The organism is Rhizobium sp. rho-13.1 (assembly GCF_007000305.1).
GTDB lineage: Bacteria > Pseudomonadota > Alphaproteobacteria > Rhizobiales > Rhizobiaceae > Rhizobium > Rhizobium rhododendri.
The window spans coordinates 113,953-170,231 of the sequence record NZ_SCFL01000003.1 but is presented as its reverse complement, the minus strand read 5'-3'; the positions used below and the strand labels follow the sequence as shown (position 1 = coordinate 170,231).

54 protein-coding genes and 2 riboswitches (2 of these 56 only partly in view) are annotated in these 56,279 nt (G+C 60.8%); of the genes, 24 read left to right on the top strand and 30 right to left on the bottom strand.

Annotated elements, in window-relative coordinates; translation table 11 throughout:
- From EQW76_RS12040 to epmA, 5 genes are all read right to left on the bottom strand, one after another.
- On the bottom strand, window positions 1-52 hold the 5' end (the start) of the coding sequence (locus EQW76_RS12040) for an amino acid--[acyl-carrier-protein] ligase (RefSeq protein ID WP_142824629.1). 857 nt of this gene lie to the left of the window's left edge; 52 of the gene's 909 nt are visible here — the first part of the coding sequence; its start codon is at window positions 50-52; its stop codon lies beyond the left edge, outside the window.
- Window positions 53-57: 5 nt separating this feature from the next.
- On the bottom strand, window positions 58-1,239 hold the full coding sequence (locus EQW76_RS12035; protein WP_142824628.1) for an acyl-CoA dehydrogenase family protein: 1,182 nt from the start codon (window positions 1,237-1,239) through the stop codon (window positions 58-60).
- Window positions 1,239-1,490: an acyl carrier protein gene (locus tag EQW76_RS12030; protein ID WP_111219575.1), complete on the bottom strand. Its 252-nt coding sequence runs from the start codon at window positions 1,488-1,490 to the stop codon at window positions 1,239-1,241. Before EQW76_RS12030 ends, EQW76_RS12035 begins: the two co-directional genes overlap by 1 nt.
- A gap of 278 nt (window positions 1,491-1,768) precedes the next feature.
- Window positions 1,769-2,839, bottom strand: a complete 1,071-nt coding sequence (locus EQW76_RS12025) for a lysine-2,3-aminomutase-like protein (protein WP_142824627.1) — start codon at window positions 2,837-2,839, stop codon at window positions 1,769-1,771.
- Window positions 2,836-3,900: an EF-P lysine aminoacylase EpmA gene (gene epmA / locus EQW76_RS12020; protein WP_142824626.1), complete on the bottom strand. Its 1,065-nt coding sequence runs from the start codon at window positions 3,898-3,900 to the stop codon at window positions 2,836-2,838. Before epmA ends, EQW76_RS12025 begins: the two co-directional genes overlap by 4 nt.
- A gap of 150 nt (window positions 3,901-4,050) precedes the next feature.
- Here epmA and efp point away from each other — a divergent pair, with 150 nt between their 5' ends.
- A complete protein-coding gene (efp, locus tag EQW76_RS12015; protein ID WP_142824625.1) occupies window positions 4,051-4,620 on the top strand; it encodes an elongation factor P in 570 nt (189 codons plus the stop codon).
- Window positions 4,621-4,706: 86 nt separating this feature from the next.
- Here the strand turns inward: efp and EQW76_RS12010 are convergent, their stop codons facing one another.
- On the bottom strand, window positions 4,707-6,578 hold the full coding sequence (locus EQW76_RS12010; RefSeq protein WP_142824624.1) for an ABC transporter ATP-binding protein/permease: 1,872 nt from the start codon (window positions 6,576-6,578) through the stop codon (window positions 4,707-4,709).
- Between the two features lie 238 nt (window positions 6,579-6,816).
- Window positions 6,817-6,897, top strand: a riboswitch (SAM riboswitch).
- 46 nt (window positions 6,898-6,943) lie between these two features.
- On the opposite strand from EQW76_RS12010, the gene metA reads away from it, so the two are divergent.
- The 6 genes from metA to EQW76_RS11980 all read left to right on the top strand — a co-directional run bounded on the left by metA (window position 6,944) and on the right by EQW76_RS11980 (window position 12,793).
- Window positions 6,944-7,867, top strand: a complete 924-nt coding sequence (gene metA / locus EQW76_RS12005) for a homoserine O-succinyltransferase (RefSeq protein WP_142824623.1) — start codon at window positions 6,944-6,946, stop codon at window positions 7,865-7,867.
- A 106-nt stretch (window positions 7,868-7,973) separates the two neighbouring features.
- A complete protein-coding gene (locus EQW76_RS12000; RefSeq protein ID WP_142824622.1) occupies window positions 7,974-8,999 on the top strand; it encodes an aldose epimerase family protein in 1,026 nt (341 codons plus the stop codon).
- An 89-nt stretch (window positions 9,000-9,088) separates the two neighbouring features.
- Window positions 9,089-9,862 (top strand): GntR family transcriptional regulator, encoded by a 774-nt coding sequence (locus EQW76_RS11995; RefSeq protein ID WP_142824621.1) that lies wholly within the window; start codon window positions 9,089-9,091, stop codon window positions 9,860-9,862.
- Window positions 9,859-10,884: an SIS domain-containing protein gene (locus EQW76_RS11990; RefSeq protein ID WP_142824620.1), complete on the top strand. Its 1,026-nt coding sequence runs from the start codon at window positions 9,859-9,861 to the stop codon at window positions 10,882-10,884. Before EQW76_RS11995 ends, EQW76_RS11990 begins: the two co-directional genes overlap by 4 nt.
- Complete coding sequence (gene nagA, locus EQW76_RS11985) at window positions 10,884-12,068, top strand: N-acetylglucosamine-6-phosphate deacetylase (protein ID WP_142824619.1); 1,185 nt, start codon at window positions 10,884-10,886, stop codon at window positions 12,066-12,068. The genes EQW76_RS11990 and nagA overlap by 1 nt, the downstream gene beginning before the upstream one ends.
- Window positions 12,065-12,793, top strand: coding sequence for an SIS domain-containing protein (locus tag EQW76_RS11980; RefSeq protein ID WP_142824618.1), 729 nt, complete (start codon window positions 12,065-12,067; stop codon window positions 12,791-12,793). The genes nagA and EQW76_RS11980 overlap by 4 nt, the downstream gene beginning before the upstream one ends.
- A 28-nt stretch (window positions 12,794-12,821) precedes the next feature.
- Here EQW76_RS11980 and EQW76_RS11975 read toward each other — a convergent pair whose 3' ends face one another.
- The 4 genes from EQW76_RS11975 to EQW76_RS11960 form a co-directional block, all read right to left on the bottom strand.
- Window positions 12,822-13,223: a response regulator gene (locus EQW76_RS11975; RefSeq protein ID WP_142824617.1), complete on the bottom strand. Its 402-nt coding sequence runs from the start codon at window positions 13,221-13,223 to the stop codon at window positions 12,822-12,824.
- A 177-nt stretch (window positions 13,224-13,400) separates the two neighbouring features.
- On the bottom strand, window positions 13,401-15,227 hold the full coding sequence (locus EQW76_RS11970) for an ABC-F family ATP-binding cassette domain-containing protein (RefSeq protein ID WP_142824616.1): 1,827 nt from the start codon (window positions 15,225-15,227) through the stop codon (window positions 13,401-13,403).
- Between the two features lie 3 nt (window positions 15,228-15,230).
- On the bottom strand, window positions 15,231-15,881 hold the full coding sequence (locus EQW76_RS11965) for a thiamine diphosphokinase (protein WP_142824615.1): 651 nt from the start codon (window positions 15,879-15,881) through the stop codon (window positions 15,231-15,233).
- A gap of 72 nt (window positions 15,882-15,953) precedes the next feature.
- A complete protein-coding gene (locus EQW76_RS11960; RefSeq protein WP_224127919.1) occupies window positions 15,954-16,442 on the bottom strand; it encodes a MarR family winged helix-turn-helix transcriptional regulator in 489 nt (162 codons plus the stop codon).
- A gap of 149 nt (window positions 16,443-16,591) precedes the next feature.
- Here EQW76_RS11960 and EQW76_RS11955 point away from each other — a divergent pair, with 149 nt between their 5' ends.
- The 6 genes from EQW76_RS11955 (at window position 16,592) to EQW76_RS11930 (ending at window position 23,814) form a co-directional block, all read left to right on the top strand.
- Window positions 16,592-18,133, top strand: a complete 1,542-nt coding sequence (locus EQW76_RS11955) for an MDR family MFS transporter (RefSeq protein ID WP_142824614.1) — start codon at window positions 16,592-16,594, stop codon at window positions 18,131-18,133.
- Window positions 18,134-18,197: 64 nt separating this feature from the next.
- A riboswitch (TPP riboswitch) is annotated at window positions 18,198-18,314 on the top strand.
- A 48-nt stretch (window positions 18,315-18,362) separates the two neighbouring features.
- Window positions 18,363-19,391, top strand: coding sequence for a thiamine ABC transporter substrate binding subunit (gene thiB, locus EQW76_RS11950; protein ID WP_142824613.1), 1,029 nt, complete (start codon window positions 18,363-18,365; stop codon window positions 19,389-19,391).
- A 9-nt stretch (window positions 19,392-19,400) separates the two neighbouring features.
- Window positions 19,401-21,035 carry a thiamine/thiamine pyrophosphate ABC transporter permease ThiP gene (gene thiP / locus EQW76_RS11945; RefSeq protein WP_142824612.1) on the top strand — a complete coding sequence of 545 codons (1,635 nt, stop codon included), beginning with the start codon at window positions 19,401-19,403 and terminating at the stop codon, window positions 21,033-21,035.
- Window positions 21,032-21,745, top strand: a complete 714-nt coding sequence (locus tag EQW76_RS11940) for an ATP-binding cassette domain-containing protein (protein ID WP_142824611.1) — start codon at window positions 21,032-21,034, stop codon at window positions 21,743-21,745. Before thiP ends, EQW76_RS11940 begins: the two co-directional genes overlap by 4 nt.
- A 313-nt stretch (window positions 21,746-22,058) precedes the next feature.
- The gene (locus tag EQW76_RS11935; RefSeq protein WP_224127871.1) at window positions 22,059-23,552 is read left to right on the top strand and encodes a M48 family metalloprotease; all 1,494 of its coding nucleotides are present in this window, start codon (window positions 22,059-22,061) and stop codon (window positions 23,550-23,552) included.
- The gene (locus EQW76_RS11930; RefSeq protein WP_142824609.1) at window positions 23,491-23,814 is read left to right on the top strand and encodes an EAL domain-containing protein; all 324 of its coding nucleotides are present in this window, start codon (window positions 23,491-23,493) and stop codon (window positions 23,812-23,814) included. The genes EQW76_RS11935 and EQW76_RS11930 overlap by 62 nt, the downstream gene beginning before the upstream one ends.
- Window positions 23,815-24,139: 325 nt before the next feature.
- Here EQW76_RS11930 and EQW76_RS11920 read toward each other — a convergent pair whose 3' ends face one another.
- The 7 genes from EQW76_RS11920 to EQW76_RS11890 form a co-directional block, all read right to left on the bottom strand.
- Window positions 24,140-25,051, bottom strand: a complete 912-nt coding sequence (locus EQW76_RS11920) for a PhnA-like protein (protein ID WP_142824608.1) — start codon at window positions 25,049-25,051, stop codon at window positions 24,140-24,142.
- A gap of 277 nt (window positions 25,052-25,328) precedes the next feature.
- Window positions 25,329-25,544 carry a CsbD family protein gene (locus EQW76_RS11915; RefSeq protein ID WP_142824607.1) on the bottom strand — a complete coding sequence of 72 codons (216 nt, stop codon included), beginning with the start codon at window positions 25,542-25,544 and terminating at the stop codon, window positions 25,329-25,331.
- 514 nt (window positions 25,545-26,058) lie between these two features.
- Complete coding sequence (locus EQW76_RS11910) at window positions 26,059-26,922, bottom strand: RNA polymerase factor sigma-32 (protein WP_142824606.1); 864 nt, start codon at window positions 26,920-26,922, stop codon at window positions 26,059-26,061.
- A 339-nt stretch (window positions 26,923-27,261) separates the two neighbouring features.
- Window positions 27,262-27,831: a CarD family transcriptional regulator gene (locus tag EQW76_RS11905; protein WP_111219528.1), complete on the bottom strand. Its 570-nt coding sequence runs from the start codon at window positions 27,829-27,831 to the stop codon at window positions 27,262-27,264.
- Window positions 27,832-28,192: 361 nt separating this feature from the next.
- A complete protein-coding gene (fdxA, locus tag EQW76_RS11900; RefSeq protein WP_111219526.1) occupies window positions 28,193-28,531 on the bottom strand; it encodes a ferredoxin FdxA in 339 nt (112 codons plus the stop codon).
- Between the two features lie 199 nt (window positions 28,532-28,730).
- Window positions 28,731-29,135, bottom strand: a complete 405-nt coding sequence (locus EQW76_RS11895) for an RNA-binding S4 domain-containing protein (protein ID WP_142824605.1) — start codon at window positions 29,133-29,135, stop codon at window positions 28,731-28,733.
- Window positions 29,136-29,138: 3 nt separating this feature from the next.
- On the bottom strand, window positions 29,139-32,351 hold the full coding sequence (locus EQW76_RS11890; protein ID WP_142824604.1) for a helicase-related protein: 3,213 nt from the start codon (window positions 32,349-32,351) through the stop codon (window positions 29,139-29,141).
- A 497-nt stretch (window positions 32,352-32,848) separates the two neighbouring features.
- Between EQW76_RS11890 and EQW76_RS11885 the strand changes: the two genes are divergently transcribed.
- The 3 genes from EQW76_RS11885 (at window position 32,849) to EQW76_RS29035 (ending at window position 33,637) form a co-directional block, all read left to right on the top strand.
- Window positions 32,849-33,004 (top strand): DUF3309 family protein, encoded by a 156-nt coding sequence (locus EQW76_RS11885; RefSeq protein WP_142824603.1) that lies wholly within the window; start codon window positions 32,849-32,851, stop codon window positions 33,002-33,004.
- Between the two features lie 49 nt (window positions 33,005-33,053).
- Window positions 33,054-33,305 carry a YMGG-like glycine zipper-containing protein gene (locus EQW76_RS11880; RefSeq protein ID WP_111219518.1) on the top strand — a complete coding sequence of 84 codons (252 nt, stop codon included), beginning with the start codon at window positions 33,054-33,056 and terminating at the stop codon, window positions 33,303-33,305.
- A gap of 182 nt (window positions 33,306-33,487) precedes the next feature.
- Window positions 33,488-33,637, top strand: coding sequence for a hypothetical protein (locus tag EQW76_RS29035; protein WP_153816473.1), 150 nt, complete (start codon window positions 33,488-33,490; stop codon window positions 33,635-33,637).
- Between the two features lie 30 nt (window positions 33,638-33,667).
- Here EQW76_RS29035 and phbB read toward each other — a convergent pair whose 3' ends face one another.
- Together phbB and EQW76_RS11870 are read right to left on the bottom strand one after the other, a co-directional pair.
- A complete protein-coding gene (gene phbB, locus EQW76_RS11875) occupies window positions 33,668-34,393 on the bottom strand; it encodes an acetoacetyl-CoA reductase (protein WP_142824602.1) in 726 nt (241 codons plus the stop codon).
- Between the two features lie 58 nt (window positions 34,394-34,451).
- On the bottom strand, window positions 34,452-35,633 hold the full coding sequence (locus EQW76_RS11870) for an acetyl-CoA C-acetyltransferase (protein ID WP_142824601.1): 1,182 nt from the start codon (window positions 35,631-35,633) through the stop codon (window positions 34,452-34,454).
- A gap of 236 nt (window positions 35,634-35,869) precedes the next feature.
- On the opposite strand from EQW76_RS11870, the gene phaR reads away from it, so the two are divergent.
- The gene (gene phaR, locus EQW76_RS11865) at window positions 35,870-36,442 is read left to right on the top strand and encodes a polyhydroxyalkanoate synthesis repressor PhaR (RefSeq protein WP_111219510.1); all 573 of its coding nucleotides are present in this window, start codon (window positions 35,870-35,872) and stop codon (window positions 36,440-36,442) included.
- Window positions 36,443-36,493: 51 nt separating this feature from the next.
- Here the strand turns inward: phaR and EQW76_RS11860 are convergent, their stop codons facing one another.
- The 5 genes from EQW76_RS11860 to mtgA all read right to left on the bottom strand — a co-directional run bounded on the left by EQW76_RS11860 (window position 36,494) and on the right by mtgA (window position 39,569).
- Window positions 36,494-36,898: a hypothetical protein gene (locus EQW76_RS11860; protein ID WP_142824600.1), complete on the bottom strand. Its 405-nt coding sequence runs from the start codon at window positions 36,896-36,898 to the stop codon at window positions 36,494-36,496.
- Window positions 36,899-37,031: 133 nt separating this feature from the next.
- Complete coding sequence (gene rpmF / locus EQW76_RS11855) at window positions 37,032-37,217, bottom strand: 50S ribosomal protein L32 (protein WP_111219506.1); 186 nt, start codon at window positions 37,215-37,217, stop codon at window positions 37,032-37,034.
- 159 nt (window positions 37,218-37,376) lie between these two features.
- Window positions 37,377-38,027 carry a glutathione S-transferase family protein gene (locus tag EQW76_RS11850; protein ID WP_142824599.1) on the bottom strand — a complete coding sequence of 217 codons (651 nt, stop codon included), beginning with the start codon at window positions 38,025-38,027 and terminating at the stop codon, window positions 37,377-37,379.
- Window positions 38,028-38,041: 14 nt separating this feature from the next.
- Window positions 38,042-38,764, bottom strand: a complete 723-nt coding sequence (locus tag EQW76_RS11845) for a DUF1868 domain-containing protein (protein ID WP_142824598.1) — start codon at window positions 38,762-38,764, stop codon at window positions 38,042-38,044.
- A 94-nt stretch (window positions 38,765-38,858) separates the two neighbouring features.
- On the bottom strand, window positions 38,859-39,569 hold the full coding sequence (gene mtgA / locus EQW76_RS11840) for a monofunctional biosynthetic peptidoglycan transglycosylase (RefSeq protein ID WP_224127917.1): 711 nt from the start codon (window positions 39,567-39,569) through the stop codon (window positions 38,859-38,861).
- A gap of 173 nt (window positions 39,570-39,742) precedes the next feature.
- Between mtgA and EQW76_RS11835 the strand changes: the two genes are divergently transcribed.
- Together EQW76_RS11835 and EQW76_RS11830 are read left to right on the top strand one after the other, a co-directional pair.
- Window positions 39,743-40,657 carry a polyprenyl synthetase family protein gene (locus EQW76_RS11835; protein ID WP_142824596.1) on the top strand — a complete coding sequence of 305 codons (915 nt, stop codon included), beginning with the start codon at window positions 39,743-39,745 and terminating at the stop codon, window positions 40,655-40,657.
- A gap of 78 nt (window positions 40,658-40,735) precedes the next feature.
- Entirely contained in the window at window positions 40,736-41,374 is a 639-nt protein-coding gene (locus tag EQW76_RS11830) for a LysE family translocator (RefSeq protein ID WP_142824595.1), read from the top strand.
- A 17-nt stretch (window positions 41,375-41,391) separates the two neighbouring features.
- On the opposite strand, the gene ispG is transcribed toward EQW76_RS11830, so the two are convergent.
- From ispG to EQW76_RS11810, 4 genes are all read right to left on the bottom strand, one after another.
- Entirely contained in the window at window positions 41,392-42,645 is a 1,254-nt protein-coding gene (ispG, locus tag EQW76_RS11825; RefSeq protein ID WP_142824594.1) for a flavodoxin-dependent (E)-4-hydroxy-3-methylbut-2-enyl-diphosphate synthase, read from the bottom strand.
- A gap of 98 nt (window positions 42,646-42,743) precedes the next feature.
- On the bottom strand, window positions 42,744-43,934 hold the full coding sequence (locus EQW76_RS11820) for an MFS transporter (RefSeq protein ID WP_142824593.1): 1,191 nt from the start codon (window positions 43,932-43,934) through the stop codon (window positions 42,744-42,746).
- A 199-nt stretch (window positions 43,935-44,133) separates the two neighbouring features.
- Window positions 44,134-47,595, bottom strand: coding sequence for a pyruvate carboxylase (gene pyc, locus EQW76_RS11815; protein WP_142824592.1), 3,462 nt, complete (start codon window positions 47,593-47,595; stop codon window positions 44,134-44,136).
- A 110-nt stretch (window positions 47,596-47,705) separates the two neighbouring features.
- Window positions 47,706-48,446 (bottom strand): LuxR family transcriptional regulator, encoded by a 741-nt coding sequence (locus tag EQW76_RS11810; RefSeq protein ID WP_142824591.1) that lies wholly within the window; start codon window positions 48,444-48,446, stop codon window positions 47,706-47,708.
- 353 nt (window positions 48,447-48,799) lie between these two features.
- Between EQW76_RS11810 and EQW76_RS11805 the strand changes: the two genes are divergently transcribed.
- Window positions 48,800-50,569 (top strand): glucan ABC transporter ATP-binding protein/ permease, encoded by a 1,770-nt coding sequence (locus tag EQW76_RS11805; protein ID WP_142824590.1) that lies wholly within the window; start codon window positions 48,800-48,802, stop codon window positions 50,567-50,569.
- 77 nt (window positions 50,570-50,646) lie between these two features.
- Here EQW76_RS11805 and EQW76_RS11800 read toward each other — a convergent pair whose 3' ends face one another.
- Window positions 50,647-52,011 carry an LLM class flavin-dependent oxidoreductase gene (locus EQW76_RS11800; protein WP_142824589.1) on the bottom strand — a complete coding sequence of 455 codons (1,365 nt, stop codon included), beginning with the start codon at window positions 52,009-52,011 and terminating at the stop codon, window positions 50,647-50,649.
- 315 nt (window positions 52,012-52,326) lie between these two features.
- On the opposite strand from EQW76_RS11800, the gene EQW76_RS11795 reads away from it, so the two are divergent.
- From EQW76_RS11795 to EQW76_RS11785, 3 genes are all read left to right on the top strand, one after another.
- A complete protein-coding gene (locus EQW76_RS11795) occupies window positions 52,327-53,046 on the top strand; it encodes a GntR family transcriptional regulator (RefSeq protein ID WP_142824588.1) in 720 nt (239 codons plus the stop codon).
- 306 nt (window positions 53,047-53,352) lie between these two features.
- A complete protein-coding gene (locus EQW76_RS11790) occupies window positions 53,353-54,066 on the top strand; it encodes a UTRA domain-containing protein (protein WP_142824587.1) in 714 nt (237 codons plus the stop codon).
- A gap of 52 nt (window positions 54,067-54,118) precedes the next feature.
- The gene (locus EQW76_RS11785; protein ID WP_142824586.1) at window positions 54,119-54,682 is read left to right on the top strand and encodes a HutD family protein; all 564 of its coding nucleotides are present in this window, start codon (window positions 54,119-54,121) and stop codon (window positions 54,680-54,682) included.
- 15 nt (window positions 54,683-54,697) lie between these two features.
- Here EQW76_RS11785 and EQW76_RS11780 read toward each other — a convergent pair whose 3' ends face one another.
- Window positions 54,698-55,168: an Lrp/AsnC ligand binding domain-containing protein gene (locus tag EQW76_RS11780; RefSeq protein ID WP_142824585.1), complete on the bottom strand. Its 471-nt coding sequence runs from the start codon at window positions 55,166-55,168 to the stop codon at window positions 54,698-54,700.
- Window positions 55,169-55,281: 113 nt separating this feature from the next.
- Between EQW76_RS11780 and putA the strand changes: the two genes are divergently transcribed.
- A protein-coding gene (gene putA, locus EQW76_RS11775) for a trifunctional transcriptional regulator/proline dehydrogenase/L-glutamate gamma-semialdehyde dehydrogenase (RefSeq protein WP_224127869.1) crosses the window boundary here: on the top strand, window positions 55,282-56,279 show its 5' end (the start). 2,713 nt of this gene lie beyond the right edge of the window; the window shows 998 of its 3,711 coding nt (coding positions 1-998); its start codon is at window positions 55,282-55,284; its stop codon lies beyond the right edge, outside the window.

Sequence of the window (56,279 nt, the reverse complement as noted above, 5' to 3'; positions counted from 1 at the left end):
TCAGGAGGCCTGATTCGAAGAGCCGATCGAGAAAAGAAACCTGCATGTCCATGGCGATTACCCCAGCAAATTGGTGTCTTGTTTGTGGACCAGCAGCATCGTCGATGTGTTGGCAAGGATGCGGTCGTTCGAGATCATCAGCTGCGCCGAGTGCGCGTCGCGCAGGTGGCGGCCGAGGCTGTAGGGCGTACCGTTCTTGTAGCCCATGATGCCGCAGATCAGCATGGCGTGGTTGATGATCGGCAGGATCGCCTCTGAGGAGACGATCTTGACGTTGTTCATCGCCACCGCGAAAGCCATGGAAGACAGGCGGTCGGCATCGAGCTTGGCCTCTTCGTAGACTTTCAGCGCAGCGACGACGTTCGACTTGACCATCTGTAGCTGGCCGGAGACCTCTGCCAGACGCAGCGCGCCGGGCGGAGGCGTGCCGGGTGACTTCCGGGCCGCAGCGCGCACGAAAGCCTGGGCACGGGCCACCGCATCGGCGGCGATCCCGTACCAGAGAGCGCTCCACAAGAGGTGTGAGGTGGCAAGCATGGACTGCGCGGCAATCTCGGCAAACGGTTTCGGCAGGATCTGGACGGCCGGCGCTTCTCCCTTGAATAGGAAGCCATCGGAGCAGGTGCCGCGCATCCCGAGCGTATCCCAAACGGAGGTTCTGTCGAGCGTGTACTGGTCCTTCAGGAAGGCCGTCAGCACCTGGTCGGAGGGTGCCGCATCGGCGTGAGCGCGCGATGTAATGAGGATGGCGTCGGCATAGGCGCCGTAGGAAATGACGGTGGTGTCCTTCTCGAGGAAGCAGCTGTCGCCCTCGACGCGGATGGCGCAAATGCTGTTGCGCATGTTGCCGCCGATGCCGCCTTCGGTCGTGGCAGACGCCAGCAGCAGCTGGTCACGGGCGATACGGCGCATAAAATCGCGATGCCAGTCGCTGCCTTCGCCGTGCTCGACCAGGCTCGACAGCTTGATCTGGTGCATGGCGAAAATCATCGCGGTGGCCGCGCAGGCTTGTCCGAGCACGGTGCACAGCGCGGCGATTTCAGTGATTGTCGCGCTTTCCCCGCCGAGTTCGGTCGGGATCTGGATCGACAGCAGGCGTTCGGCCTTCAGGGCTGTGACGGCCTCGCGCGGAAACCGCGATTCGCAGTCGACGGCATCGGCGTGTGCTGCAGCAATTGCCGCGACGCGGGCGATGCGGGCATTGAGATTGTCCTTCGCTATCGCCACCGCCACGCTCATCAGGCCACCTTTCTGGAGCCGAGGATCGCATCCACCGTGCTGGTGATGGCGCTGATGCTGGCAAAGGATTTACGGTTCAGCAGGTTGTCCGGAAACTCCATGTCGAACGCCTCTTCGAGCCCGAGCATAAGCTGCACGGATGCGAAGGAGGAAAGGCCTGCCGCATAGAGATCGGCGTCGTCGGCAATGCTGTCGACGGGCACTGGAAGGCCCCCGAGCTTGGTGAGCAAACCACGGATTGTCTCGTTCATCCAATCGTCTCCAGGTGTTTTTAGCGGTCGTACCGCCTTATCTGAGGTTGTTTTAGGCGCAAAATTCCAACATACCGCTAAGCCTTCTGGTTAAGGAAAGATGAGCGTTCGCCGGCCATTGTTCATGATCCGGACAGAATGTAATCCGCCGACACGCTAATAATATCGGGGGTTGCTTCTCTTAGCGCGGATTGGACCGGGTAGGTAGAGCAACGCTCCTGGATGCGTCCGGAAAATGTGAAGAAGATAAATTTTCGTGAGTCGTCGCGGGATCGCGCCTAGTCAGGCTTACCGCTGCCGGATGGCGGCGGGTAATCGTGCCATTCGCCTCGGAAATCGGAAACCGAATAGCAACCCTCGCCGACATCGCGGATGGCACGCTCGCCGATGACCGCTTTGCCGTAGCCGCCGGGAATATCGAGGATATAGGCCGGCTGGCAGAGACCGGACAAGCGACCGCGCAACTCGGCCACAAGGCGCTGGCCCTCGGCGATGGTCAACCGGAAATGGCTGGTGCCGGGCGCGAGATCGGGATGGTGCAGATAGTAGGGTTTGATCCGCGTTTCCACGAAGGCGCGCATCAGCGCCGCCAGTACCAGGGGATCGTCGTTGACCCCTTTTAAAAGTACGGACTGGCTGACCATGACGATGCCGGCATCGACAAGACGGGCACAGGCGGCGCGTGCGTCCGCCGTCAGTTCGCGCGGGTGGTTGGCATGCAACGCCACATAGACCGTCTTGCCGCTCGCCTTCAGCGCGGCCACAAGCGCTGCGTCGATCTTCTGCGGATCGACGACTGGAACGCGGGTGTGGAAGCGGACGATCTTGACGTGATCGATGGCAGCAAGCCCGGCCAGCAGTTCTTCGAGACGCCGGGGCGACAGAACCAGCGGATCGCCGCCGGTGAGGATCACCTCCCAGATCTCCGGATGGGCGCGGATATAGTCGAAAGCGGCATCGAGTTCGCCGGCATCCAGCGTACCCATACCCTGCGGACCGACCATCTCGCGGCGAAAGCAGAATCGGCAATAGACGGGGCAGACATGCACCGCCTTTAGCAGCACACGGTCGGGATAGCGATGGACGATGCCTGTGACCGGGCTGTGGGCCGCATCGCCGATGGGATCGGCACGCTCTTCCGGCGTCACCACCAGCTCTGCCATATCGGGCACGAATTGCCGGGCGATCGGATCATCGGGATCGGTGCGGTCAATCAGTGCGGCAATGGCAGGCGTCAGCGCGATGGCATAACGTTCCGCGACCGCTTCCAGCGACGCCGCGTTTTGCCCATCGACAAGCGATGCCCGCTGGAGATCGTCGACTGTCCTGATCGATCGAATGACGTTCATCTTCCGAACTCCGCAACGGGCGCCCAAAGCACCTGCTCGATGCGGGATGCTCCGGTAGCCAGCATCACCAGCCGGTCGAAACCGAGGGCGATGCCGCTTGCCTCGGGCATGATGGCAAGCGCGTCGAGAAAATCCTCGTCGAGCGGATAGGTTTCGCCGTAGACCCGCGCCTTTTCCGCCATCTCGATCTCGAACCGCCGCCGCTGTTCGACGGCATTGGTGAGTTCGCCGAAGCCATTGGCAAGCTCGACGCCGCAGGCATAGAGTTCGAAGCGCTCGGCGACACGCGGATCCCGCGCCGAGGGCCTGGCAAGAGCGGCCTCGGAGACCGGATATTCGTCAAGGATCGTCGGTCGGCCAAAACCGAGATGCGGTTCGATCTTTTCCACCAGCACCCGGCTGAACATATCCGCCCAGCCATCGTCGCCGGCAACACGCATGCCGAGGCGGTTCATTTCCGCAGCAAGGCAGTCGCGGTCCGTCTGTCCGTCGGCGGCAACCGAGGACAAGAGGTCGATGCCGGCATGCTGCAGGAAGGCCGCCGCAACGCTGATCCGCTCCGGCTCGGCAAAGGGATCGCACTCGGCACCCCGGAACGCCAGCCGCGCAGCCCCCGCGGTTTTCGCCGCCAGTCGCATTATATCGACGCAGTCAGCCATCAGCTGCTCGTAGCCTTCGCCGACCCTGTACCATTCGAGCATGGTGAACTCCGGATGGTGCAAGGGCCCGCGCTCACGGTTGCGATAGACATGGGCAAAGCATGCAATACGTTGTTCGCCCGCGGCCAGCAGCTTCTTGCAGGCAAATTCCGGCGACGTGTGCAGGTAGAAGGGTGCCGCCTGACCGTCGGTCGTCAGGGCTTCTGTAGCGAAAGCATGCAGATGTGCCTCGTTGCCGGGCGATATCTGAAGGGTTGCCGTATCAACCTCGAGGAAGTCGCCGGCTGAAAAAAAACTGCGCAGCGCCGCCTGGATCGCATTGCGGCCGATAAGAAAAGGCCGTCGATCCGCATGGACGCCGGGCGTCCACCAGGGAGATGCTTTTGTCAGGCTGGCGTTCATTCCGCGCTTTCTTTTATAGGATGAGCCGCGACGGGGTGGCTATTTCCACCATTTTAGGTTAGTTGCGCCCCCAAGAAAACATTGCTGCATCAGGGAAACGGGCTCGGTCCGTCCTCTACGATGCAAAAAGCTGCGTTACAAGGAAGTCTTATGGTCAAGGTTATCGCCTCTTCGATCCGCAAGGGCAATGTGCTCGACGTCGACGGCAAGCTCTACGTCGTGCTGACGGCCGCCAATTTCCACCCCGGCAAAGGCACGCCGGTCACCCAGATCGATATGCGCCGGATTTCGGATGGCACGAAGGTTTCCGAGCGCTGGCGCACGACCGAACAAGTCGAGCGCGCCTTCGTCGAGGACGTCAACCATCAGTACCTTTACGAAGACAGCGACGGGTTCCACTTCATGAACCCGCAAAACTACGACCAGGTTACCGTCGATGCCGAAACCATGGGCGACGACAAGGCCTACCTGCAGGAAGGCATGACCTGCATCCTGTCGATGCATGAAGGTATCGCGCTTGCCATCCAGATGCCACGCACTGTGACGCTTGAAATCATGGAGACTGAGCCGGTCGTCAAGGGCCAGACGGCGTCGTCCTCCTACAAGCCAGCCATGCTGTCGAATGGCGTTCGCACCATGGTGCCGCCGCATGTCAATGCCGGCACCCGCGTCGTCATCATGACCGAAGACAATTCCTACGTCGAACGCGCCAAGGACTGATCCCGGACCTGGCACTCCATCTCGATAAAAGGCCCCGAACGCGTGGATTGCGCGTCGGGGCCTTTTTCGTATCCGGGCGAAGTTGTTCAGGCGGGCCGCACCGTCTCCTTGCGGACAATGGGGCGCCGTGCCGGGTTTTGTCCGCGAGCAGCACCCGAGACAGGCTTTGCAGGCGGCGCTGTCGGGTCCGGCGGAACCAGGGCCTGCAGATGCAATACCCGCGGCGACATGAGTTCAAGATAAGCCTCTGAACGGCCGATATAGATCATCGTCGTATCCTTGAGTTCGCCCAGAAGCGCAACCAGGCGCTTCTGGATATCCGGCTCCAGGCCTTCGAGCGTTTCGTCGAGGATCAGCCAGCGCGGCTTGGCGAGCAGGGCATGGGCAAAGCCGACGGCCTTCTGTTCGTCGGTATCGAGCATACGATCCCAGCGGGCGTTCGTATCGAGCTTGCCTTTCAGCCTGCCGAGACCAGCTTTTTCAATCGCCATTTCGAGGTCGGAATCCGGGTAGGCATCGCGTGCCTCGGGGAATGTCATGGCCTCGCGCAGCGTTCCGCTCGGGACATAGGCGGTGTGCGGCATGAACAGCATGTCTTCCGGCGGCGGCAGGTCGATCTCGCCCTTGCCGCAATGCCATTCGCCGGCTAGCGCCTGGAACAACAGCTTGCGGTTCACGCCGTGATCGCCGTTGATCATGATGTGCTCGCCGGCGGTGATCGTCACCGTGCCCTCGCGGATCCGAAAACCGTTCTCGACGATCTCGTCGGACATCTTGGTCGAGACCTCGAGATCCTTCAGCACCATCATGCCAGGCGCAGCGCGGGCGACGTCGATCATGTTGGGCAGGTGATCCTCGATATCCATCTCGACGACCGCCTCGCGAAAATCGGTAACGCGCATCAGCGTCGCGCGCCACTCGGCGATCGGCCCGAAATTGGCGACATACCAGCGCAGTGCCGTGTTCACCTGGTTGAAGGCGCCAACCACCATCATCAGCTGGCCGATGCTGAGGCCGCCCGAGAAGTAGGCTGGCGCCGCCACCAGGATTGGAATGACCAGCACCATCCAGCCGTAGCTCGCCGACACCCAGGTAAGATTGGTGTTGGCGATGGCCAGCTTACGGATAACGCCGAGCACCGAGGAAATATCGCCGTTGATGCGGCGGCGCTCGTTTTCCTGTCCGCCGGCAATGGTGATCGACGGCATGTACTCGTTGGCGTGCATCAGCGCGAAACGCAGTTCGGCCTCCTTGGAGTAGCGGTCGGCATTGAGCCGCACCAGCTTGCCGCCGACGAACTGGCTGAGGAAAGAAGCCGAGGCGGCATAGATAATCGCCGCCCATACCATGTATCCCGGAATGGAAAAGCTGCTGCCGCGAAAATGGAATATGAAGCCGCTCGACAGCTCCCAGAGCACGCCGATGAAGCTGATCAGCAGGATCGTCGACTGGACGAGGCCGATCGCAAGGCCCGTGGTGCTTTCTGCAAGGTTGCGGGCATCCTCATGGAGACGCTGGTCCGGATTGACGCCGATCAGACCAGACGACGCCAGCCGCAGGGCGCGCTTGCCCTTCAGCCACTGATCGACCAGGTCGCGCGCCAGGCCCTCGCGCATGTAGAGCGCCGCCATCTGGTTGAGCCAGGCCTGGATGACGTTGAGCACCAGCAGCGAGCCGGCGATCATGCCGAAGACACCAAGCTGTTTCACGAATTCGTTAAGGTCGCGTCGTGCCAGCGAATCGTAGAATGGCGCATTCCACTCGTTCAAGAGAACCTGCACATAAGCCGTCACGAGAATGATGACGAACAGCGATACCACGAGCGATATGAGCCTGACGCGCACGGGCGAATGCCAGAACGCCGAAAGCATCATCCTCAACCTGTACAGCACACTCAAGTCGTATCCGACGCGCGCATCGCCCTGGACGCTGGGCTTCTCTGTAGTATCAACGGCCATCAAAAAATCCTGATCCTCATCCCTCAGATAGTCATGGCCATCGCACATGTCCATCCATGCGAGCCCGAAGCGCGTAGCGCCAGCGATCCCTGGCCTGGAACCGCCCTCCTCGCCATCAGCTTGCGCTTCAAACCTTATGAAAGCCTTATACGCCCGAATGCCGCTGCAGGTTCACCACGCCGCGCCGCGCATTTACCAACCGGCGATTGATGTTGATTCGAAACCTGTCCAGCGCTATTTAACATCGCGTGGTGATTTGGCCGGCCGGCTTGCAGCCACGTTAAACAAGTCGCTAAATCAGGGCCGCATGCGGACCGGTAGCGATTCGTTTTTTCGCCGCCGGTTTAGTTGATCGAGTAACGCGCATGCCCATTAAGATCCCCGATACACTGCCCGCCTTCGATACCCTCGTCAAAGAGGGCGTGCGGGTGATGACAGAGACGATGGCCGTCCGTCAGGATATCCGTCCGCTGCAGATCGGGCTGCTCAACCTGATGCCCAACAAGATCAAGACCGAAATACAGATGGCGCGCCTCGTCGGCGCCTCGCCGCTGCAGGTCGAGTTCTCGCTGATCCGCATCGGTGGGCACAAGGCGAAGAACACTTCCGAGGAGCATCTCCTGTCGTTCTACGAGACCTGGGAGGAGATCAGGCATCGCAAGTTCGACGGCTTCATCATCACCGGTGCGCCGATCGAGTTGCTCGACTTCGAGGAAGTCACCTACTGGGACGAAATGCGCCAGATCCTCGACTGGACGACCACCAACGTTCATTCGACGCTGAACGTCTGCTGGGGTGCGATGGCGGCGATCTACCATTTTCACGGCGTGCCGAAGCACCTGCTGAAGGAAAAGGCGTTCGGTGTCTACCGGCACCAGAACCTGAACCCGTCCTCGGTCTATCTCAACGGCTTTTCCGACGACTTCGGCGTGCCCGTGTCGCGCTGGACCGAAGTCCGCCGCAAGGATGTCGAAACCGTCCCTGGCTTGGAAATCCTGATGGAATCGCCGGAAATGGGCATTTGCCTTGTGCACGAGAAGACAGCAAGGCGGCTCTACATGTTCAACCACGTCGAATACGATTCGACGTCGCTGGCAGACGAATATTTCCGCGACGTCGATGCCGGCATCCCGATCAAGATGCCGCACGACTATTTCCCGCACAACGATCCGTCCCTGACGCCGCCCAACCGCTGGCGCAGCCACGCTCATCTGTTCGTCGGCAACTGGATCAACGAGATATACCAGACGACACCTTACGACATGGCCGACATCGGCTTGCAGAAATAGTCACGTCCCCGGGACGGAGGTCTGATTCCGCCGGCAGGCGGGTTGCGGATAGCGGCGAATGGAGGCAGGGTCGGCGCCTCGCATTAGAGACGAATGGGATGAGGACATGACGGACAGCACTTTGCAGCGCGAAGTTTTCGGCAAGACTGCGGCCGGCGAGACGGTACACCGCGTCAAGATTACAGGCGGCGGGCTGACTGCCCATGTCATCAGCTGGGGAGCGGTGATCCAGGACCTCCGGCTTGAAAACCACGCGCCGGCCCTGACGCTTGGCTTCGACAACTTCGAAAGCTACGAAAAGCACTCCGCCTATTTCGGCGCAACGCCCGGCCGCTGCGCCAACCGAATCGCCGACGGCAGGTTCACGCTCGACGGCAAGACGTACCAGCTGGACCTGAACGAGAACGGCGTAACCCATCTGCACGGCGGCTTCGACAATATCGCCCTGCGCAACTGGACGATCGTCGAGCATGCCGCCGACCGCGTCGTCCTCAAGATCGTAGATCCCGATGGCCGCAGCGGCTATCCCGGCAACTGCACGATCCAGGCTACCTACTGGGTCCACGGCAATGGTGAGCTATCGGTAATCTACGAGACCACGACAGACCAGCCGACCATTGCCAATGTCTGCCAGCACGCCTACTTCAATCTCGACGGCCGCGACGATGCGCTCGACCACGACATCATGATCGCAGCCGACCACTACCTGCCGACCGATGCGCGGCAGATCCCGACCGGCGAGATCGCTCCCGTCGCCGGCACGCCCTTCGACCTGAGAGAAATGGGCCCGATGAAGCGCTTCGTCGACGGTGAACAGGTACTATACGACCACAATTTCTGTTTATCGCTGGAGCGCACGGCCAAGCGCGCCGTTGTTCTCGCCCGCAGCATCAATTCCGGCGTAACGCTCGAAGTGCGTACGACGGAACCGGGCGTCCAACTCTACGCCGGCTTCAAGCTCGACGTCCCCGTCCCCGGCATTGACGGCAAGATGATGGGTCCGTTCGCCGGTTTCTGCCTGGAGACGCAGATCTGGCCCGACGCCATCAACCAGCCGGGCTTTTCCTCCGCTTCGCTCCATCCCGGCGAAGTCCTGCGCCAGGAAACGGACTACATTTTCACGAAGAACTGAGCGCGCAGCCTTCGCTGGTCGCAGGCCAAGCGACCAGCGCCCAAGAGATACCTTGCAAAGTGGTCCTACATAGGTTCTAATCCGAACCCATGGATAGAACCAGTTTGATTTCCGAACTGAATGGGCGCGGCTTGCGGGATGCGGCAGCGAGCGGGCCGCTTTACAGGCGTTTGGCGATAGCGCTGACCGGGCTTATTCAAGAAGGACTGTTGAAACCGGGCACTGCATTGCCGGCCGAGCGCGATCTCGCCGAAGGACTGCAGCTCGGCCGTGTCACCGTGCGCACCGCCTATCGCGACCTGCTGACGGCAGGCACTCTGGAGTCGCGGCACGGCAGCGGTACTTTCGTCTCCCAGAAGGTCGAGCGGATGGAACAGTCGCTCTGGCGCCTCTCCTCCTTCTCCGCCGATATGCGCTCGCGCGGTCGCTCGCCGGCGGCAAAAATCCTGTCCCGGAGCGTTTCCATGCCGACGCCCGAGGAGACCTTCCTGCTCGGCCTCGGCGTCGACGAACCGGTGCTGCGGCTCGACCGATTGCGGCTGGCCGACGGACTGCCGCTCGCCATCGAACGCGCCGTCGTCCCGACCCAGTTCCTGGCCGAAGACGCGGCCGGCGAGAGCTCCCTTTACGATGCCCTGACTGCCAACGGGTTCCGCCCGGTTCATGCCCTGCAGCGGCTGACCGCAGTCACCCTCGACCCATCCTCGGCCGCCACGCTTGACGTCAAGCCCGGAGCCCCGGCACTGCTGATCGAGCGCATCTCGCGCCTGGCTGACCAGCGGGTCGTCGAATACACCAGATCGCATTATCGCGGCGACGCCTATGATTTCGTCGCAGAGCTGAAAATTGGAGATGACCTATGACGCAATCCCTGATGCTGACCGAGGCCGGCCAGTCGCCCGATGCCGTGGCGACCTTGCTGGAGAAGGAAAAGCCGGTCTTCGCCGAAATCGCCAAGCTGTTTGCTGTGGCTAGACCCTCCGTCGTCACCACGGCGGCGCGCGGCTCGTCGGACCATGCTGCGACCTTCTTCAAGTATCTGTTCGAGATCTCCTGCGGCGTCCCCGTCGCCTCGATCGGCCCGTCGATCGCCTCGGTCTACAATGCGCCGCTGCATCTGAAGGGTGGCATCCATTTCACCGTGTCGCAGTCCGGCGGCAGCCCCGATATCATCGCCCTGCAGGCCGCCGCCAAGAAGGGCGGAGCAACAACGATCGCCGTCGTCAACGTCACCGACAGCCCACTGGCGCGGCAAGCCGATATCGTCCTCGACCTGCATGCGGGCCCTGAGAAAAGCGTCGCCGCAACGAAATCCTTCATCACCGCCGTCGCTGCCCTGTCGGGCGTTACCGCTGCCGTCTCCGGCAACAGCGCACTGCAGGATGGCCTTTCACGCCTGCCCCAGGCATTGGCAGCCACCGATGGCATCGATAGTGCTGCCGCCGAGGAGGTGCTGTTCGGAGCCAGCTCGCTCTACACCGGCGGTCGTGGTCCGGCCTTCGCCATCGCGCTGGAAGCGGCGCTGAAGGCCAAGGAGACGTCGGGCCTGCACGCCGAGGCCTTCTCGCTCGCCGAATTGATGCACGGCCCGATGCGGCTGGTTCAGCCCGGCTTCCCGGTCGTTGCTTTCGCCCCGGACGACGCCGCGTTTGCCAACAACGCCCAGGCTCTGGAGCGCCTTCAGAAACTCGGCGCCACCGCCGTGTCTTTCTCGACCACCCCGCTGCCGGGTATCAACCTGACAATGCCCTCGACCGGAAACGGCCTCATCGACCCGCTGGTCTCCCTGCTCTGCTACTATCGGATGATCGAGCGAGTGACGCGCCGCAAGGGTTTCGATCCCGACAAGCCGGCTAATCTTCTCAAGGTGACGGAGACGATGTGATGGACTACACGGTCTTTACCGGCGCCCGCATCTTCGACGGCGACCGCTTTCACGACGACAACGCGCTTGTTGTCGGCGATGGCCGGGTGCAGGCGATCACCGCCCGAAATAGCCTGCCGGAGAGCAGTGTGCGTGTGGAACTCGACGGCGGCGTGCTGGCACCGGGCTTCATCGACGCACAGGTGAACGGCGGCGGCGGGCGGCTGCTGAACGAAGATCCGTCGCCGGCCTCGATGTATACCATTGCCGAAGGCCATCGCCGTTATGGCACGACTTCCCTGCTGCCGACGCTGATCACAGACATCGGCGCTGCCACGACCCGGGCGATCGAAGCCGCCATCGAGGCTGTCAAAGCCGACCGGGGTGTCGTCGGCCTGCACCTCGAAGGGCCCCACCTGTCGCCGGCGCGCAGGGGCGCCCACCTGCCGGAACTGATGCGGCCGGTTGAGGACAGCGATGTTACGACCTTCATCCGTGCCCGCGAGGCAATCGGCACGCTGCTGGTCACCATCGCCGCCGAGCAGGTGACGCCCCGCCAGGTGCAGGCGCTGAACGAGGGCGGCGTCATCGTCAGCCTCGGTCATTCCGATTGCGCGGCCGATGTTGCGGACGCCCTTTTCGATGCCGGCGCCCGTGGCGTCACCCATCTCTACAATGCCATGAGCCAGCTAGGCCATCGCAGCCCAGGTCTGGTCGGTGCGGCGCTCGATCATCCCCGTACGTGGTGCGGCATGATTGCCGATGGTCACCATGTCGATCCCCGTGCCTTGCGCGTCGCCCTGCGCGCCAAGCGCGGCGAGGGCAAGCTGTTCTTCGTCACCGATGCCATGTCGCTGGTAGGTTCCGATGCCGACAGCTTCGAGCTGAACGGCCGCACGGTCTACCGCGAGAAGGGCGGCTTCTGCTCGAAGGTGGTACTGGCCGACGGCACGCTGGCCGGCTCCGACGTCGACATGGCCTCGACCGTGCGCTACGGCGTCGGCATGCTGGAACTGCCGCTGGCCGAAGCGCTGCGCATGGCGACTTCCTACCCGGCCCGTTTTCTGCGCCTGACTGACAGGGGTCACTTGTCGCCGGGTGCGCGTGCCGACCTCGTGCACATCAACGATGACATCGAGGCGACCGCCACCTGGATAGCCGGTGCTGCGAAGTCTGTCGGGACAGGCCCGGAGACATCCGTATGACCGCGATCACGGATGCCTATTTCCTGGAGGTGATCGAAAGGCTCGGTGCACTGCGCCAGTCTTTAGCCGAGCCGATGGCAAGGGCTGCTGCCGTTATCTGCGAGGCGGCGCGCAGCGACCACCGCGTTTATCTGTTCGGGACAGGCCACTCTCACATGCTGGCAGAAGAGGTGCATTATCGCGCCGGCGGACTGGCGATTACCGTTCCGGTACTGGTCGGCTCGGCGATGCTGCATGAAGGTGCCGTCATAAGCTCGATCTACGAGCGCACCCCGGGGCTGGTTCGACCGGTGCTGGAACGCTACCGGATGGAGCGTGGCGACGTGCTGGTCATCGCCTCCAATTCGGGCGTCAATGCCGCGCCGACGGAAGCCGCCGACTACGGCCGGGAAATCGGCGCCACCGTCATCGCCATCACATCGCTCGCCTATTCGGCAGCCATCGCCAACGGTCGCAGGCGCCTCGCCGATATCGCAGACATCGTCTTTGATAACGGTCTTCCCCCCGGCGATGCGCTGGTCGATTTGCCCGGCACCGACCTCAAGGTGGGGCCGGCATCGACTGCCATCGGCGCGACACTTCTAAATGCAATTTTTGCTGAAGTTGCTTCACAGCTGTCAGGAGACGGCGATCCGCCGGTCTACCGCAGCGCGAACATGCCGGGAGCGAAGGATATCAACCAGCGCCTAGTAGACATCTACAGGCCGCGAAACCCGCATCTTTGATGATGCCGGCAGGCAACTGACCAGTCGCTCAGGCGGCAAAGACTTCCATGTCACGGGGAACGGCGGCCAGTTGGCCGGTCAGCCGTCCCATTGCGTATTTCAGAGCTTGGGCCACCATTCCAGGCTGCACGGGCTTGCGCAGGACACCGAGGGTTCCCTGAATCCCGCCCGACACGACCTCGGGGTTTGCCGTCATGAAGACGACGGCTATGCCAAATTGCTCCGCCAGCATGCGGCCAATCGCCGGACCGGTTGGCCCGTCGGAAAGATTGACGTCGACGAGGGCGATATCAGCATGGGGTGCCGCCGCCAGCGCCCGCGCCATCGTGTTGGCGATGGCTGCGACCTGCAGTCCATTGCTTTCCACCATGTCTTCGAGATCGAGTGCGATCAGCAACTCGTCTTCGACAATCAGCACTTTCCTGTCCATCGTCATATCCTTGAAGCCAGGTGGGGCGCATCAGGCCAGCACCTGAGGCTTGCAAAAGCAATACACACTGCCTCCACGTACCCCCTTGAATGGTCGGATCAGACGAATGTTCCACGCGGAGACAAGAAATTTTCCTGCTACGGTTTCTTGACCATGAAATTGACGCCTTTGCTGTTCTCAGGAGCCCATCTGCTCGCGAATCGTCTCGAGCTCCAGCCACTCCTCTTCCATTTTCGTCACCTTGCCGCGCAGCTTCTCGACTTCCTTTGCGAGAGCATTGAACGTTGCCGGATCCTTGGAAAACAGCTTGGGGTCAGACATTTTCAGTTCGCGGGCAGCAATTTCAGCCTCCGCCTTGGCGATTTCCTTCGGAATATTTTCAAGCGCATAGGTCTGCTTGAACGACATCTTGGCCTTGCCCTTGACGCCGCCCTGGTTACCGGCGTTCGATCCACCGCCCCGGGCTTTCTCGGCCTTTGCGGCCTTGCGAAGCTCGTCGGCAACGCCCTTGCGCTGTATCAGCATGTCGGAATAACCGCCGGCATATTCGATCCACCGGCCATCGGGCGCGTCAGGATTCATCGGCGCGATGGTCGAGGTAACGGTACGGTCGAGGAAGTCGCGGTCATGGCTGACGAGGATGACGGTGCCGGCAAAGCTGGCAACGGTTTCCTGCAGCAGATCGAGCGTCTCGATGTCGAGGTCGTTGGTCGGTTCGTCGAGGATGAGGAGATTGGTAGGCCGCGACAGGATACGGGCGAGCATCAGGCGAGCGCGTTCGCCGCCCGACAATTTGCGGATCGGCGTGCGTACCTGTTCCGGCGCGAACAGGAAGTCCTTCATGTAGCCCGTGACGTGGCGCTGCTCGCCATTGACGATCAGGCTTTCGCCACGCCCGTCGGTCAGGTAATGGGCCAGCGTCTCTTCCGGATCGAGGTCTTCGCGTTTCTGGTCAAGCGTGGCGATTTCGAGATTGGTGCCGAGCTTAAGCTTGCCGCTGTCCGGCTTCAGCTGGCCCGTCAACATCTTCAGGAGCGTTGTCTTGCCGGCACCGTTGGGGCCGACGAGGCCGATGCAATCGCCACGATGGACGCGGATCGAGAACGGCGCGACGATCGTCCGCTCGCCATAGGCCTTGGTGATCAGTTCCGCCTCGATCACCAGCTTGCCGGATTCCTGCACGTCGGAAATGTTGGCGTTGACCGAGCCCTGCGGACCCTTGTGGCCGCGATAGTCGGCGCGCATCGTCTGCAGATCGCCGAGGCGGCGCATGTTGCGCTTGCGACGCGCGGTGACGCCGTAGCGCAGCCAGTGCTCTTCGCGCTCGATCTGCTTGCCGAGCTTGTGCTGCTCAAGCTCTTCCTGCTCGAGCACCGTGTCACGCCAGGCCTCGAAGAAACCAAAACCCTTGTCGAGACGACGCGAAGTACCGCGGTCGAGCCAGACGGTGGCTGTCGAGACCTTCTCGAGAAAGCGACGGTCATGCGAGATCACGACGATGGCGCTGCGGGTCTTCTGCAACTCGCCTTCCAGCCACTCGATGGTCGGCAGGTCGAGATGGTTGGTGGGCTCGTCGAGGAGCAGGATGTCCGGTTCCGGCGCCAGCACGCGGGCGAGTGCGGCCCGGCGGGCTTCGCCGCCCGAAAGGCTCTGCGGATCCTCATCACCGGTCAATCCCAGGTGCGAGAGCAGGTAGGTGAGGCGATAGGGATCGTCGCCCGGTGTCAGCCCGGCCTCGGCATAGGCGAGAACAGTCTTGTGGTCGCCGAAATCGGGCGCCTGTTCGAGATAGCGGATCGTTGACGAAGGATGGCGGAAGATTTCGCCGGATTGCGCCTCAACCATGCCGGCGGCGATCTTCAACAGCGTCGACTTGCCGGAGCCGTTGCGACCGACCAGCGAAATCTTGTCGCCGGGCTCCACCTGGAAATTGGCACCAGCCAGAAGCGGAGCGCCGCCGAAGGAGAGAAAGATGTCGTCGAGTTTCAGAATAGGGGGGGCCAAGGGTCAGACTCCGGAAAGGTCATAGGGGCGGGCAAGGACGATGGCCCTGCCGCTCGAAAGGGAAAAGCGCACGATACCCTGCGCAACGTTTGAAATGGTGCGGGAGGCACCGAACGGCAAATGGAAACCGGCAAGCGGATAGCGGGCATTGTCAATCGACAGGCCATCGAGCGCGCTGAAACCGGAAACGGAAAACAGGCTACCGGCGGGAAGGTCTATCTCCATGGCGCCGGCGATCAGCGGCACGGCCTCCTCCTCGCCGGAGGTCAACAGCATCGAGAACCCCTGCTCCGCCAGGCTGACGCCGTAGAGAAGCAAGGCCAGCGCATGGTCGGACCGCTCGCCACCGAGCGCGCCGGCAAGCACCAGGCGACGGGCACCGCGACGGATTGCCTCCTCGATGGCAATCTCGCCATCCGTCTGGGCCTTGGCGGCAGGATAAGGCTGCCGCGGCACATCCGGAAAGGCCTCGCCGAGGTCAGCCGGGCTCGAATCGAAATCGCCGACCCACAGTTCCGGCACCACACCGAGCGCCTGCGCATGGCGCATTCCGCCATCGGCGGCGATGAAGCGACTGCCGGCGACTGCCGCCTGAAGCCGCTCCGTCAGATGCAGCGCCCCGCCAAGCAGGATCGTGAAGGTGGATGAACTCATGGGCCAAGCCCATAGCGCAAAGACCGGTCGATAGGGAAGAGCGACAGCCTGTCATCCGTCAAATCGGCGCCTTTAGGGATCCGAATCCCGGTAGCGCGCCCGAAACGCATCCTCGAAGCCACCGATGAACTGATCGAAAAGCCGCGAAAAGGTCTGCATGTCGTCCTCGGACCAATCGGCAACGATATCCCCGATGAGCGCCCGCTTCTGTGCCTGCACCTCTGCAAGAAGCCGCTGGCCGAGCGCGCTCATCACCACGACGATGCGCCTTGCGTCCGCCTGCGACGCCTTGCGGCGCAGGACGCCACGCGTCACCATCTCGGCAACGATGCGGCTGGCCCGCGACGGATCGATCCGCAAGATCTCGGCCACCGCCCCGACTGTCACCTCGCCCCCCGCCTCGGCCCGTCTGATGGCATCGAGCACGTCGAGATGCGAGAGCTCGAGGTCCGGTGCCACGTTCTGGATCGCCAGCCGGCTGATCATCCGGCGTCCGGTCATCAGCCGCATCCGCGTCATCACCTGTCCGATGTGCTGGATATACGCCTCCTGCGCATCCATCGAAACCGGCTCGTCTGTCTTCAAGGTTACTGTCATTCCGCCACGGTAACAGATCATCGCGAAAAGTTGAATATGCAGAATGCATTCAAATGCGCTTGACAGATATATGCTATCAGCACATATAACGGCCATTCTGGATAGGAAGCCCCATGGATATGCACCTGCCGTCTGCGCCCCTTGTGGCGGATCCCCGTCGCCGGCTGATACTTTACCTGTTCCTGATGGTTGCCATGTTCATGGCGATGCTCGACAACCAGATCGTCTCGACGGCACTCCCGACCATCGTCGGCGAATTCGGCCATCTCGAGCGTTTCGGCTGGATCGGCTCTGCCTATCTCCTTTCGCTGAGCGCCGTCATGCCGGTCTACGGCAAGCTGGGCGACCTTTTCGGCCGCAAATACGTGATGATCACCGCGATTGCCATCTTCACCGTTGGCTCCGCCATCTGCGGTCTTGCCGTATCCATGAACACTCTGATTGCCGCCCGCGTTCTGCAGGGGCTCGGCGGCGGCGGTATCCTCGTATCGATCTTCTCGATCAACGCCGACCTGTTCGAGCCTCGGGAGAGAGCCCGCTACCAGAGCTATTCCAGCCTGGTCCTGATGGCATCAGGCGCCATCGGCCCGGTGCTCGGCGGCACGATGAGCGACCTGTTCGGCTGGCGCTCGATCTTTCTCGTCAACATACCGATCGGCTTCATCGTCCTTGCCGGCCTCGTCACCATGCTCCCCTACCGGAAACCCGCCCGCAAGCCGCAGATCGACTATGCCGGCGCCATCGTCCTGGCGATGACGACCACCTGCATCGTGCTTGCCGCTGACGGTACCCAGCTGTTCGGATCGCTGCTGTCCCCGGCAGTTCTCGCTATTATCGCATTCGGCATCGTCTGCGCCATGTCCTGGATCTTCATCGAGCGCCGCGCCCCGGAGCCGATCGTGCCGATGCAGTTGTTCCGCAATCCGACCTTCGGGCTGTTGCTGATCACCTCGCTCACCAGCGGCGCCATCGCCATAGGCATGGTCAACTATTTCGCGCTGTTCCTGCAGACGACCACTGGCCTTTCGCCCTCGGTTGCCGGCCTGTTGTTCATTCTCCTGACCGGCGGCATCGTCTGTGGCTCGCTATCGGCGGGACGGCTTATCTCGGCCACCGGCCGCTACAAGCCCTTCGCCATCGGCAGTGCGGCCTGCAGCATGATTGCCTTTGCGGCCCTGTCGCAAGTCCACGCGGGCACGCCGGTTTACCTGATCGGCGGCCTGATGCTGCTTCATGGCATCGGCATCGGGCTTGCCCAGCAGGTCCCGGTCATCGGCATCCAGAATGCAGCCTCCAGCCGCGATATCGGAGCAGCCACCGGCGCCGTCACGCTCTCGCGCATGGGGGGCGCCTCGATCGCCATCTCCATCTACGGCGCCATCATCGGCTCCCGCCTGCTGCATGTCGGCCTGTCGATCCCCGGCGTCAGCAATATCGAGGAAGTCACACCGAAGATGATGGCGGCCTTGCCGGCTGCCACGCGCGAAGCCGTGGCCGAAGCCTATGCCGCCGCCTTCAACCCGCTGTTCCTGACGGCGTCGGGCATCTGCCTTGTCGGCCTGGTCACCGCACTTTGCCTTAAGAACGTCCAGCTACCGGGCGCAACCATTGCCAAGACGATCGACCCTGCGGCTGCAGCCCACGTCGCGGACTGATAAAGCTGGGCTTCGCGCGTGTCGGGGGCCCTTGCCATCCACCCCTCCCGCCGCTACATCTTTCCTCGCTCTAACGGGGTGCCTTGTGTCCATCCGGACATCTGGCTGAGAGGCTTTCACCGGCCAACCCGCGGAACCTGATCCGGTTAACACCGGCGGAGGGATTAGACGCGCGAAATCAACAGCGCCTATTCTCCGTTTTAACGCGAACCAAGGAGGAGGCGCTTCGATGCCCACCCGATCTCTGACGACATTTATGGCTGGCCTTGTTCTGGCGGCCGGCACGACACTTCTGACCGCTCATGCCAGCCAGGCAGCAGACAAGACACTGACCGTCTATACCTACGAGAGTTTCACCGCCGACTGGGGCCCCGGCCCCAAGGTCAAGGCGGCGTTCGAAAAGACCTGCGGCTGCACCGTCAACTATGTCGCCGTCACCGACGGCGTCGCGCTCCTGTCGCGCCTGAAACTCGAGGGCAAGGACACCAAGGCGGACGTGGTTCTTGGTCTCGACACCAATCTCGTCGACGAAGCCAGGGATACCGGCCTGTTCGAGCCTGCCGGGATCGATACGACGGCCGTGAAGTTGCCGGGCGACTTCAAGGACGACGTCTTCGTTCCCTACGATTACGGTCACTTCGCAGTGGTCTACGACACGCAAGCCATCAAGAACCCGCCCAAAAGCATGAAGGAACTGGTCGAGGGAGACCCGTCGCAAAAGATCGTCATCGAGGATCCGCGCACCTCGACACCGGGCCTGGGCCTGCTGCTTTGGGTCAAGTCGGTCTATGGCGACAAGTCGGCGGAAGCCTGGAAAAAGCTCAAGGGCCGCATCCTGACCGTCACGCCCGGCTGGTCGGAAGCCTATGACCTGTTCACGAAGGGCGAGGCACCGATGGTGCTCTCCTACACGACGTCTCCCGCCTACCACATGATCGCCGACAAGACCGACCGCTACCAGGCGGCATCGTTCTCGGAAGGCCACTACATCCAGATCGAGGTCGCTGGTATGACGAAAACCTCGGCTAACAAGGATCTGGCCCGCGACTTCCTGAAATTCATGATCACACCCGGTTTTCAGGACATTATCCCGACCAACAACTGGATGATGCCGGGCGCCGCCACCTCGGCGCCGCTGCCGGACGCTTTCGGCAAGCTCGTCGTACCCACCAAGACGTTCCTGATGAGCCCGGCCGAAGTCGACAAGAACCGCAAGGCCTGGATCGACGAATGGCTGGCCGCCACCAGCGGCAACTGATCGAGCCCTATGCTGACGACATCCGAGCGCGCAAAGGCACTGACCGGCGGGGCTATCAGCCTCGCCGGCATCCTGCTGTTTGTCGGCCTTGCTGTCGGCGCGCTGCTCGCCGCCGGCATCGAGACGCAAGGTAACGCTCCTCTGCTCGATTCCTATATCCTGCGGGTCCTGCGCTTCACCTTGCTGCAGGCGACGCTCTCGACGGTGTTGGCGGTAGCGCTTGCCATCCCCGTGGCGCGTGCCCTTGCCCGGCAACGGCATTTTCCCGGCCGCCTCTGGCTGATCCGCCTGATGGCGGTGCCGATGGGGCTGCCGGTGCTGATCGGCGCCATGGGGCTTCTTGGCATCTGGGGCCGACAGGGCATCCTCAACGGCGCCCTGCAGACGCTTGGCCTCACACAGCCGGTCAGCATTTATGGGCTTTCCGGCATTCTCATAGCCCATGTGTTTTTCAACCTGCCGCTCGCCGTCAGGCTGATGCTGCCGGGCCTCGAGCGCGTGCCGCCGGAATACTGGTTGATGGCATCCGGCCTTGGCATGCGTCCGGGCGCCGTATTCCGCTTCATCGAGTGGCCTGTGCTACGGGCGCTCATTCCGGGTATCGCTGGCCTCATCTTCATGCTCTGCGCCACCAGCTTTACCCTGGTCCTGATGCTCGGCGGCGGGCCGGCGGCCACGACAATCGAAGTTGCCATCTATCAGGCGCTGCGGTTCGACTTCGACCCCGGCCGTGCCGTTGCATTGGCCTTGCTGCAGGTTGCGATGACCGGCGCCGTGCTTGCCGTGATGGCGCTGCTGCCGGCGCCGGACGATCCGGGCCCCGCAACCGGCAGGGCGCCACGCCGCCTCGACGGGCGGCAGCGTCTGGCACGACTGTCCGACGGCGCGGTCATCGCGACTGTTGCGCTGTTCATCGGCCTGCCGCTGGTGTCCGTCGCAGTGGCCGGCATGGAGGCCAACCTCGGCAGGCTCGCCAGCCAGCCGGTCTTCCTGCAGGCGCTGCTGACCAGCCTTGCCATCGCGCTTTCCGCCGGCCTGCTCGCAGTCATCCTCTCGCTGGCAATCGTGCGAGCCCGCTATGCCATCTCGTCGGTGCGAAAAGGCACGACAGGCCTCCGCGCCTTTTCGGCGACGCTCGGTGCCGCCTCATCGCTTGTCCTCTTGGCGCCGCCGATCGTGCTGGCGACCGGATGGTTCATGGCGCTGCGTCCCTTCGGAGATCCGACGCGGTTTGCGGCCATCCTCATCGTCTGCATCAACATGCTGATGGCGCTACCCTTCGTCATCCGCGTCGTCGAACCGGCCTTTGCCATTCACACGGCCCGCACCGGTCGGCTGGCAGCAAGTCTCGGTCTCACGGGCTTTTCCCGCTTGCGCCACGTAGACTGGCCCGGGCTGCGCAAGCCGCTGTTTACGGCGCTGTCCTTCGCCATGGCGCTGTCGCTTGGCGACCTCGGAGCGGTAGCGCTGTTCGGCTCCGGCAATATCGTCACCCTGCCATGGCTGGTCTATAGCCGGCTCGGCAGCTATCGTACCAACGACGCAGATGGCTATGCGCTGCTGCTGGGCCTGCTTTGCCTCGCATTGACGGTGGCTGGAACCGCAGGCCAGGCATCCAGGGCCGAGAAAGGCGGCAGGCTGTGAACTCTCTTTCCGATCTTGTCCTGTCGGACGTGCGGTTGCGGCTGGGCGGCCACGATTTCCGCTTCGACTGCACCCTTCCCGCCGGCAAGATCATTGCCGTCACCGGCCCGTCGGGCGCTGGCAAATCGACCTTTCTCAATCTGCTGGCCGGCTTCGAGACGCCGGATAGCGGCCGTATCATGCTGAACGGCACCGATGTCACTATGATGAGCCCGGCCGAGCGGCCCGTGTCGCTGGTGTTCCAGGATAACAACCTATTTGCCCATCTCGACCTCTTCACTAATATCGGTCTTGGGCTGAGCCCATCGCTGCGGCTCAGCGCCGACGATCGCCGGCGGATCTCGGATGCTCTCGCACGCGTCAGTCTCAAGGGCTTCGAAAAGCGGATGCCGGGCACTCTGTCCGGCGGCGAACGGCAGCGCGCAGCCTTTGCTCGGGCGCTGATCCGCGACCGGCCGATCCTGCTGCTGGACGAACCTTTTGCATCCCTAGACCCCAGCCTTCGCGCCGGCATGGCCGACCTGCTCAGGGAGTTGCACCGCGAGACCGGCAACACGGTGTTGATCGTCTCCCACGATCCGCGCGAAGTGCGTCAGCTTGCCGACCATGCGGTGTTCATCGATGCCGGCGAAATCCGCCTGGCAGCCCCGATAGATGGCTTTCTCGAGGCACTCGGCCTGCCCGCTTTGCAGCGCTTTTTGCAGATTTGAGGTCATGACCGCGCCGCGGCACGACTTTTGCCGCAATTTCGGTGTTGCACGACAATGTAATCTCGAACCGATGCTTGCCAAAATGCAACGACGCCACAATTAAGCAGAGTCTCGCTATGCAACTAAGGCCTAAATCAGTTAGAGCAGTGGGAGCAGACCATCGACAAATGCGGCGCGAAAGCGCGGATGGATCTAAACCTCGAGCATGTAGGACGACGATCAGCGCGATCTTGCGACCTGCCGACATTAAGACACGACAAGCGGAACTGAAGTCCTGAAGCAGCCCGAGCGCATGGAACGAACGAGGACACGCTTGCGCCCTTCCAGGCTGCGCGGCGCTGCTACGTCGTGCCGGCGCTACGTCCTGCTGCTGGCAGCAGCGACAGTGCTGAATAGCTGCCAGTCGCTGATGGACCAGACGTACCAGCCAAACGTCTCGCCATCGGCCAATCCGCAGATCGTCTCGGAAGTCCAGAAGAACGATCCCCGCGCCCAGATGGGCGCACGCGAGCATCCCCGCATCGTTGCCAGCTATGGCGGCGAATACAAGGATGCAAAGACCGAGCGGCTTGTGGCCCGCATTGCCGGCGCCCTCACCAGCGTCTCGGAAAATCCGCTACAATCCTACCGCATCACCATTCTGAACTCGCCGGCTATTAACGCCTTCGCCCTACCGGGCGGCTACCTATACGTCACCCGTGGCCTGCTGGCGCTCGCAAACGATGCTTCTGAAGTGGCGGCCGTGCTTGCCCACGAGATGGCCCACGTGACCGCCAACCACGGCATCGAGCGGCAGAAGCGCGAAGAGGCCGAGGTCATCGCCAGCCGCGTCGTCGGCGAGGTTCTTTCCAGCGACATCGCCGGCAAGCAGGCATTGGCGCGCGGCAAGCTGCGTCTGGCTGCATTCTCGCGCCAGCAGGAACTGCAGGCCGACGAGATCGGTATTCGCACGCTCGGCCAGGCCGGATACGACCCCTACGCCGCCGCCCGCTTCCTGGATTCGATGGAAGCCTACAGTCGCTACCAGTCGGCAAACTCCGACGCCGACCAGAGCCTCGACTTCCTATCGAGCCATCCAAGCACGCCGCAGCGCATCGATCTGGCGCGCGAACATGCCCGTGAATTCGGCGAGCAGGGCAAGGTCGGCGACACCGGCCGCGACTATTATCTCAACGGTATCGACGGGCTGCTCTATGGCGACAGCCCGGAGGAGGGCTATGTCAGGGGCCAGGTGTTCCTGCACGGCGGCCTCGGAATCCGCTTCGAGGTGCCGCCGGAATTCCGCATCGACAACAAGGTCGAGGCAGTGCTGGCGACCGGCCCCGGCGACATAGCCGTCCGCTTCGACGGCGTCGCCGACACACAGAACCAGTCGCTGACAAACTATATCTCGAGCGGCTGGGTCACCGGCCTCGATCCGGCAACCATCAAGCCGATGGTCGTCAACGGAATGGAAGCGGCAACGGCACGGGCATCGGCCGACCGCTGGGATTTCGACGTGACCGTCATTCGCGACAAGTCGCAGATATTCCGCTTCCTGACCGCAGTGCCCAAGGGCAGCGCAGCACTGGAGCAGACGGCCGATGTCCTTCGCGCCAGCTTCCGCCACATCACGCCGGCAGAAGCCGCATCGCTGAAACCGCTGCGTGTCCGCGTCCTCACCGTCCAGCCGGGCGACAACATCACGACGCTCGCCTCGCGCATGATGGGGACCGACCGCAAGCTTGACCTCTTCAAGCTGATCAATGCGCTCCAGACAGGCTCCTCCGTCTCTCCCGGCGACCGCGTCAAGATCATCGCCGAATAGCGTCGCTGCCGCGCCCGAACGCATCTTGCACGTGCATGATCCTCGCTTGTTCGATGAAATTTCCTCCACCATCGCGCGGTGCGGTTTCCCCTTTCATCGTGCGCATATCGAAATTACCGAAAGCGTCCTGATCGAAGATCAGGAACTCGCTTTGGATAGTATCCGGCAGTTCAAGAGTGCAGGCTTCGGGATTGCCCTCGATGACTTCGGAACCGGCTTCTCCAGCCTCACCCGTCTCGACGCTTTGCCGTCGACAAGCTGAAGATCGATGCCAGTTTCGTAAAGACGATGGACGTCGATGCCGGGAGCCACAAGATCGTGGCGCCCGTTATCAGATCGGGGCATAGCCTCGGCATGGCAGTCGTTGCCGAAGGTGGGGGTAAGATTAGCGTGATGCCCAATGCCATATTGCAGCTGTTCAGGTCGTAGACCGTCAGCGGCCTGGACATCCAACCGCCAAAAAAAACGTTGCGATGCCCGATGAAGGGTGAGTTGCCTTTCAAGCAGTGCCCGAAACGCAGCGTTCCCCATTGCCGTCGGGGCAATGGGGAACGCTTTGGTATTCATATCGCCGAAGAGCCTAAATATCAGACGCCGCTGTTGACTGCGACGGTAGCGACCGGAATTGCCCGAGTGCCGACCGAACCGCCGAACCACGAGGCGACCGCACCGAGCAGCAGGGCGATGAAGGCAAGGATGGCGCCGCTGGACACAACCTTGGTAGCTGTCTGCGCGGCGTCGATAGCCTTCTGCTTGGCTGCTTCCATGTTCGTGCGATACGTTGCTTCGTACTGGGCAACCTGCGCCTTAGCCTGATCGACAGGGATGTTCTGAGCCTTTGCAATCGCATCTGCAGCACGGTTGCGGGCATCGTCAGCCTTTGCCTGGTCGCCGGTGATCACTGCCTGTACGGCGCTGACAGCAGCCGCGCGAAGGGCTTCAGGATCGTTGCCGCCGCTGGCGTTGCGGATCTGCTTCTCGATGTCTGCCATCGGGTTGTTGGCGTTTGCAGTCATTGGAGCGGCAGCCGAGACGGCTGTGCTTGCTGTTTGTCCAACGCCGCCCAGCATGCTGCCGAGACCGCTGAATGCGCCGCCGACCACGGCACCGATCGATGTCGTAAGCAGGTACAGGATGACCAGCGTGGTTACAGCCCATGTTGTCAGGCCATGGAAGGAGCCCGTCGACTTGCTTGGCCGACCGGACAGGCGCCCGGCGACATAAGCACCCACGAATGCCGCGATGAGCCCCGCAACGACGAACCAGATGCCACCGCCGATGGAAAAGGAGCTCGCGGAAGGATTGTCGTATTTGGCAGGGTCAACGACGGCAGCACCGATGCCGACACCGAGGAGGTTGAGAAGGAACTGGACGGCAAGCGCTACGGCGACGCCTGCGAAAATCGCTCCCCAGGAAATCTTGTTGAAAAGGGCAGAGTCGCTCGGGTCTGCAGCGTAGGCGAGTTCGGCGCGGCGGTTGATGCCAACGGGGTCTGTCATGGGTCGAGTCCTGATGTTCGAAAGTTGATTGAGAAAGACCCGCATCCGAGGGCGGTTGTACCCTTTTTGACCTCGGAGGCAATTCTTGTGACTGTGGGGATTTGACGCGCTCCTGCCAGCTTCCACCGTGATCCGGGGTCGGGTGGCAGGGCGCGTCGAAGTTCGGACTATCGTCTTGCGGGCTCCTCGAGCTTGTCTTTGTTGACGCGCGAATGGCCATTTATAAAAGGCGCAGTAACCGCGTTTAGGCTGAGTTCAGAGCCCGCAGACTGGATAATCAGAGCTTCTTGTCGAGATAGTCTGATGCCTTTTGAGCACCGTCCTTAACAGCGGCCTTTGCTTCGCCGGCGGCCTGCTGGCCTTCACCCTTGATCTCCTGCAGCTTGCCTTCAGCCTGAAGCTTTTCTTTGCCAACCAGCTTGCCGACGCCCTGCTTGATGTTGCCGATCGCTTCGTTTGCGAGACCGGATGCCTTGTCTGTGGTGCTGCTCATGAGACGCCTCATTTCGTTGACTTTACAGGGCGCAAAACGCAAGTGTCGACATCTTGTTCCGCTAATGTAGAAAATTATATCGAGGATAAGTGAGGGCCGGAATTTGGTGATATAGACGTCGTCAACCAGCGAGTGAGTTCACAAGCCTGCGGGGTAAGCGCGCCCCTCAGTATCGGCGCAGCAACGCAATAGCCGGTACATCGCCCAGAGTCTGAATTTTACTGCAGCAAGATTGCGGATTTTGGCGAGGGCGTTGGGGTCGGCATGTCAACGGCGCTCATGGGAGCCATTGTGCAGTCCCGCGCCTATGTGGTTGCAAATCAAAAGATGGATTTGGTGCAGAGCGACTGACTTAATCAGTTAAAGAAATTGGGGCATCCACTCACCTGAAACGCGTCCGCGTAAATGGCGGTGCGATACGCTGAAAGCAGGCAGCGTATCGGATCGCGTTTCTGTTATGTGCAGAAGCTATCGCGAGAGACGCAAGTATCTTCCAAATCTGAGACCTTCTGCCTTACGCAAATGCCGCCATGTGCGGATCGGCAACAACCAGCGCGCTGCGAAGCTTTTCGATGGCGCGGCTTTCGATCTGGCGAACACGCTCTTTGGAAATGCCGAGATCGGCACCGAGTTCTTCGAGAGTTGCACCATCCTCAGCCAGGCGACGGGCACTGATGATCTTCATCTCGCGTTCGTTCAGATGGGTGAGGGCTGCGGCAAGCCATTTGCGCCGGCGCTCGCCGTCGATCATCGATGTCACCTGCTCGTCCGGCAGCGGCTCGTTACTGACCAGAAAATCCATCCGCTCGGCACTATCGGCATCGCCGGAGATCGACGGGGCCTGCAGAGAGGCATCGTTGCCGGAGAGACGGGCATCCATCACCTGCACATCGTTCAGACTGACGCCGAGAGCAGCAGCAATTTCCTGATGGATGGACTGGACAGTCAGCTGCGTATCGCCCTTGGCGAGCTTGGCGCGCAGCCGACGGAGGTTGAAGAACAGCGCTTTCTGGGCCGAACTCGTGCCGCCGCGAACGATCGACCAGTTGCGCAGGATGTAGTCTTGGATAGAAGCGCGGATCCACCAGCTTGCATAGGTCGAGAAGCGCACTTCCCGCTCAGGCTCGAAGCGGGCAGCGGCTTCCAGCAGGCCCACGTAACCTTCTTGAACGAGGTCGCTCATCGGCAGGCCGAAGTTGCGGAACTTGCCGGCCATGGAGATGACAAGGCGCATATGGGCAGTCGCAATCTTGTTGCGGGCGCCGCGGTCATCATTTTCCTTCCAGCGAAGTGCAAGATCGTGCTCTTCGCTTCGCTCGAGATAGGGAGCCGCCATTGCGACTTTGATCATGCGTCGATCTGCAGACATGGTCGTCATATCATTCTCCCTAATGTCGGCGTCGCGCCGGAAGCAGAAAAAGCAGTGCCTAGTCCGCGCAGACGCTGCGCAGATGACCTTTGGTGTCGGCGATAGGGGTTTTAAATCGGCCCCTGATCTTCAATGTGTTTTCGTCAGGGCTTGTCGGATCGGTGCGGTGGACTATGTACTGTCTGAGAGACATAAAGTCTTGGAATTGAATGCATGATCCGGCCCCAAGTTGGTGGACGCGGCAGGTCCTCTGCCGGAATTACATGCGATTAACGCAATGAAAAAATAAAAGTTCCAAAGAAAAACCCGGCACAAGGGCCGGGTTTTTGAAGAATGCTGCCTATATCATTACGCCGCTTCGTCTTGCGACTCTTCCTCTTCCAGAACCTTGCCTCGCTTCGGTCCCTTGTTGAGGTTGGTCTCGACGACACGAACGGCTTCCGTTTCCGACAGGCGGTTGACGGCAGCAATTTCGCGAGCCATCCGGTCCAGAGCTGCTTCGTAAAGCTGGCGCTCGGAGTAGGACTGCTCCGGCTGGTTCTCGGCGCGATAAAGATCGCGGACGACTTCAGCAATCGAGATCAGGTCGCCGGAATTGATCTTCGCATCATATTCCTGCGCCCGACGCGACCACATGGTACGCTTGACGCGGGCTTTACCCTGCACGACCTTCAAGGCACGTTCGACGAAATCGCTTTCCGACAGCTTGCGCATGCCGATACTCATGGCTTTCGCCACCGGAACCTTCAAACGCATCTTGTCCTTTTCGAAATCAATCACGAAAAGTTCAAGCGTCATGCCAGCCACTTCTTGATCTTCAATCGCGGTGATCGTACCCACACCGTGGGCGGGATAAACGATCGATTCGCCGGTTTTGAAGCCGTGGCGCACTGAAGGTTTCTTCTGTTGGGTCGTCATTCTTATCAAAAACTCCCTGTTATGCACCCGGCGAGCGCCGAGGCCGGGTCAGTCAGGCCCGGATGAGACGGATAACCGTCGGGGTGACTACATGCTGGTCCACCAAAGGCGCAGAAAAACAATCCATTCATCGCGATCCTTGACCCGACAACTCATAATGTTGATATGTCAAGGAAACCGCGTGCGGGATTGTTTGTTTGCTTTCGTGGTGAAAAGAAGCATCAAGATGCCTCAATGGATCAGTAGAGCGACCCTAGCACAAAAATCTGAGGAAATCAATAATTTGCTTTGCAGTGCCGTATTTGCACGCCAATTCGAACGCGCGCCATGATTCGGCGCAACGTTCATTTGAAGGCAGGGATCAGTCGCCAGAACCGGGGTTGGCAGAGAAGTATTTCTCGAACTTGCCGGTCTCGCCATCCATCTGCTTTGCTTCGGCCATCGGCTCCCGCTTGACCGTGATGTTTGGCCACTGGGTCGCGTAATCGGCATTGATTTTCAGCCACTTGTCGAGGCCCGGCTCGGTATCGGGCTTAATGGCTTCAGCCGGACATTCCGGTTCGCAGACGCCGCAATCGATGCACTCGTCGGGATGGATGACCAGGAAATTCTCGCCCTCGTAAAAGCAGTCTACCGGGCAGACTTCAACGCAATCGGTGTATTTGCAACGTACGCAATTGTCGGTCACGACGTAGGTCATGATGAACTCCAGGATTTTTCAAGTTTTCCGGGGACGCACGACCTGGAACGTCGCGCCTTTCCATCGGGTACCGGCAACCTGCCTCGTCCCGGAGGCAAGTAAACCGGCTGTCTCAGCGGGTTGCTCGTCAGGTATCGGCTTTGTCGGCAGATTTCAAGATTAAACAGTCTCTAAATCTCAAGCCTGCCGGCATCGTATTCTATTCGTCGTCCGCCATCAGCCGGTCGATCTCGCGGCGCTGGCGCTTCGTCGGGCGCCCGGCGCCGGGGTCGCGCAGCGCTTGTTCGAACAGGGTCAGCTTCTTCGTTTCATCCGGTGGCGGCGTGATGTCCTCATACAGCAGCTTGGCTTCCTCGAAAGGACCTCGCCTCTCCCCGGGCAGTCTGACAACGAGAACTATGTCCCGTCGTTCCAGCGACAGTTCGATCTTGTCGCCGGGCCTGACGCCATGGCTCGGCTGGATGATGCGCTCGCCATTGATCCGTACGTTGCCCTTAAGCACGTAGGTCTGCGCCAGCGAGCGGGATTTTATCATGCGGGCGAAAAACAGCCACTTGTCGATGCGCTGTCGCGAACCGCTTGAGACCTGTCTTTCGTCCACCATGGCTTACTTCTTCATCTGCTCCTTGAGCGCGGCCAGCTTTGCGAAGGGCGAATCCGGATCCATCGGCTTTTCCTTGCGAGGTGGCTTCGCCTCGAAGCGTGTCGGCTGAGCCGCCGGGCGATTGTTTCGATCGTTGCGCTCTCCACCACGGTCATTGCGCTCATTGCGCTCGCCGCCGCGATGATCGGGACGCTTGCCCTGCTGCTGCGGCGGACGACCGCCGCCGCCGTCCTTGCCACCGCGCGGCCCGCCGCGATTGTCGCGTGCTTCGCGATTGCCTTCGCCCTGCGGCTGGTCGCCGGATGGGCGACGATTGGTGTTTGGCTGCGCATTGGCCTGATCCTGGCCAGCGCGTGGACCCTGTTGACCACGGCGCTCGCCCTGGCGCGGAGCCGGACGCTGGTTGTCGTTGCGGCCACCCAGCCGCCACAGCAATACCGGCTTCGGCGGCTCGGCAGCGACCGCGTCGACTGGAGCGCCTTCGGCCGCAGCTTTTGACGGAGCCACATCGGTAACGGCAGCCTCTGCTGCGCTTTCAGGCGCAACGTCTTTGGCGGCTTCCGGCTCGGCAACAGGAGCATCTTCCGAAACCGCTGCGGACACTTCCGCGACTGTTTCCGCGACGGCCTCTGACTGGGTCGCCACGGCAGCTTCGGCTTCAGCTGTCTCTGGGTGCGGCGTAGAGGATCCGTCGACTGGTGCCAATACGTTTGTCGCAGCGACTGGCGTAGCGTCCTGCTTGCTGAGGTGAATTGCAGCTTCTTCGGCCGGCACGGCATCGGCGCGATAGCCGAGGCCCTTCAGGATCTCTTCCATATCGTCGAGCGTAGCACCAAGAATGGACAGCATCGCCGTCGTCGTTGTGAAGCGCCGGCCATCATAGGCACCGTCCGGACGGGAAGGCTGGCCGGGCTTCCACTGCAGCAGCGGCCGGATAAGATCGGCAAGGCGCTCGAGAATGTCGATGCGCACGGCACGCTTGCCAAGGAAACGGAAGCCGGCGAGCTTGTAGAAGGTGCGCTCATAGGTCGAATCCGTGACCACGGATGTGCGGCCGGCAGCCAGGACCGGGATGAGATCGCCATAGCCCGGCTTGTCGATGCCGTCGTTTTTCAGCGCCCAGAGCAGGGTGATGAGCTCAGCCGGAGCCGGCTTCAGCAATGCTGGAACGAAAATATGATAGGCGCCGAAGCGGATGCCATAGCGGCGCATCGAGGCGCGCGCATCCTGGTCCAGCGACTTCACTTCTTCCGTGACATCGCGGCGGGACAGCACGCCGAGGTTCTCGACGACCTGGAAAGCCAGACCCTTGGCAAGGCCTTGCAGGTCTTCAGCGCGAGAGAGGTCGTCGAGCGGCTTCAGCACCGTCGAAATGTGATGATTGACGAAGCGCTCGATGCGGGCGGCAACATGTTCGCGCGCATGGCCGGTCAGCTGCTCGTCGGCAAGCAGGATGACGCGTGGGCGCATGATATGGTCGCTGCCGGTAAGCCGCGCCACGGGGTCGCCGAGCCAGCGCACCGAACCATCGGAGCCGATCGCCAGATCGCCGTTGCCTGCCGCATGAATGCGGGCAGCGCGCGCCTCGAATTCCAGACCCAGCGCTTTGAGCGACGCGTTCTGCACGGCTTTGGCGTCGGGACCGTCAGTCCCGCCGATAGGAGAGAACCGGAACCCGGTCAACTGCCCGACATGATGCCCTTCGACGAAGACATCTCCATTTACACTGATTTCAGCTTCCAGCATTGCATTCTCTCTCAGGCGCTTCATGAGCACAGATGTCCTGCGATCAACAAAGCGGTTCGTCAACCTTTCATGTAACGCGTCGGACAATCGATCTTCGATTTCCCGCGTCTTTTCTTGCCAGTGTGTCGGATCGGCAAGCCAACCGGGCCGATTCGAAACATAGGTCCAAGTTCTTATCTGCGCGATTCGCGCCGAAAGCGTGTCTATCTCGCCATCGGTCCGGTCGGCGCGCCGGACTTGCTCGGCCATGAAATCCTCGTTCACCGTGCCATGTTGCACGAGATCGGAAAACAGGGACGAAATCAAATCGGCATGTTGGGCCGGTGTGATACGCCGATAATCCGGCAATGCACAGGCTTCCCATAATTTTTCTACATTCGCCCGGCCGACGGCGAGGCGCGCAACCTCCGGATAACCGGTCAGTTGCTCCAAAGCCTGCTGGTCGACGGAAGGCAACGAACGTGTCAGCCCATGGATGCGCGGCGGCGCATCGAGGCTGAGCTTCAGCGCGGCGACGGAGGAAAAGTCGAGATCCTTCGTGCGCCATTGCAACACTTTGACGTTGTCGAACTGGTGGCTCTCGATGCGGCGAACGAGATCGGCATCGAAGGGATCGACCTGGCCGGTAACACCGAACGTCCCGTCGCGCAGATGGCGACCGGCACGGCCGGCAATCTGCCCGAGTTCACCAGGATTGAGATGACGGAACTGGTAGCCATCGAATTTCCTGTCCTGGGCAAACGCGACGTGATCGACATCAAGATTGAGGCCCATGCCGATGGCATCGGTAGCGACGAGGTATTCGACATCGCCGTTCTGGTAAAGCTCGACCTGGGCATTGCGCGTGCGTGGGCTTAGGGCACCGAGGACCACGGCCGCCCCGCCGCGCTGGCGACGGATCAGTTCGGCAATGGCGTAGACCTCATCCGCTGAAAACGCGACGATGGCGCTACGCTGCGGCAGCCGGGTAATCTTCTTCTGGCCGGCATAGGCAAGATGGGAAAGCCTTGGCCGCTCGACAACGGTAATTCCCGGCAACAGATGCTCCAGGATCGGCCGCATGGTGCCCGCGCCGAGAAGCAATGTCTCGTCGCGGCCGCGCAGATGCAGGATACGATCAGTGAAGATATGACCGCGCTCGAGATCGCCGGCGAGTTGCACCTCGTCGATGGCAACGAAAGAGGCCCGCGTCTCGCGCGGCATCGCCTCGACAGTGCAGACGGAGTAACAGGCGTTAGGCGGGGCGATCTTTTCTTCGCCGGTAAACAGCGCAACGTTCTTGATACCGACTTTCTCGACAAGCCGCGTGTAGACCTCGCGCGCCAGAAGCCGCAGCGGAAGGCCGATCATGCCATTGCCGTGCGCGACCATGCGCTCGATGGCGTAATGGGTCTTGCCGGTATTTGTCGGTCCGAGCACCGCGGTTACACCGCGACCGCTCAAAATCATGGGCTGCGAAGTCAGGGTCATTGGTCCATGCGAAGATGAGGCGCAGCAGCCTTCAGGGTCAGGAACGCTTGTTGTAAGCTTCCCCACAGATGACCAGCCTAGGTGGCAAAGGCAAGGCCCGGAAGGCAAAACAATTTTTTAGACACCCGGATAATACTGGTCATTTGCCACAGACGGGAAGCAAAGTGGCCTCGGACGACCTGCGGGAGCGGTTTGGAACGCCCCCGGAACAAAGAGGCTACGAATCGCTGACTCGCCCGGATTCATGATCCGTTCACGCCTAGATATCGTCACTACGCCGGCCAAAAGCACCAGATGATGAATCGTCGTCGGCGCCGACGTGACAGCATCTTCAGGGCGAGAGCAGCATCCAGCCATGAAAAACCGCTGAGCCGGCTATAAAATCTCCCCAATAAGCCATTGTCCCAAATAATCGAGATAGTTGGCGGGAACAACTTTATGTGAGCCGCGTTTATGGCATCAGCAAACAAATGCTTTCGAAGTGAAGGGAACTGACCATGCTCGGCACGATACTGCTCGTCGTACTCGTATTGCTCCTGGTGGGCGCACTGCCAAACTGGGGCTACAGCAGCAGCTGGGGTTATGGTCCTTCTGGTGGCCTTGGTCTCATCGTCGTCATCATTCTGGTGCTCGTCCTGATGGGGCGGATTTAATTCGTAATTTGTGCTAGACCAATATGGTCTATTATCTAGGGAGCAAGACATGAAAAAACTGATTATCGCAGTTGCACTCATCGGCACACTCGCATCGTGCACGCCGGAAGAGCGCGGCACAGCCATTGGTGCAGGCACCGGTGCCGTCATCGGTGGTGCCGTCACCAATAGCTGGGGCGGTGCTGCTGTCGGCGCCGTTGCAGGCGGCCTCGTCGGTAACCTGATCGGCCACTCGGAACGTCGTGGCTACTGCATCTATCGCGACCGTTATGGCCAGCGCTACGAAGCACGTTGCCGCTAAGCTTCGGCATGAAGTTGGAATTGGGCGCTTCGGCGCCCTTTTTCATGCCGTCAACACACTGTTGACGATGACGTGAACTTCAACCCCTTTCAATTCGGTGTTGCTGTACCGATATTGATGGAACGCGAGCAATATTGTTTGAGCCGGGCTACCGGGTGCTCGCCGAAAGGATCGACTTTTCCATGGTTGAACTCGTCACATATATCGCTGCTTTGGGTGTCATCGCTGCCGCTGCCGTTACCTCGACCGTTGCCGTGCGGGCGGCCCAGCGCAAGGAGCAAAGCCGGGTGCTCGTGCCTGTTCGCTCGCGCCCGCGGAATGCACGCCGCTAGCTCGCCACTTCATAGACGAAGATAAATCCGTCAGACGAAAAGCTGGCCGCCATTTGCCGTGATCGTGGAGCCGGTGATGAACCCGGCGTCATCGGCAACGAGGAATACGACGCAACGGGCAACTTCTTCCGGCTCCCCCAGCCTGCCAACCGGAATTTGCGGCAGGATATAACCGTTCATTACCTTTTCCGGCACCGACAGCACCATCTCCGTGCCGATATAGCCAGGGCAGATCGCATTGACGGTAATGTTCTTGGCAGCGCCTTCTTGCGCCAGCGCCTTGGTAAAGCCGATATCCCCCGCCTTTGCGGCCGAATAGTTGGCTTGGCCCATCTGGCCTTTCTGGCCATTGATCGACGAGATATTGACGACCCGCCCAAAATTTCTCTCCCGCATGCCCGCCCACACATGGTGCGTCATGTTGAAAAGACCGTTCAGGTTCGTATTCACCACCTCATGCCACTGCTGCGGCGTCATCTTGTGGAACATCGCATCGCGGGTGATGCCGGCGTTGTTGACCAGGATCTCCACCGGGCCGACGTCAGCCTCGACCTGGGCAATGCCCTTGCCGCAAGCCTCGTAGTCCGTGACGTCCCAGCGATAGACGGCAATGCCCGTCACGCTGTTAAAGGCTTCGGCTCTTTCATCGTTGCCGGCATAGGTCGCGACGACCCGATAGCCGGCATTGTGCAACGCCATGGAAATGGCGGCGCCGATGCCGCGGGTGCCCCCGGTGATGAGTGCTACTCTGCTCATAGTCCGTTCCCCAGTGCCGCTGCCTACCACGCAGCCCGCAGACCCCATGGCAGACTGTTTAAAACGCCTCGATACACATGGCTACCCCCATGCCGCCGCCAATACACAGGGTCGCAAGACCCTTACGTGCACCGCGCCGCTTCATCTCGAACAACAAAGTGGTCAGAATACGGGCGCCCGATGCGCCAATCGGGTGACCGATGGCAATCGCCCCGCCGTTGACATTGACGATGGCGGGATCGAAGCCCAGTTCGCGGCTGATCGCGCAGGCCTGTGCCGCGAAGGCCTCGTTGGCCTCCACGAGGTCGAGGTCGCCAACCGTCCAGCCAGCTTTTTCCAGCGCCTTCCGCGAGGCCGGAATGGGGCCGGTGCCCATGATTTGCGGATCCACGCCCGCGGTTGCCCAGGAAACGATCCGGCCCAGTGGACGGATTCCACGACGTTCGGCTTCCCCCTCGCTCATCAGCACCGTTGCGGCAGCACCGTCGTTTAGCCCGGATGCGTTGCCGGCGGTAACCGTCCCCTCTTTGTCGAACACAGGACGGAGCCGCGCCATGCCCTCCAGCGTCGATCCGTGGCGGATGTACTCGTCGCTATCGACGGTCACGTCGCCCTTACGGCCGGCGATTGTGAAGGCCACGATCTCATCCCTGAAACGTCCGGCCTGCTGGGCTGCCTCGGCCTTGTTCTGGGAAGCGACGGCAAAGGTATCCTGGTCATCGCGGGACAGCTCAAACTGCTTGGCGACGTTTTCGGCGGTGATACCCATGTGATAGCCGTAGAATGCGTCGGTCAGGCCATCCTTGATCATCGTATCGACCATGGTCATGTCGCCCATCTTGGTGCCCGCGCGCAGGTGGGCCGCGTGCGGCGCCATCGACATGGACTCCTGGCCGCCGGCCACGATAATTTTCGCATCGCCAAGCGCAATCTGCTGCATGCCAAGCGCCACGGCCCGCAGGCCCGAGCCGCAAAGCTGGTTCACGCTCCAGGCCGTCGCCTCCTGCGGCACGCCCGCCTTCATCGCAGCCTGGCGCGCCGGGTTCTGGCCCTGCGCTGCCTGCAGCACCTGGCCGAGGATAACCTCGTCCACCTCGGCAGCCTCGATGCCGGCGCGCTCCAGAGCCCCCCGGATCGCCGTTGCTCCCAGTTCGTGGGCCGGGATCGCTGCAAAAGCCCCGTTAAAGGCGCCCACTGCGGTGCGCGCGGCACTGGCGATGACGATGGATGGTTGGCTCATGAAAATCCTCCTCGAGAGCTGGCTCGGCCGGCGAAAACTGTCAAAGGCGGGCTCCCGAGTCAAACACGAAGATTTCAACCCTGCATGTTTTGTTTCGACATGCTGATGGACCGAAAAACCAACCTGCGGAAAGGGATTGCCGCAGCGCACAAACTGATTGTCACCGGCCTTCCTTTCCGTCTACACTCTTTGGTGGAGGAGTATCCATACAATCAGACGGGGTTAGGAGACTGATAATGGCAAAAAACGAGGGCCAGGTCGTAATAAAGAAATACGCCAATCGCCGCCTCTACAACACAGGAACCAGCACCTACGTGACACTGGAAGACCTGGCGGAGATGGTGAAACGGGGGGAGGAGTTTACAGTTCAGGATGCCAAGAGCGGCGATGACATCACGCATGCGGTATTGACGCAGATCATCTTCGAGCAGGAATCGAAGACCAATAATACCCTGATGCCGATTTCATTCCTGCGACAGCTGATCGGCTTTTACGGCGATCAGATGCAGATGGTCGTGCCGAGCTTTCTCGAGCATTCGATGAAGTCCTTTACTGAGCAGCAAGTCCAGATGCGCGAGCAGATGAGCAGCGCTTTTGGCGAAACGCCGCTCGCCAAGAATTTCTCGCTGCCGATCAAGATGGTCGAGGAACAGGTGCGCCGCAACACGGACATGTTTCAGCAGGCCATGGAGATGTTTGCGCCCTTCATGAAGTCACCGCCGAAGGAAACCCGCAAGGCCGAAGCCCGTGACATCGACGAGTTGAAGGAGCAGATGAAGGCGCTGCAGGCAAAGCTCGACAGCTTGTGAGAGACGACTGAAGCAATTGCCCAAGGGCCGCAGCCAAGGCTGCGGTCATCGTCAAAGGCCGATGGAGACATCCCGGCCGGCCGTGCGGATCGAGACGGCAAAGCCGCCGATAACGTCGATAAAGGCGGTGGTCATCAGGATGAAAAATATCTGCGTCGCCGCGTCGCGCACCAGCAGGAATTCCACCAGGAAAGCGATGAAAACCAGCATCGACAGCATGTGATTGGCGAGCGAGCCGACATTGCGGGTGGATTTAAGGATCTCGAAGAACAGCAGCGCCAGCGCGATGACGATGAAAAGATCGCCGAGCGCCATCTTCCAGGTTGCTCCCGACAGCATCGACAACATGATTAGGTCGTTGCCGAGAGCCGCAATGCCGCCACCGCCCATCAGCCCGACCATGGCGAGATTGTAGAGCACGAACGGGATAACCATCAGCGGGAAAGCGGCAATCATGATCGACTAACTCCATCGTGGACGAACGGCCGCACAGCCATAGCGCAAGTCGCATCGCTTTTAAACCTGGGCGAGAAAAGCAAAAAGGCCGGCCAAAGGCCAGCCTCAATACCGATATTGCAACCGCAAGAAATTATGCGGATTCTTTTGGAGTCAGAACCTGGCGGCCGCGGTACATGCCGGTCTTCAGGTCGATGTGATGCGGGCGGCGCAGTTCGCCGGAGTTCTTGTCTTCGACGTATGTCGAAGTCTTGAGCGCATCAGCCGAACGGCGCATGCCGCGCTTGGACGGGCTTGTTTTTCTCTTCGGTACAGCCATTTTCTCATACTCCACTGTGCGGGATAGACATGACAACGGCCAGCCAGGCGGCCGAAACGACATGCAATCGATTTCGGAATTTTGGCGCGCTTATACATCGGGGTTGGGCCTTTGACCAGTCCCTAGCCGCATTTTTTGCGGCAACGGCTGATTCAGGCATCAAGCCTCGTCTTCAGCGACGATCCAGGTTTCTTCCAGCGCCGCCGTCTGCCACTTCTGCCAGGCCGGATGGGCTTTCATGACCGCCATATAGCTCAATGTATCTTCAGCGACAACCAGGTCATAGGCTTCGAAGCGATTGACGACCGGCGCGAACATCGCATCGGCGGCCGAAAAGGCGCCAAACAGGAACGGCCCGCCCGACAGCGCCCGCATCTCGCGCCAGATCGTTTCGATCCGCGCCACGTCGACTGCCACGTCATGGGGCTGATCGAGCAACCGGCGCCTGGGCCGGCGGAAGTTCATCGGGCAGGCGTTGCGCAGACCCCGAAAGCCGGAGATCATCTCCATGGAGATCGACCGCGCCTGCGCCCTGAGAGCTGGGTCCGCCGGCCAGAGACCCGCTTGCGGAAACAATTCGGCGACGTATTCGATGATGGCCAGCGATTCCCAGACCCTGAGGCTCCCGTGGTGCAGCACCGGAACCCGCGCCGTCGGGGAGATCTCGCGGAAGCGCGGATTGCCTGCCGGAAAATCGAAGGGAACGAGCACTTCCTCGAAAGGCACGCCGCACCCCTGCATCGCCAGCCATGGCCGGAAGGACCAGGACGAATAGTTCTTGTTGGCGATGTAGAGGGTGAGCTTGTCCATGGTGCCATCCTGTCTCAGGGCTTGAAGTTAAAGACCAACAATTCTTCGAAATGGTTCATGTCATCGAACGCGCAGAATGCCGGCGGCCTCAACTCGAGGATCGGGCAGCGTTCGAGAACGTCGCTGGCGACCTCGTCGAGCAACTGCTGCCAGCGCGGCAGGGCTTCGTCAGACAGGCGCTCGATGACATAGGCGAAAGTGATGTGAAATGCGTAGCTATCGTGGTCCGGATGACGATAGCCAAGGAGGTCGGCAAAGGCATCGCGCCACCCCCGCATGATGCGTCGATCCTCTGCCGTCGCGCCGTCGACCAGCAGCCCGGCCGGCCGGGCTCGGGTGACGCTGACCTTGAAAGGATCGCGCATCGAAAAGGCCTTCAGCCGCTCACCCATGACCTCGGTCATCTCGTCGATCGGCATGTCGGTCGGTAGGTCCGCCGGCCAGAATTGCCGGTCACGGCGATGTTCGATGATGCCCTGGAAGAGCGTCATGTGCAGGCTGGACATCGCCGTGAAGGTGAATTGTCCGGCTTCCGGCATGGCGAGATATTTGGCGCGCGCGTCGATCAGCGCCTGCTGGGTCTCGGATCCCTCGACGACATGGCAGACGATCGTATTGCCCGGTTCATACTGGAATGTCCCGGAGAGATCAAAGCGCCGCCCCAGATGCACGGAAGGCTCGGGATGGCGGCTCTTGGAATAGAACAGCAGGTCGGGTGACAGGTTTGCGGCGTTCATCGGGGCATCCGTATGTTGATGGAGACAATCCGCCCCTTAAGTCACTCGCAAGAATGGCAGATGACAACAGTCTGTCGAGCCACAAGTTATGATGTCAGTCATAAAGGCATTTGATGTAATCGCCGGCGCCCTGTGCACGTCGCTGGATCAGCGCGGCCAGTTGCCTGAGGCCACGGCCAGGCTTGCTGGCAACCCGCTCGATCGGATTTGGCAGCGACACAGCAAGCAGTGCCGCCTGCCGGGCAGTCAATCGTGAGGCCGGCACCTTGAAATGGTGCTGGGCGGCGGCCTCGATGCCATAGATGCCAGGCCCCCATTCGGCGACATTCAGGTAATTCTCCATCATCCGCCGCTTCGACCAGACGATGGAAGCCGTGACTGCCAGCGGCAGCTCCAGGGTCTTGCGCACGAACGACCGTCCGTTCCAGAGAAACAGGTTCTTCACCGTCTGCATCGGAATGGTGCTGCCGCCGCGGGTTGATTGGCCGTGCAGCGTATCTGCCACCAGCATCCCCATTTCACTCCAGTCGACGCCCCCATGGGAGCAGAACTGCCCATCTTCCGAGACCATCACCGATTTTACCAGCACCGGCGAGATCTGCTCGAAAGACACCCAGCGGCGATCGTAACCGCGCAACAGCACGACATCGCGCAGCATCAGGTTCGAGACAGGATGGACGAAGGGCAGGACGTAAAAAAAGATCAGCACATAGGGCAGCAGCAGAAGACCGAGGAGGCCGATGACGACGCGCTGCCAGATGGGACGGCCGAAAAACCAGGCCAGCCTGTCCCGTTCTTCAGGCACCTCGTCCTGCTCGTCGTTCTGCGTCGATATGTCCAATTCCGAACGCCCGTCCTCGCCTCTACCTCAACGTCATACCGCCTGCTTCCGGCAATGGCCAGAGTGGGGCTGACAGGCAAAAGATCTCTCCCGACAATTTCGTTGCGAGTATCCGGCACTCATGGCAAACAGCGGCAATGGATAGCACGACCACCCTCTTCGAACAGCGTCTCAAGGCCAGCGCCCTCAAGGTGGAGGCGATGCTGGCAGCGCTCATCGACGATACGCCTCTTGCAGACGAGATCGACCGGCCATCAGGGCTGATGGCCGCAATGCGCCACGGCGTACTCAACGGCGGCAAGCGCCTTCGCCCATTCCTGGTGCTCGAGACGACAGCGCTGCTTGGCGGCGATCCGGACGCGGCACTGCGCATCGGCGCCGCCCTTGAAGCCGTCCATTGCTACTCGCTAGTACACGACGACTTGCCGGCGATGGACAATGACGACGTCAGGCGCGGCAAACCGACCGTGCATATCGCCTTCGACGAAGCGACAGCCATTCTCGCCGGTGACAGTCTGCTGACCTACGCCTTCGATATCGTCGCCGCACCCGAGACGACGTTACCTGCGGCCCGGAAGATCGACCTCGTCCTTGCCCTTTCACGGGCTGCCGGCATCGGCGGCATGGCCGGTGGACAGGCGCTGGACCTTGCCGCAGAAAAACAGGCGTCCGGCGAACAGGGCATCAAGACACTGCAGGCCATGAAGACCGGCGCCCTGATCCGCTTTGCCTGCGAAGCCGGTGCCATTATTTCCGGTGCCTCGACAGACGACAGGCAGCGGTTGCGGACTTTCGGTGAAAAGATCGGCCTCGCCTTCCAGCTGGCCGACGATCTGCTCGACCTCACCGCCGATGCAGAAACCATGGGAAAGGCCACCGGCAAGGACGCCGGCCGTGGCAAGGGAACGCTGGTGGCGCTGCATGGCATCGCTTGGGGCGAGGAATATCTGGCACGTCAGGTCCAGGAAGCTGCAGGCTTGCTGGAACCCTACGGAGACAAGGCCGCCGTCCTCGCCGAAGCCGCCCGTTTTATTGCCAGCCGCAAGAGCTGAACCCAGTCATTAGGCAACGGACCGCGATTTGCATTGCAAATCGAGACGCCTGACTTTCGAAACCGGGAGCATGACCGCATGCATGAAGCGTTTGCCTACCTTCCCCAGATCCTGCCTGCCTATGCGGCCTATCTGGTGGCTGCCGCGAGCCCGGGGCCGGCAATCATGGCCATTATTTCGACCTCGATGACTCAAGGCCGCAAGGCCGGCATGATGATCGCCCTTGGTATCTTCGGTGGTTCGATGACCTGGGCGTGCGCCGCCGCGCTTGGTCTTGCGACCCTGCTCCAGACCTACGCCACGGCGCTGGAGATCCTGAAGATCCTGGGCGGTCTGTATTTGCTGTATCTTGCCTATAAGGCATTTCGCGCCATGCGCTCCTCAATCGAAATGCCGCCCGCCGGCACGGTCAGGCGGGATAGCGCCCGATCACTGCTGCTGCGCGGTTACGGCATCCACGTCACAAATCCCAAGGCGATCTTCGCTTGGCTGGCCATTATCACCTTGGGCATGCCGCAGGGAGCGCCGACCTCGGTGGCGGCGCTGATTATCGGCGGCTGCATGATCATGGGGTTCACGACCTTCATGAGCTATGCAGTGATATTCTCAACGCCGCATGCTCTGAAAGTCTACAAAAGTCTTCGACGCTGGATCGAGGGCGCGATGGCGACCTTCTATTGCCTTGCCGGGCTGAAGCTGCTGGCCAGCCGTATTTGAGGCTGACGCCGCTGGCGCTATTCTGCGGCCAGGGTTTTCTGGCCAAAGCGCTTTTCGATGTATTCCGCAACCAGCGCCTCGAAATCGGATGCGATGTTCGGGCCACGCAGCGTCATCGCCTTCTGTCCATCGATGAAGACGGGAGCGGCAGGACTTTCGCCGGTGCCGGGAAGCGAGATACCGATATCGGCATGCTTGCTTTCGCCGGGACCGTTGACGATGCAGCCCATGACCGCGACGTTGAGCGCTTCGACGCCCGGATATTTCTCGCGCCAGACCGGCATGTTCTTGCGCAGGTCGTTCTGAATGTTCTGCGCCAGTTCCTGGAAAACCGTCGACGTCGTGCGACCGCAGCCCGGACAGGCGGCAACAACGGGCACGAACTGGCGGAAACCCATGACCTGCAGCAGTTCCTGCGCCACCTGGACTTCGCGCGTCCGATCGCCATTCGGCTCCGGCGTCAGTGACACGCGGATGGTGTCGCCGATGCCGTGCTGCAGGACGTAGCCCATGGCAGCCGACGAGGCGACGATGCCCTTGCTGCCCATGCCGGCTTCTGTGAGACCGAGATGCAGTGCGTGGTCGGAGCGCTCGGAGAGCATTGAATAGACAGCAATCAGATCCTGAACCTGGCTGACCTTGGCCGAAAGAATAATCCGATTGCGCGGCAGGCCGATCTCCTCGGCAAGCTGCGCTGAAATCAGCGCCGACTGCACGATCGCTTCGCGCGTCACCTGCCGTGCCGATAGCGGGAAGCCTTCGGCCTGGTTCTTGTCCATCAGTGCGGTGAGAAGATCCTGATCCAGCGATCCCCAGTTGACGCCGATACGGACAGGCTTGGAATAGCGGATCGCCATCTCGACGATCTCGGCGAACTGCTTGTCCTTCTTGTCCTTGAAGCCGACATTGCCAGGATTGATCCGGTACTTGGCCAGCGCCTCGGCGCAATCCGGATGATCGGCCAGCAATTTGTGGCCGATATAGTGAAAATCGCCGATCAGCGGCACATCGAGCCCGAGGCGCAGCAGACGATCGCGAATGCGCGGCACTGCGGCCGCACTTTCGTCGCGGTCGACGGTGATCCGCACCATCTCCGAACCCGCCTTGAAGAGCGCTGCCACTTGCGCCACCGTGCCGTCGATATCAGCGGTATCGGTGTTGGTCATCGACTGCACGACGACGGGCGCGCCGCCGCCGACAATGACGCCGCCGACATCGACGGCAACGCTGGCGCGACGGGGTTTCGGATCGAATTCGGTCGGTGAAGACATGAAAAGCTCGTGTTGGCTCAAGGATAATAGGGCTTTCAGGTGGAGTACCGCGTCCGCCTTGTCAACCATATAAGGTATCACATTTCCCGGCTTACGCCTCAATGGCCGGACTGCTCTCCATTGTCGGCATAGCGGGCAAGGCCGGAAAACGCGAGCACGATGAGCAGCAGCAGCGGCAACATCATGAAGACCGCCGAAAAGCCGATATGCTCGGCGGCAAAGCCGATTGCCGAGGGCGCTACCAGCATGCCGGAATAGCCGAGCGTCGTGACCACTGAAATGCCGATGCCAGGCTGCAAGCCGGGAATGTTGCCGCCAGCCGAAAAGGCAATCGGCACCATGTTGGAAATACCGACGCCGCAAAGCGCGAAGCCGAGGATCGCCAGTCCGGCATTCGGCGACAGGGCGGCTATCAGCATGCCGACGATGGCAATCACCGTGCTCACCCGCAGCGTGTTAACGGCGCCGAACCTGTCGCGCACCGCGTCGCCGGCAAAGCGCATGATGGACATGGTCAGCGAGAATGCGGCGAAGGCAAAGCCGGACAGCGTTGGCGTGGCAGCGAATTCCTGGCGAAGATAAAGCGCCCCCCAATCGAGAACGGCGCCCTCGGGAACCATGCAGAAGAGCGCGATCACCCCCAGCAGCCATGGCAGCGGCGTCATCGGCAACTTTGCCTTTTGCTTGACTTCGCCTGGATGCGGCTGATCGCTGAAGATGATCGGCCACGCTGCCACCAGGAAGAGGATGGCGAGACCAGTCGCCACCTCCGCATGCGCAAGCACACCCCAATGGCCGATGAGATAGCCACCGATGCCTGAACCGATGAGGCCGCCAAGGCTCCAGAAGGCATGGCAGGACGACATGATGGCACGGCGCATGGATTTTTCCACCACGACAGCATTCGCATTCATCGCCACGTCCATGGCGCCAACGAACCCGCCGAACAGAAAGAGAGCGATGGCGCCCGTCCAGACATCGGGAACCAGCGACAGGATGATCAGCATCGGCAGAAGCAGGACCGCCGTGACCTTGGCGACGAACTTCGAACCGCGTCCGGCGATCTGGGCACCCGCCACCGGCATCATCACCAGAGACCCGATGCCGAAGAACAGGATCATCAGTCCGAGTTCGAACTTGCTCAGTTGCAGGCGTTCGGCAAATTCCGGAATTTTCGGCGCCCAGCATCCGACGACAAAGCCGTTCAACAGGAACAACAACGATACAGCCACGCGCGTCCGTGTCAGCCAAGGCGTCTTTGCGCCACTCAAAATTTCAGTCGTCTCCACCGATTCTCTCCCCAGCAAATCAGCCCCCACCCTATTTAAATCGATTGAATTCGCAAGCGCTGATCGCCTGTGGCAAATTCACGTTTGATCTCGCGGCGTAACCGGAAGCAATTTGCTCGTTTGATCCAGATTTAGTTGCCAATGAAAAAGGCGACCCCTGCGGGCCGCCTTTGTATCGATTGCAATGCATCTATCAGGATCAGGCCTTGTAGACGACCAGCAGGTCCTTGGCGTCGATCTGGTCGCCGGCATTGACCAGCACTTCGGCAATGGTGCCATCGGCTTCGGCGTGCAGCGCCGTCTCCATCTTCATCGCCTCGATCGAAACGAGGACGTCACCAGCCTTGATCGCCTGTCCCGCCGTCACGAAGACGCGCGAGATGACGCCTGGCATCGGCGCGCCGACCTGAGTGGCATTGCCTGTTTCGGCCTTGCGGCGCACCGCTCCGCCGGCGGCGCCATGCACGCGGTCAGGCACCTTGATATGACGTGGCTGACCGTTGAGCTCGAAGAATACAGTGACCATGCCCTTCTCGTCGGTACCGGTCATCGCCTGGTTGAGAATAACAAGGGTCTTGCCCTTCTCGATCTCGGCAAACAGCTCTTCGCCTTCGGGAAGGCCATAGAAATAAGCGGGCGTCGGAAGGGCCGAAACCGGACCGTAAGTGTCATGCGCCAGCGCGAAATCGGTGAAGACCTTCGGGTACATCAGGTACGAGGCAAACTCGAAATCATTGACCTTGCGCTCGATCTTGGTCTCGATCGCCGCACGCTCGGCATCGAGGTCGGCCGCTTCCAGCAGGGAGCCGGGGCGAACTGTGTAGGGCTTTTCGCCCTTCAGCGCCTTCTTCTGCAACGCCTCCGGCCAGCCGCCGGGCGGCTGTCCGAGATCGCCCTTCAGCATCGAGACGACCGATTCCGGAAACGAAACATCCTTGGCCGGGTTGATCACGTCGGCAACGGTCAGGTCTTGACTGACCATCAGCAGCGCCATGTCGCCAACCACCTTGGAGGACGGCGTCACCTTGACGATATCGCCGAACATCTGGTTGACGTCGGCATAGGTCTGGGCGACCTGATGCCAGCGGCTTTCCAGACCTAGCGAGCGCGCCTGTTCCTTGAGATTGGTGAACTGGCCGCCCGGCATCTCGTGCAGGTAGACCTCCGAGGCCGGCCCCTTCAGGTCGCTCTCGAATGCCGAGTACTGATGGCGCACCGCCTCCCAATAGAAAGATATACGGCGGATCCATTCGGGATCGAGACCAGGATCACGCTCGGAACCGCGCAGCGCTTCGACGATGGAGCCAAGGCACGGCTGCGAGGTATTGCCCGACAGCGCATCCATGGCCGCATCGATAGCATCGACCCCCGCATCGACGGCCGCCAGCACCGTTGCGGCGGCGATACCCGACGTGTCGTGCGTGTGGAAATGGATCGGCAGGCTGGTGGCCTCGCGCAACGCCTTGAACAGCACCGTGGCCGCCGCAGGCTTCAAGAGGCCCGCCATGTCCTTCAGCGCAATGATATGAGCGCCGGCCTTTTCCAGCTCGACGGCTAGATCCGCGTAATATTTCAGATCGTATTTCGGCCGTGCGGAATTCAGGATATCGCCGGTGTAGCAGATCGCCGCTTCGCAGAGCTTGTTCTCTTCGATGATCGCGTCCATGGAGACGCGCATGTTCTCCACCCAGTTCAGGCAGTCGAAAACGCGGAACAAGTCGATGCCGCCCTTGGCCGCCTGGCGAACAAAGTATTTGACGACATTGTCCGGATAGTTCTTGTAGCCGACCCCGTTGGCGCCGCGCAGAAGCATCTGCAGCAGCAGGTTCGGCGCGCGCTCGCGGACCGAAGCCAGCCGTTCCCAGGGATCCTCGGTCAGGAAGCGCATCGACACGTCGAATGTGGCGCCGCCCCAGCATTCTAGCGAAAGCAGTTCCGGCAGCGCCCGGGCGTAGGTGCCGGCCACCTGCGCGATGTCGAAGGTCCGCATGCGGGTGGCGAGCAGCGACTGGTGACCGTCGCGCATTGTGGTGTCGGTGACCAACACGCGCTTTTCGTTGCGCATCCATTCGCCGAACTTCTTCGGACCGAGCTGGTCCAGCCTCTGCTTGGTGCCGTCAGGGATCTTGGCGTCGATATAGGGGAGGACAGGCTTGGCGATATTGTCGGACGGCGCGGGACGGCCACGCGCTTCGGGGTGTCCGTTGACGGTGACATCAGCCAGATAAGTAAGAAGCTTGGTGGCGCGGTCCTGACGCTTGACCTGCTGGAACAACTCCGGCGTCGTGTCGATGAAACGCGTCGTGTACGTATTGTCGCGGAATTTAGGGTGGGTGATGATGGCTTCGAGGAAGGTCAGGTTGGTCGCAACGCCGCGAATACGGAATTCGCGAAGAGCGCGATCCATGCGCGCGATGGCCTCATCCGGCGAGGGCGCCCAGGCGGTCACCTTTTCCAGCAGCGGATCGTAGAAGCGGGTCACGACGCCGCCGGCATAGGCAGTGCCGCCGTCGAGACGAATGCCGAAGCCGGATGCCTGCCGGTAGGCAGTGATCCGGCCATAATCCGGAATGAAGTTATGCTCTGGATCTTCCGTCGTGATGCGGCACTGCAGGGCATGGCCGTTCAGCCGGATGTCCTTTTGCGCCGGAACGCCCGAGCCAGGCGTGCCGATGGCAAAGCCGTCGAGGATGTGGATCTGCGCTTTGACGATATCGATGCCGGTGACGACTTCGGTGACGGTATGCTCGACCTGAATGCGCGGATTGACTTCGATGAAGTAGAATTTGCCGGTGTCCATATCCATCAGATATTCGACCGTGCCGGCGCCGACATAGCCGGTGGCGTTGGCAATCTTCAGCGAATAGGTAGCCAGCTCCTGGCGCTGCTCCGAGGTAAGATAAGGCGCCGGAGCACGTTCGACGACTTTCTGGTTGCGCCGCTGCACCGAGCAGTCGCGCTCGAACAGATGCACCGCATTGCCATGGGTATCGCCAAGGATCTGGCTTTCGACATGGCGGGCCCGCTCGACCAGCTTTTCGAGATAGACCTCGTCCTTGCCGAATGCGGCCATCGCCTCGCGCTTGGCCTCGGTGACTTCCTTGGCCAGATCCTTGGGGTCGCGGATAGTGCGCATGCCACGCCCGCCGCCGCCCCAGGAGGCCTTGAGCATGATCGGATAACCGATGCTATCGGCCATCCGGGCGACTTCGGCCATGTCTTCGGGCAGCGGCGCGGTCGCCGGCACGACGGGCACGCCGATCTCGATGGCGAGGTTGCGGGCGGCGACCTTGTTGCCGAGGCGCCGCATGGTATCGCCTGTCGGGCCGATGAAGATGATCCCGGCCTCTTTACAGGCATCGACAAATTCCGGGCTTTCCGACAGCAGGCCGTAGCCTGGATGGATGGCATCAGCACCGGACATCTTGGCGACGCGAATGATTTCCTCGATCGACAGATAGCTTTCGATGGGGCCTAGATCACGGGCAAGATGCGGGCCGCGGCCGACCTGGTAGCTCTCGTCAGCCTTGAAGCGGTGCAGCGCGAGCTTGTCCTCCTCGGCCCAGATGGCCACCGTCTTAATGCCTAGTTCGTTGGCGGCGCGGAATACGCGGATCGCGATCTCTGAACGGTTTGCAACCAGGATTTTGGAAATGGGCAAGGCGATCTCCTCGGGGTCGAAACGGGCATGTTGCACCCGCGAAGAAAATTCTTAGCGCCTTGTCACAAGAAGTTCAATTTCCCCGCGAGCCTGCAAATCAAATTTCTTGATTAGACGATTAAGCCATACCGGAAAGCTAAAGCGACGATGTTCTGGCGGTTTTTGGCCTTCATCTTGTCCTGGATGCCATTCATGTACCAGTCGACAGTATGATTGGAGATCTTGAGCAGTTTGCTGATCTCCATCGAGGTCAGACCTTCTGCGAGATAGTTGAGAATCTCCATTTCCCGCCGCGTCATCTGGATATCGACCTCCAGGCCTCGCTCGAGCGCTTCGGCTTCGTTCCGCAACTCGAGGATTTTCCAGAAGGCATTGGAGGCGACGGCATTGAAAAGGCTGATCTCGATCGGCGAAAGATCAATAACGTCGCCACCGAGCGTCATCGTGCCGAGCAAGCCGTTACGCCCGTGGATGGGAAAGATGTAGCCGTCCAGCATTCCGTGATTCCGGGCATCCATCATCATCTGCTCCATCCGCCGGCGATGCGGATCGGCGCGAAATACGGCAATGGTATCTCGCCAGCGAAATGGGCGCTGGGCGCGCGCCAGATAGCGGACGGTTGGGTCGATCAGCACGTATTTCTTGGCGATGTAGAGCGGCGCCCATTTATCGGGCCACTTGCCGGCCAGCACGAGACTCATGGGATCGGCGCTTGGTTTCGGCTGCTTAAGCAAACCATAATAGGCAAATTTGTAAGAATGAACCACGCGTTCCAGTTCGGTAACGACGGCTTCTACAGTGCGGCACTCCTCGAAAATAACCAGCAGTTGAAGTAGGCAATTAATATTCACAAATACCCCCTGGCGCCCGGGTGCGGCAGCCGCGCCGCCATCGTCAGGCGCGGTAACAACACTTAGCCCATGCAATTAACCCCCTCATTTTTGCAGGAAATGCGGGAGGCGTCACCCGCGAATTTTCGCGTATCGATCAAAGGTAAGTCATGCCGGGCGAGAGGGCCTGCAAAACAGCAAGACTGACCGAATGGAGGGACCTCGGAGAACCGGTTTATCGCTGGTCGCGGAGTGGTCCAAAGCGACGAAAATGGTGCCGATAACGCCTTGTCAGGATTCGTTAATCGCCGGTTCAGGTAGCAAATCGTAAAGCTCACAACATCGGAATTCGCAGATGCACAAGAGGTATCGACGTGTCGCTTTTAAGAGTTTACGCAAGAGCTTTGCAATATCTTGCCGCCTACCGGCTCCGCGTTTCTTTTGTCGTGCTCGCAAACATCGTGCTTGCCGCAATCACCATCGTTGAGCCAATCCTGTTCGGCAAGATCATCGATGCAATGTCTTCCAAGGCACCGGTTCAGCCGATCCTCATCATGTGGGGCGCCTTCGCCGTATTCAACACGATCGCCTTCGTGGTGGTCGCGCGTGAAGCCGACCGCCTGGCGCACGGCCGCCGCGCCACGCTGCTGACCGAAGCTTTTGGTCGCATCATTTCCATGCCGCTGTCGTGGCACAGCAAGCACGGCACGTCCGCTGCCCTGCACACCCTGCTGCGTGCCTGCGAAACGCTGTTCGGCCTGTGGCTGGAATTCATGCGCAACCACCTGTCGACGGTCGTCGCACTGGCTCTGCTCATCCCGACCGCGATCTCGATGGACATCCGTCTTTCTGCAGTGCTCGGCGTGCTCGGCGTTGCATATTGGCTGATCGGCCGTGTCGTCATGAGCCGCACCAAGGATGGTCAGGCTTCTGTCGAAGATCACTATCACACGGTATTTTCGCATGTCAGCGACTCGATCAGCAACGTCTCCGTGCTGCACAGCTACAACCGCATCGAAGCTGAAACCCGTTCGCTGAAGGCATTTGCCGACCGTCTGCTGGCTGCCCAGTATCCTGTTCTCGACTGGTGGGCACTTGCCAGCGCCCTGAACCGCATGGCCTCGACCATTGCCATGATGATCATCCTGATCATCGGCACCACCCTGGTCCAGGCCGGTAGCCTGCGCGTCGGCGACGTCATTGCCTTCATCGGCTTTGCCAACCTCTTGATCGGCCGTCTCGACCAGATGCGCATGTTCGCCACGCAGATCTTCGAAGCCCGTGCCAAGCTGGTCGACTTCTACGCCCTGGAAGACTCCGTCCGTGAGCGTGAAGAAGCAGCAGGCCTGGCCGAGATCAAGGACGTCAAGGGTGATGTCGAGTTCCGCAACGTCTCGTTCGGCTTCGGTGGCGAAAGCTCGCAGGGCCTGCACGACGTCAACTTCACGGTAAAGGCTGGCCAGACGGTTGCAATCGTCGGCCCAACCGGCGCCGGCAAGACGACGCTCGTCAACCTGCTCCAGCGCGTCTTCGACCCACAGGTCGGCCAGATCCTCGTCGACGGCACGGATATCTCCAAGGTCACCCGCAAGTCGCTGCGCCGCAGCATTGCGACGGTCTTCCAGGATGCCGGTCTGCTGAACCGCTCGATCAGCGACAACATTCGCCTGGGCCGTGAAGATGCGACGATCGAGCAAGTCATGGAAGCCGCCAATGCTGCTGCTGCCGCCGACTTCATCGAGACACGCGACGACGGCTACGACACCCGGGTGGGCGAACGCGGCAACAAGCTCTCCGGCGGCGAACGCCAGCGGATTGCCATCGCCCGCGCCATCCTCAAGGACGCACCTATCCTGGTCCTCGACGAAGCCACCAGCGCGCTGGATGTTGAAACAGAAAACCGCGTCAAGGCGGCCATCGACAACCTGCGCCAGAACCGCACGACGTTCATCATCGCCCACCGCCTTTCGACGGTCCGCGAAGCCGATATCGTCCTCTTCCTGGAAAATGGCCGGGTCGTGGAAAATGGCAGCTTCGACGATCTGAGCAAGAGCAACGGCCGCTTCGCAGCCCTGCTGCGGGCCAGCGGCATCCTCACGGACGAAGAAGTCCGCAAGGCACACACCACCCACGAAGCCGCCTAAGGGCTTAACATCATACAAAATCGAAAAGGCCGGAAGGATGATCTTCTTCCGGCCTTTTTTGTATATCGGTTTGCTGATTACAGGCTTCGAAAAGACGCCCCCGCGTGCCGCGATGGAAGGCGGTTGCCCTCGCCGAACAGCCTGTTTCGCAACGATCCTTCCGCGTATTCCGTCTTGTAGATGCCGCGATCCTGCAGCGCCGGCACCACGTATTCGATGAAATCCTCGTAGCTCTCCGGCATCACCGTCCGCGTCAGGTTGAAGCCGTCGATCTCACCTTCGACGATCCAGTCCTGGAGTTCGTCGGCAACCTCCGATCCATCACCGACGATGGTCGGATAGCGTCCGCCAATTGTCATTTCAGCGAGCAACTGCCGTCTCGTCCAGCCGCGTTGCTGGGCAACCTGCGCCGCAGATTGGCTGGCATTGGACGGGCCGCCATAGGCAATGTTTTCATCCAGCCCATAGCGGGAAAAATCGATGCCGGTGCTTGCCGAAAAATGCGCCAGACCGGCCTCCGGGTTGGCATAGCGCAGATAGTCCGCATATTTTTCCTGAGCCGCCTTTGATGTGCGTTCGGCAACGACCGTGATGCCGACAAGGATCTTGATGTCGTTGGCGCGTCGCCCGGCTGCCACCAGTTCCTCTCGCAGCAGGCGCGACGTCTTGCGTGCAGCCGCCTTGTCGGTCGCGGTGATGAAAACGCATTCGGCATGACGGATCGCAAATTGCCGCCCTCGCCCCGACGTCCCTGCCTGGTAGATGACAGGCGTCCGCTGGATCGACGGCTCGCTGAGATGATAGCCGCTCATCTGGTAAAAAGGCCCGGCGTGGCTGACGGCATGCACTTTTGACGGATCGGCGTAGATGCGGGCTTCGCGGTCTGCCCGGACTGCGTCGTCGGCCCAGCTGCCTTCCCAGAGCTTGTAGAGTACCTCGAGGTAGTCGTCCGCGCTGTCGTAGCGTGAGTCGTGAGCTGCTTGAGCGTCCTGGCCGAGCGCCCGCGCAGCGCTGTCGAGATAACCGGTGACGATATTCCAGCCGATCCGCCCGCCGGTGAGATGGTCGAGCGTCGACATACGGCGCGCGAAAAGATAGGGCGCCTCGGCATTGACGTTGACCGTCACCCCGAACCCCAGATTCCTGGTGACCGCAGCCATGCCGGATATCAGCAGCGAAGGATCGTTGAGCGGCAACTGGATCGCTTCGCGCAGCGTCAGGTCCACAGAGCTATCGTAGACGTCATAGACGCCAAGGATATCGGCCAGGAAGACCCCATCGAACAGGCCGCGCTCCAGGGTCTTGGCGAGCGATGTCCAATGGTCCAACGTCTTATACTCGACGGACCGGTCGCGCGGATGGGTCCACAGGCCATGGTTGATATGACCCACCGAGTTCATGGTGAAGGCATTGAGGACGATATGCTTTTTTCCAGTCGTCATCGATAAGCCACCAGTCCCTTTTGCTGAACAATTTCAGACCCCATGACATCCCTCCGCGTAACGAACACAGCTGCCGTATGGCGCCGCTGCGCGATCATAGGGTCGATGACAGCCCCGACAAAGGGGGGCGTTCTCTCCAACATGCTTCCTGTGAAAAATTCGACCCAGTTTTCGTGCAACCGAGAAATTCTCGAAGTGCCGCTCGCCACGCCGCAGCAGTAACGAAATCACGCATGATCAGTGGACGCAATTGGCATTGCAATCAGTTGCCCGCTATATGTCGCTCCAGACCCTGAACATAAAATCGAGGCCTTGATGGCAAAGACCGAGACAGACGACAGCGAGGAAACGACGCGCGTGCGCGGTTCCGGCACGCAGAGCGTCTATGCCGCGCTGCGCGGTGAAATTCTAGCCATGGTGCTGGCTCCCGGCAGTCCGCTTGATGAGGTACGATTGTCCGAGCGCTTCAAGATGTCGCGCACACCCATCCGCGAAGCGCTTCTGCGCCTGGCAGCCGATGGCTTTGTTACGACGCTGCCGAACCGTAACACCATCGTCGCCACCATAGATTTTGCAACGCTGCCGACATATTTCGAAGCGCTGGCGCTGATGTACCGCGTCACCACCCGTGGGGCTGCGCTGCGTGGCAAACCTGCAGCCATGGCGAAAATCCGTGCCCATCAGCAGCAGTTCGCCGCTGCCGTCGAGGCGCGCGATGCCTTTGCGATGATTGAGGCCAATCGGGAATTTCACGTAGCGATCGCCGAACTCGGCGGAAATGCCTACTATACCAATTTCTTTGCCCGGCTGCTCGACGAGGGCCGGCGCATCCTCAGGCTCTATTATTCCACCTTCGACGATCGTCTGCCCCGCCAGTATGTCGATGAGCACGAGGAGATGATTGCCGCCATCGAGACGGGCGATGTCGAGCGCGCCGACAGGCTGGCCATCGATCACGCCGCCCAGATCGTTCGCCAGATACAGGATTACGTCGCGCGCCACCTGCAGGAGCCGATCGATCTAAAGATCGGTTGATGGGGCAAACTTTGAATTGGGGAAGCTTTTAGGGACGGCCACGTCGTTTCGCAGCAGCAGGAGAGACGTCAATCTACCCGCCCGATCCTACCCTAAAGCTGATAGCGATCGCGCCCTGCCCTTTCGGACGGGTGGCTTTTGGCAGATTTTTCGCGGCAGCGATATGGCAAATCGCAGCTCTGCTAAAATGTGGAGTTTTTTTCAAAAGCATATACAAACCGAACAGAGGTGACGCCGCTTGCGTTCGATAGCGGCACGAGCATCGGTCGCGCATGGCGATCGCTGCACTGCGGACCGGGGATTGTATTGAAGTCCATCCATCAGAGCATTTACGACGACATCGAAACCAAGATCATGGACGGCACCTGGCAGCCGGGCCAGCGCATCCCGTTCGAACACGAGCTGGAACGGGAGTACGGTTGCTCGCGGATGACCGTCAACAAGGCGCTTACGGCACTTGCCGACCGCGGCATGATCCTGCGCAAGCGCCGCGCCGGCTCCTTCGTCGCACCGCCGCAGATCGACCGGACCGTCATGGAAATCCAGGATATCGGCGCGGATGCCCGGACTGCCGGGCACGACTACACATTTCGGATCCTGTCCAGCAAGATCGAGCGCCTTGGCCCGTCGGAGGCCCTGAAACTCTGCGAGGAGGCCGGCAAGGAACTGTTGCGCCTCACCTGCCTTCACATCGTTGATCACAAGCCGCATGCTATCGAGCATCGGGTCATCATGCTGGACACTGTGCCGCGCGCGCGCTTCGAAACCTTCGAGACCAAACCGCCCGGCAGCTGGCTGCTTGAACAGGTCCCATGGTCGGAGGCCCGGCACGTCATCCGGGCAGTTGCGGCCGACAGCAGCACGGCAAAAACCCTCGATATGCAGAAGGGAGAGCCCTGCCTCGTGCTGTCCCGCCAGACCTGGCAGAGCGGCCGCACCGTGACGTTTGCTGAAATCATTCATCCCGGCGACCGCTATCAGTTCGCAGGTGTCTTCCGCCCCTTGAGTGCAACGGCGTGAGCACCGTACAATCTTATAGACATTAGCCGATGAACAGAACCATGGGGTCAGCATGACCGTCCTTCGTCTCAGCGACTACAAGCGGATGCCCTGGAAAAACGGCGGCGGGGAAACGCTGGAAATCGCGGTCTTTGCATCGGCTGTGCCGAACGCCGATTTCGACTGGCGGATCAGCATGGCAACCGTCGCCTCCGACGGTCCTTTCTCACGCTTTCCGGCGATAGACCGCATCCTCACGGTTATCCACGGCGATGCCATTGAGCTTGCGGTCGAGGGCCGCGCGCCGGCGATGCTCGACCAAAACACCGCGCCCTATGGTTTTCCGGGCGACACTGTGACCTCCGGGCGCCTGCGGGATGGCCCGATCGCCGATCTGAATGTGATGGCGAGACGCGGTATTGCTCATTCTGTCAAAAGGATCGAGGCCTCCGACCTGCCGCAATCGGAAGCAATGTCCCAGACCTCGTTTCTGTTTGCGCTGGCGCCGATGGCATTCCGCATAGGTTCGCAAGAGATCGCGCTGCTGCAACACGACACAGTGGATCTCTCGGGCGCAAGGATGACGGATATTGTCGTCGAGACATCCGGTAAAGGCCTGCTCATCGCCATAGGCTAGGGGAATTCGAGCGCATCAGATGCCGCTCTCTTTGATCGCCTGCATCACCACGAAGGTCGATGTACTCGCGACATGCGGCAGACTTGAAATCTTCTCGCCGAGCACCTGCCGGTATTTCCTGACGTCCGATGTACGGACCTTCAGCAGATAGTCGAACTGGCCGGCAATCATATGGCACTCCTCGACTTCCTTGATCTTCGCGACCCGGCTGTTGAATTCCTCCAGCGCCTTCTCGCGCGTATCGGACAGCTTCACCTCGGCGAAGGCGATGTGATCGAGGCCGAGTTTTTGCGGATCGAGCCTGGCATGGAAGCCAAGAATATAGCCGTCTTCCATCAGCCGTTTCAGTCGCACTTGGCAGGGTGTTTTGGAAAGACCTACCCTTTTCGACAGGTCCGTAATGGTCATCCGCCCGTCTTCGACAAGCGCATCCATGATTTTTCGGTCGAAATGATCAATTTCACCACCACTGGTCTCATTAGGCATCGATTTCACCATAAAATTACAAATAATCAGAGAAACTGCAATATCGTGGGCGACTATAAGGGCAGATCGACTTCGGCCACAATGCTATAAACGATTCACGTGAAATCACGCATTTGGCAGGGATGACCGCGATGCAGACAGCCGTTCCCGAGAAGACCGTCGAAACCGCTGGCAGCATGCCGATATTCGCGGATTTCGCCCCACCCATTTCTCCACCCACACCCCTGCGCCGGGCGATTACAGCGGCCTATCGCATTCCGGAAATGGAATGTGTACCGCGACTGGTGGAAGCGGCAACTCTGCCCGAAGATATCCGCACTACCGCTAGACAGACCGCTACTAAGCTGATCGTCGCCCTGCGCGCCAAGCATAAAGGCTCCGGCGTCGAGGGCCTGGTGCATGAATATTCGCTCTCCAGCCAGGAGGGCGTGGCTCTCATGTGCCTTGCCGAGGCGCTGCTGCGTATTCCGGATACTGCCACGCGTGACGCACTGATCCGCGACAAGATCGCCAATGGCGACTGGCGCTCGCACATCGGCGGTGGTCGCTCGCTCTTCGTCAATGCCGCCACCTGGGGCCTCGTCGTCACCGGCAAGCTAACGTCCACCGTCAACGATCCCGGCCTGTCTGCGGCGCTGACGCGGCTGATCGCCCGGGCCGGCGAACCGGTTATCCGCCGCGGCGTCGACATGGCCATGCGGATGATGGGCGAGCAGTTCGTCACCGGCGAAACCATCGACGAGGCGCTGCGCCGCTCGCGTGCGCTGGAAGCCAGAGGTTTCGGCTATTCCTACGACATGCTGGGAGAAGCCGCGACGACGGCAGCCGATGCGAAACGCTATTTTGCCGACTACGAGAATGCCATCCATGCCATCGGCAAGGCATCCGCCGGCCGCGGCATTTATAGCGGCCCGGGCATCTCCATAAAGCTGTCAGCCCTGCACCCGCGCTATTCGCGCGCCCAGAGCACTCGCGTCATGACCGAACTGCTGCCGGCCGTCAAAAAGCTCGCTCTCATTGCAAAAGGCTACGATATCGGCCTCAACATTGACGCGGAGGAGGCCGATCGCCTCGAACTGTCGCTCGACCTGCTCGAAGCCCTGCGCCTCGA

Excerpts from the sequence above, each read along its gene's own strand:
- EQW76_RS11800 (WP_142824589.1), bottom strand. The coding sequence starts at position 52,011 with ATGACGACTGGAAAAAAGCATATCGTCCTCAATGCCTTCACCATGAAC.
- EQW76_RS11955 (WP_142824614.1), top strand. The coding sequence starts at position 16,592 with ATGGATATGCACCTGCCGTCTGCGCCCCTTGTGGCGGATCCCCGTCGC.
- rpmF (WP_111219506.1), bottom strand. The coding sequence starts at position 37,217 with ATGGCTGTACCGAAGAGAAAAACAAGCCCGTCCAAGCGCGGCATGCGC.
- EQW76_RS11785 (WP_142824586.1), top strand. The coding sequence starts at position 54,119 with ATGACCGTCCTTCGTCTCAGCGACTACAAGCGGATGCCCTGGAAAAAC.
- EQW76_RS11975 (WP_142824617.1), bottom strand. The coding sequence starts at position 13,223 with ATGGACAGGAAAGTGCTGATTGTCGAAGACGAGTTGCTGATCGCACTC.
- EQW76_RS11885 (WP_142824603.1), top strand. The coding sequence starts at position 32,849 with ATGCTCGGCACGATACTGCTCGTCGTACTCGTATTGCTCCTGGTGGGC.
- EQW76_RS11870 (WP_142824601.1), bottom strand. The coding sequence starts at position 35,633 with ATGAGCCAACCATCCATCGTCATCGCCAGTGCCGCGCGCACCGCAGTG.
- phaR (WP_111219510.1), top strand. The coding sequence starts at position 35,870 with ATGGCAAAAAACGAGGGCCAGGTCGTAATAAAGAAATACGCCAATCGC.
- EQW76_RS11890 (WP_142824604.1), bottom strand. The coding sequence starts at position 32,351 with ATGACCCTGACTTCGCAGCCCATGATTTTGAGCGGTCGCGGTGTAACC.
- EQW76_RS12025 (WP_142824627.1), bottom strand. The coding sequence starts at position 2,839 with ATGAACGTCATTCGATCGATCAGGACAGTCGACGATCTCCAGCGGGCA.
- EQW76_RS11905 (WP_111219528.1), bottom strand. The coding sequence starts at position 27,831 with ATGACGACCCAACAGAAGAAACCTTCAGTGCGCCACGGCTTCAAAACC.
- EQW76_RS29035 (WP_153816473.1), top strand. The coding sequence starts at position 33,488 with ATGGTTGAACTCGTCACATATATCGCTGCTTTGGGTGTCATCGCTGCC.
- EQW76_RS11895 (WP_142824605.1), bottom strand. The coding sequence starts at position 29,135 with ATGGTGGACGAAAGACAGGTCTCAAGCGGTTCGCGACAGCGCATCGAC.
- EQW76_RS11860 (WP_142824600.1), bottom strand. The coding sequence starts at position 36,898 with ATGATTGCCGCTTTCCCGCTGATGGTTATCCCGTTCGTGCTCTACAAT.
- EQW76_RS11835 (WP_142824596.1), top strand. The coding sequence starts at position 39,743 with ATGGATAGCACGACCACCCTCTTCGAACAGCGTCTCAAGGCCAGCGCC.
- EQW76_RS11850 (WP_142824599.1), bottom strand. The coding sequence starts at position 38,027 with ATGGACAAGCTCACCCTCTACATCGCCAACAAGAACTATTCGTCCTGG.
- EQW76_RS11990 (WP_142824620.1), top strand. The coding sequence starts at position 9,859 with ATGACGCAATCCCTGATGCTGACCGAGGCCGGCCAGTCGCCCGATGCC.
- thiP (WP_142824612.1), top strand. The coding sequence starts at position 19,401 with ATGCTGACGACATCCGAGCGCGCAAAGGCACTGACCGGCGGGGCTATC.
- thiB (WP_142824613.1), top strand. The coding sequence starts at position 18,363 with ATGCCCACCCGATCTCTGACGACATTTATGGCTGGCCTTGTTCTGGCG.
- EQW76_RS11980 (WP_142824618.1), top strand. The coding sequence starts at position 12,065 with ATGACCGCGATCACGGATGCCTATTTCCTGGAGGTGATCGAAAGGCTC.
- fdxA (WP_111219526.1), bottom strand. The coding sequence starts at position 28,531 with ATGACCTACGTCGTGACCGACAATTGCGTACGTTGCAAATACACCGAT.
- metA (WP_142824623.1), top strand. The coding sequence starts at position 6,944 with ATGCCCATTAAGATCCCCGATACACTGCCCGCCTTCGATACCCTCGTC.
- EQW76_RS11995 (WP_142824621.1), top strand. The coding sequence starts at position 9,089 with ATGGATAGAACCAGTTTGATTTCCGAACTGAATGGGCGCGGCTTGCGG.
- EQW76_RS11960 (WP_224127919.1), bottom strand. The coding sequence starts at position 16,442 with ATGGATGCGCAGGAGGCGTATATCCAGCACATCGGACAGGTGATGACG.
- EQW76_RS11880 (WP_111219518.1), top strand. The coding sequence starts at position 33,054 with ATGAAAAAACTGATTATCGCAGTTGCACTCATCGGCACACTCGCATCG.
- EQW76_RS11930 (WP_142824609.1), top strand. The coding sequence starts at position 23,491 with ATGCGCTCCAGACAGGCTCCTCCGTCTCTCCCGGCGACCGCGTCAAGA.
- EQW76_RS11920 (WP_142824608.1), bottom strand. The coding sequence starts at position 25,051 with ATGACAGACCCCGTTGGCATCAACCGCCGCGCCGAACTCGCCTACGCT.
- EQW76_RS11845 (WP_142824598.1), bottom strand. The coding sequence starts at position 38,764 with ATGAACGCCGCAAACCTGTCACCCGACCTGCTGTTCTATTCCAAGAGC.
- ispG (WP_142824594.1), bottom strand. The coding sequence starts at position 42,645 with ATGTCTTCACCGACCGAATTCGATCCGAAACCCCGTCGCGCCAGCGTT.
- EQW76_RS11795 (WP_142824588.1), top strand. The coding sequence starts at position 52,327 with ATGGCAAAGACCGAGACAGACGACAGCGAGGAAACGACGCGCGTGCGC.
- epmA (WP_142824626.1), bottom strand. The coding sequence starts at position 3,900 with ATGAACGCCAGCCTGACAAAAGCATCTCCCTGGTGGACGCCCGGCGTC.
- EQW76_RS11910 (WP_142824606.1), bottom strand. The coding sequence starts at position 26,922 with ATGACGACCATGTCTGCAGATCGACGCATGATCAAAGTCGCAATGGCG.
- efp (WP_142824625.1), top strand. The coding sequence starts at position 4,051 with ATGGTCAAGGTTATCGCCTCTTCGATCCGCAAGGGCAATGTGCTCGAC.
- EQW76_RS12030 (WP_111219575.1), bottom strand. The coding sequence starts at position 1,490 with ATGAACGAGACAATCCGTGGTTTGCTCACCAAGCTCGGGGGCCTTCCA.
- nagA (WP_142824619.1), top strand. The coding sequence starts at position 10,884 with ATGGACTACACGGTCTTTACCGGCGCCCGCATCTTCGACGGCGACCGC.
- EQW76_RS11830 (WP_142824595.1), top strand. The coding sequence starts at position 40,736 with ATGCATGAAGCGTTTGCCTACCTTCCCCAGATCCTGCCTGCCTATGCG.
- EQW76_RS12000 (WP_142824622.1), top strand. The coding sequence starts at position 7,974 with ATGACGGACAGCACTTTGCAGCGCGAAGTTTTCGGCAAGACTGCGGCC.
- EQW76_RS11915 (WP_142824607.1), bottom strand. The coding sequence starts at position 25,544 with ATGAGCAGCACCACAGACAAGGCATCCGGTCTCGCAAACGAAGCGATC.
- EQW76_RS12035 (WP_142824628.1), bottom strand. The coding sequence starts at position 1,239 with ATGAGCGTGGCGGTGGCGATAGCGAAGGACAATCTCAATGCCCGCATC.
- EQW76_RS11780 (WP_142824585.1), bottom strand. The coding sequence starts at position 55,168 with ATGCCTAATGAGACCAGTGGTGGTGAAATTGATCATTTCGACCGAAAA.
- EQW76_RS12010 (WP_142824624.1), bottom strand. The coding sequence starts at position 6,578 with ATGGCCGTTGATACTACAGAGAAGCCCAGCGTCCAGGGCGATGCGCGC.
- phbB (WP_142824602.1), bottom strand. The coding sequence starts at position 34,393 with ATGAGCAGAGTAGCACTCATCACCGGGGGCACCCGCGGCATCGGCGCC.
- EQW76_RS11965 (WP_142824615.1), bottom strand. The coding sequence starts at position 15,881 with ATGAGTTCATCCACCTTCACGATCCTGCTTGGCGGGGCGCTGCATCTG.